Below are 57,671 nucleotides of genomic sequence, written 5' to 3' on the forward strand. Positions count from 1 at the left end.
GTGGTGATCGCCCTCAAATAGAGCCCTTTGTACAAAACGAATTTCGCCATGACTATCAAAGACCTCCAATTTACAATGGGCAGAATTCTTCTGTAAAGCTTTATACAATTGAATTTTATCTTGAACGGGAATACTATTTACTTTCGAAATCATTTCTCCAATTCTAAGTCCCATTTTATCAGCAGGCGAATCTGGTACAATTCCTAAAATTACTACCCCATTATTTTTTCTAGAAAAATAAAAGGATCTGTTTTTTTCTTTATTTCTCTGTTTTGAGGTAATCCATTCACGACCGATAATTGCTACAAACACTAGACCAAGTGATGCAAGCGGGTATAAATAAGTTGCCGCTCCACCTACTATGACAAAAGAACCAAGGATAATTAGATTTCGCCCCACATTTCTAATAGCAACAATAGGATGCTCTCCTTGCACTTCTAGCTTTGCGCCAATCAAGAATGGAACGAAAATTAAAGAATAGGTTTGATTGGCAATAGTAAACATAGGCCACCATTCAAATGGAATTGTCAGTACGCCTGAAGGGATAAATAAAAACACCGGCATGAGCCATGCTCTTTCAAGTAAATGAACACCTATAACTTGGCCTCGTTTACTTTTCTTTAATCGCGGGGAAGTCCCTTTTACTCCGTTTCCACGAACAAATATTCCCTCGGAAATAATCAATAATCCTAATAAGATAATTGCCGTTGGAAAAATATACTCAGAAGGCTGAAGATTGCTTTTAGAAAACAAGAAATAATCCAAGCCAAGAAAAACAGACACACTACTTGCTATAATGCCTAGACCAGCCGTGTAAACAGGTGATAATATTCTTGTTTTTCCAATTAAAGCAAATATTATGGTGAAAATTCCTGTGAAAATAATAAATTCCATTGGAATTACTAAAACAAGACCAATTGAAAGAATAGAAACACATAGCCCTACAAGTATCCCTCGTGGAAGTAATTGTCTCAGTTCAAAATAAGCATCCTGTGCTCTTACTGTGAAATTTCTTCTTTCTTTTTTCACTCTAGAAACCCCTAAAAAAGCGGCAAATAGAAATGATAAATAAAAAACAGGATGCAAAAATAATTTACCAAATCCTTTTAATAGTTCAAGCAGCCAATCTTGCCACATAAAAACTTCCTCCATCCTTACAATAAGCTTTCAATCTATTCATTCCTCAAAATAAAGGAATTTAATCTTTTTGATAGTATAAATCTATTATATTCTACTCATATGGTAATAGAAAGACTATGTGGAAGAAATATCTATCTTTTTATCTGCTTTTCTAATTATATACTAGTTTTTTATACTAAAAAAGCTAACAACCCATTACAGTCGTTAGCTTTTATTCATTAGTGTTTAGTTTCTTGCCATGGAAGCTTTCACTTTAGCTACAACATTTTCCACCGAAAATCCATACTCTTGGAAAAGTTTATCCGCCGGAGCTGAAGCACCAAAATGATCAATGGTGATACATTCTCCTTTTGCTCCGACATATTCTCTCCAGCCAAGTGATGCACCAGCCTCGATAGCAACACGTGCTTGAACGCTTTCCGGCAGTATACTTTCTTTATATTCAGGAGATTGCTTTTCAAAAAGATCCCAGCTTGGCATACTTACCACATTTACAGAAATTCCTTCTTCTGCTAAAGCTGCTTGTGCATTGATTGCAAGGGATACTTCTGATCCTGTTGCCAGAATTAATGCCTGCGCTTTTCCTTGAGCTGGGGAAACAATGTATGCACCTTTTTTCACCCCTTCGTAGGCTTCTCCCTTCGTTAAGTCGAGAGTCGGCAGGTTCTGACGTGTCAATACTAGTGCTGTTGGTGTATCTGTACTTTCTAATGCCAGTTGCCATGCTGCTGCTGTTTCTTTGGCATCTGCTGGACGAATAATCGATAATCCTGGCATAGCGCGGAGGGAAGCCAATTGTTCAATTGGCTCATGTGTTGGACCATCTTCTCCGACAGCAATACTATCATGTGTGAATACATATGTTACTGGTAGTTTCATTAATGCTGCTAAGCGGATTGCTGGGCGTAAATAATCAGAGAATACGAAGAATGTTGCGCCAAATACTTTTACACCACCATGTAGTGCTAATCCGTTTAATGCAGCACCCATTGCAAATTCACGTACACCAAACCAGATATTTCTACCAGCATATCCATCGATAGCAAAGTTCTTTTCAGCAGTCATTAACGTCTTATTGGATCCTGCTAAATCAGCTGAGCCACCAAATAAAAATGGAAGTTCTTTCGCTGCTGCTTGAATCGTTTTCCCAGAAGATTCTCTTGTTGCCATCGATTCCCCTGCAGTAAATTCAGGTAGCTTTGCTTGCAAATCAGCTGGTAATTTCCCCTTGATTGCTGATTCTAATTGAGCAGCTAATTCCGGATAGGCTGCTTTATAATTTTCATAAAGTTCATTCCATGCTTTCTCTTTATCTGCGCCTGCTTGTGCTAATGCCGCATAATGCTCCGATACTTCTGCTGGAATATAGAATGCTTCTTCATATGCCCACCCATACGTTTGTTTTGCTAATTGTGTTTCAGAAGCTCCAAGCGGTGCACCATGTGATGCAGATTTTCCGCCTTTATTTGGAGAACCATATCCAATTACGGTTTTCACTTCAATGAGAGAAGGAATATCTGATTGTTTCGCCTTTATAATAGCCTTATGAATTTCTTCTATATTATTCCCATCTTCCACACGAATAACTTCCCATCCATATGCTTCAAAACGTTTTTGAACACTTTCAGAGAACGAAAGATGCAAATCACCATCTAACGAGATATCATTGGAATCATATAATACTACTAATCTACCTAATTTTAAATGGCCTGCAAGAGATGCTGCTTCTGCCGATACTCCTTCCATTAAATCGCCATCACCGCAGATGCTGTACGTATAGTGATCTACTACTGGATAATTTTCTTTATTATAAGTTTCTGCCAAGTGTCTTTCTGCCATTGCCATTCCTACTGCCATCGCGATTCCTTGTCCCAATGGGCCAGTAGTTGCTTCCACACCTGGAGTATGGCCGAACTCTGGATGACCTGGCGTTTTACTTCCCCATTGACGAAAATTTTCCAAATCATCAACCGTTACATCATATTGAAATAAATGCAACAAGCTATAAAGAAGCATGGAACCATGTCCTGCTGATAAGACAAACCGATCACGGTTAAACCAATTAGGATTAGCCGGATTATGATTCATTTCCTTTGCCCATAATGTGTATGCCATTGGTGCTGCCCCCATTGGCATTCCTGGGTGACCAGAATTTGACTTTTCAATAGCATCAATGGATAATGTTCGAATTGTATTAACTGCTAGTTTTTCTACATTTGCAACAACTGTATTAGTCATACTATCATTCCTTCGTAATTTTTATTTAAATAAAGAACTCCCTCTTTTTTAACTGCTATTTCTCCTGTTGGACTATCATTTTTTATCCATAATGAAATGATTTCCGCTATTTCGTTTGCTAAAATTCGGTCAATTGTTGTTGGATTGGTTCCCATGCACAGAGCTTCATCAATTTCCGTGTATTTCCAATCCACATTTAAAGAGCGAATCAGGTTCTTCTCTACACTTGCTTTGTTTAAATGACTATAAACTAGTACAGAAGAAGTTTGAAGAGAATTAAAACTATTATCGATTTTATTGCATAAAAGCTCTACTTCTTCTAATTCATCCGTATTTGCTAAAAAATGACCATCTACCGCCATGGAAATATCTTGGAGCATATGATTCGATGGGAACCCGTTTATAGCAAAACCAAACAATCTTGGTTTATCATATTTTAGCGAATGAATGGTATCTTTTACCTTCAGAACCATTTGCGTGATACTATTAATTGCGGTGTCATAGCCTAAAGACCAATCTGAACCTTTGATATTATTATAAATAGAGACAGGAACATATAAGGAATGGATCGTTTCGCTCGCTGCAAATGTCTGCGTCCATCGTTCTTTTGCCTGTTCATCGCCAATAAAAATTATACTGTCCATCGGAGAACAGATTTCTTCCCATCTGATATTGTCTACTAATGGTGATGGCTTCAATACAGAATCACTTAAATAGGGAGAATCATTATTCACAATAAATTCAAGATAGTCCGCTTTCCCTGTTTCTTTATTCACTTCAATCCCAAATAATTGATGAGTTGGAGTCCATTCATTAAACATTTTATGAATAATCTGCTTTACCCCTGCAGGCAGTAGCCCTGCAATAATGATGCCTATCTTCAAAATGGATGCCCCCTGTTTACCGTTATTTATTTAGTCTTATAGATTTCTATTGATTAGCTGTTTTCCATCCTTTTATCTTTATAAGCTTTATCGATCTATCAACATAGGTATTTCTCTAATTCCCCAATAGCTCCGACTCTTCTTTCATGTCTTCCACCTAAAAATTCCGCCTGAAGCCATGTTTCTACTATTAGCAAGGCCAAACCTTCTCCTGTCACTCTCTCTCCTAAACATAGGACATTACTATTATTATGTTCCCTAGTAGCTTTCGCGGAAAAAACATCTCCAACTACAGCTGCTCGTATACCATTTATTTTATTTGCCGCAATACTCATTCCGATACCAGTTCCACAACAAAGAATTCCTAAATCATTTTGCCCTCTAACAATCGATTCTCCCACTTTTTTGGCATAGTCTGGGAAATCTACACTTCCTCGACTGTGACAACCAAAATCTTCTACTTCTACTTCTTGTTCTAATAAATACTTCTTCACTGCTTCCTTGAGCAAAAATCCACCATGATCACATGCAATAGCTAACTTCATGCTCCTCATCCTTTCTATTAGTCAACTCTATTAATCGGATTCAGAATGGGAAAAGACGTATTATTTCCATCCAGGAAGAACCAAATAATAGAATCATGAAACAATCAACTCTCATGCCCATTACATTCTGTTAGTTCCTTTTGGCATGTTCATTTTATCACATAAATCCTAGTTGACTGTATACGTTTTCATCCTCAATATTGTTTTACCTTTTGTGCCATCTAGTGATGGAAGATAATTTATAATAAAGTAAACAGATAAAAATACCCCACTTTTATGATGGAAGAGGAGTATTTTTTATCTGACAGCTGCTTAAGATTCAATTAAAACTTTTATCTCATCACCAGCCATTACTTTTTCAAAACCATTGCGCCATTCAGCAAGTGATACGATCTTTGTAATCATTTTATCTGTATCGATTTTTCCATCTTCAAGTAATTTCAGGGCAATATCCCAAGAACTAGGTTTTTGAGAACGACAGCCGATATAGTTAATTTCGCGTTGAATAATGGACTCTTGATCGATTTCATTTGCTTTCTTTGCAAATAATCCTACTTGAACGAATGTTCCTTTTTTCTTTGTTAGTGCAAGACCTTGGTTTACAGCTGGAACTGCTCCCGAACAATCAAATACTTTATCTGCACCATAGCCATCCGTATATTGGTAAACCATTTTGCTCAAATCTTCTTGTAAAAGATCAACGACAACATCTATTCCTAATTCCTTTGCAAGATCTAATCGCTTTCTATCTTTTGTAATGCCAGCCAATATAACGAAGGCGCCTTGTGCTTTTACTACTTGACTTAATAACAATCCAATGGGACCAGGACCAAATACTAAAACAGTATCGGTTTCTGCAATCGTTGTTTTTTCTAACGCGGCATGAACACAACAAGCTAATGGTTCTGTTAAAGCAGCTGCTTCTAAACTAACCTTTTCGTTTAAAACATGAACGCTCTCTTCCCTAGCAATCACATATTCTGCCATACTACCATTTACTTGTGTACCAAGACCTGTTCGATTTGGACAAAGATTATAGTCCTTTTCTTGACAATAGATACATTCTCCGCACGTTGTAAAGGTCGTTTCACTTGTTACTCGATCTCCGACTTTTACTCTTGTAACATCTTTGCCAACCTCCACTACTACACCAGAAAACTCATGTCCTAAGACAACAGGAGTATTTTTGCTATTGTATTCCCCTTTAAAGGTGTGAATATCAGATCCACAAATCCCTGTGTATGCAACTTTTATTTTTACTTTATCGTCATATGCAGAAGGCTCATCGATTTCGATTAGCTCCATTTCATCATAGCCGGATTTTAATTTTGTTACAGCTTTCATTTAATTCTCACTCCCATTTGGTAAAATTAACACTTTTCCATAGTTCTCTTCACGATTAATAATTAGATTAAAAGCCGCTTGAGTATCTTCTAAAGGAAATCGATGAGAAATTAAATCTTTCAACTTAATTTGTCCCTTTTGTAAAAAGGTAATGCTTTTTGTCCATTCTTCACCAGGGAAAGGAGCTGAATAGGAATTCCAAAATCCCTTTAAGGTTAACTCTCTTCTAAAAATATTTTCAAATGCTTTTTGTGATAAAGTTACATCAGAATATGCAATGCCTAAATATCCGATCTTTCCCTTCTTACGTGTAATCAATAAACATTGTTCTTGTGTAATTTTTGAACCTGCACATTCTAAAGCTATATCTACACCCAGGCCATTGGTATATTCATCTATTTTTTGATATAAGTCTTCTTTTTTTGCATTAATAGTTTTTTCACAGCCAAATGCTCTTGCTTCTGCTAACTTTTCATCGGAAATATCAATAGCTATTATTTCTTTAACCCCGGCTATTTTTAACCACTGAATAACGAGCATACCAATTGTTCCTGCACCAAAGACTGCGACTACATCACCTAAATGCGGCTTAATATTTAATACTCCATGTAAAGCAACTGCCAGTGGTTCAATCATTGCTGCCTCTTCAAAATCCATTTCGCCAATTGATAAAATATTCGTAGCAGGAACATTACAATACTCTGCAAATCCTCCATAAGATTGGGATCCTATCATTCCATGATTTTCACACAATGAAAATTGTCCCTTTAGACAATATTCACATTCGTTACAAGGTATAAAAGGAATGACAACAACTCTTTCACCAACTTTTACATTTGTAACCTTAGATCCAATTTCAGTAACAATTCCGGAAAATTCATGCCCCATTATTGCTGGTAATGGATATTTCCAAACACTTGTCATTTTATGTGTATCAGATCCGCAGATACCAGCCGCCATTACTTTGACCTTAACTTCTGTGGCTTTACATGATTCTAGCTCTATATCTTCATAAATAATTTTGTTTTCAGCGTGGAGAACTGCTGCTTTCATCGTTTAAACCTCCATTTCTTATTTTCATTTCATAATAAAAGCAGACGCACCAGCATAATTGCTTAAATCATCTGCTTTTATTCATTAAGTTCTAGTTATTTTCCAAATAAAAAGGCAACCGCTTCAGAGAATTTTAAGATTAACCAGTTAAATAAGTTACCTCCTAGATCTAAGCTAGAAATTTGGGTAGCACCCTCAGGTAAAGTAAATTGCGCACCAGAAATCATCTGAGTATGAACCTCCGCAAAATTAGTAGCCATATATAGTGATAACGCTACCATTACGATTCCAGCTAAAACAGAGTGAATGATATTTCCTTTACGAGATCCTACAACAAACGCAATATAAAATGGAATTGTCGCTAAATCACCAAATGGCAACACTTTATTACCTGGTAAGATTACAGCTAAAAATAATGTAATTGGAACTAAAATAAGTGCAGTTGCCATAACTGATGGATGTCCTACAGATACTGCTGCATCCAATCCTATATAAATCTCTCTATCGCCATATCTCTTTTGTAAAAATGACCGTGCTGACTCTGAAATAGGGATTAAGCCTTCCATTAAGATCTTAACCATACGCGGCATTAATAACATTACTGCTCCCATTGAAATACCTGTTTGTAATATTTTTCCGATATCATAACCAGCAAGTAATCCAATAAGTGCACCGAGGATTATGCCCATCATCATTGGTTCACCAAAAATTCCAAAACGCTTTTGAATAGTTTCAGGGTCTGCATTTAATTTATTTATTCCTGGAATTTTTGCGATAGCCCAGCCTACTAATATACCAATTGGTCCGAATGCCGCTGTAGAACCAGTTGGTAATGAAATTCCATCAAGCCCATAAAATTTTTGAACCATAGGAGCCGTTTTATCAGCAACAAACAGAACAGCATATTGATAAATAATTGCACATAAAATTGCAAACCACCAACTATCTGTTACAATATAGCCAGTTGCACCAGCTGCAATAAAGTGCCAGTAATTCCAAATATCAATATCCAAAGTTTTTGTCATCTTTGTTAATAAGAAAAAGATATTTGCAAATAAACAAATCGGAATTAAAATTGCTGCAACAGGTGATGCCCAAGATAAAGCTGCTGCTGAGGGCCATCCTGTATCAATTACTGTTAGATTCAATCCAAAACGCTCAACCATCTGCTGTGCAGCTGGGCCTAGAGTACTAACAAGCAAATCAATAACTAAGTTAATCCCAACAAATCCAATCCCAATAGTTATTCCCGCTTTTAATGCCTTTTTAAAGCCTGTCTTAAATGCAAGACCCAATAGAATAATAGCAATAGGTAAAATTACAGTTGGTCCAAGATTTAATACATACTGAACGCCATCTAATAGCTTTTGCATATTTTTCCCTCTTCTCTTTTGTTATATATTAGATTTAATTTCTGTTAATTGTTATATAACAATTAACAGAAATTTCATCCAAATTCACTTAACTTCTTATTTCAAATGATCGAGAATTTTTTTATCTAAACTTTCCATTCCAATTCCAGTGATATAAGCCGTAGCTATAATTGCTGGTATCTGATAAGTTGTAGGAAGAATAGTAGTTGAAACGATAATATCTGCCTCACTTTGTTTTGAAGCTACTTCTGCTATTTTACATTGAATAACTTCCGCATTAATATTGTTATCCTTCACCAAATTCTCCACTCGATTACAAACTACAGTTGAAGTTGCGATACCTGCTCCACATGCTACTAAAATTTTATATTTTTTCATTTTTAAAATCCCCTTCCATTCTTTTAACGTATTTAGATTGTTTTGCTTGTTCTTTCAAAATAACTTAGAATCTCTTTATCTAGTTTTTCTATACCTAACCCACTAATATAAGCAGTAGCACTGATTGCTGGGACTTTATATTTTGTAGGCAATATAGTAGTTGATATGATTAAAAATGCATCATCTTGTAAACTTGCCACTTCTGCTATTTTACATTGAACAAGCTCTACCTTTAGATTTTCTCGTCTAAATAATTCTTCTAAATGATCTAAAACAACTGTTGATGTAGCAATCCCTGCACCACATGCCACAAGTACTATTAGCTTGTTCAATCTAATCACCACCTTTCATGAAATTTTAATGCTTTCAAATAATAATGTTATATCTGATTTATCCTTTGCATGAATAAGCTTTTCAAGATGCTCTTCTACTTGGATAACCTGCATTAACTCCTGTAGAACCTCAATTTGGCTATGTGGTTGATTTAAGCCAAGCATTAATACAGCTTGCACCTCCGTTGTTTTTGTATTATCTTCCATTAAATGAAAGGATACTGGTTTTTCTAAAACAGAAACGGCGATAAATTGCTCCACTACATGTTCCGGATCTGTATGAGGGATAGCGATACTATAATTATTGACACTGAGCCCTGTTGGGAAGATCGATTCTCTCTCTTTAATTTTCGGTAGAAAGGTTTCTTTTACAAAGCCTTGCTCATATGCCTTTTCGAACATTGCATGGAAAAGCTCATCTTGATTTTCTACCTTTAATCCGATGTTTATTAAACTTTCTTTAATAAATGAAGCAACTGCCATTTTAAACTCCTCCACTTTCACTTAACTTTAAGAATATTTTTTAATGATTTCATATAGTTGATTGGAATCATTACTGTTTTTTAAATTGCTGATATCTTCTTCATTTTTTGATAACTTCATCAGCTGTCTTAATGCATAAAGATGTTTATGCTTATCTGTAGATGCCAATACCACAATAAAATGGACGCAAACGTTATCATTAAATGGAATACCTTCTTCTATTTTTAATAAGCTCATGCCGACATTATTTACACCATCTTCTGGTCCTGCATGAGGTATGGCTATTACGTTTCTTAGTAAGATATGCTGTACCATTGTAGGATACTGTTTCACCATTTCTGCAATATAATTTTCTGTGATGCTGCCATTTTTCAGCAGCTTTTCTGCTGCAAGTTGGATTCCTTGCTGCCAACCTTCTATTCTTTTCACCACGGTAATCATTTTTGGTGCTAAGAGAGAGGAAAGGGATAAATCTGTCTTCGCCATTGGTTCTTGTGAATCATTAGCTGGTGTAATGGAGAAATGTTCTTGTAACGTACTGCGCAAAGACTCTTTATCTTTTATAGAAGCATATTTCTCAATTTTCCCCATTAATTGTTCAATGTTGATCACACTAGTATTTAAGTCAAATATTTCTCTTAATACTCTTTGTCTAAGCTGAACTTTTTCAAAATCTGTTAATATGCGATTAATGACAAATTGCTTTGTATCCGTTTGCAAAGGCACTGGTGAAAAAATAATATCCACTTGGTAATTAAGTTGTTGAAATTCCCGAATAGATAAAGCATGATAAAAGTAAAATTCAGGGAATAACTCACGTAATGTGCTTTCCATTAGGCGTGATATCGATACACCATTTGGACAAACAACGACCGCTTTCTTCTTCTTCTGAATTGTTTCTCCTGAGCTGATTAAATGTCCGCCAATGAAGATGGTGATGAACATTAGTTCACTTTCTGGTATGGGACAGCCGATATATTCTTCTACTGGAGAAATCGAATCCTTTACAATAAAATGAATTGTTTCAAATTCTTCGCTTACTTTTTCCATCATCGTGTAATTCGTCGTTAGATTATATTTCATTCGATAATAAGCAGGCTTCATATGAAGAACTAATCTTTCAAGTAATGCCGCTTTATCCTTGAAGGCTATACACGCTTTATATTCAAAAGTATGAAGAAATTGTTCCAAGGCCCTCGTCAGCTCTGGGATTTGGTGATCAGCTAAAAACTGTGCAGATAATATTTTGGATGTAAGCAGCTGCAAGGTCAAAAACAGATGCTCTTCTTTCGGAATAGCTTTCATATCTTTAATCAAGATTTCTGCAGCAATAAATTCTTTCGTATCGGACAAGGAGCGATAATCAATATGGTAAAAATCTTGAATTACTTTCCCTTGTTGAATACGCTTTAGTATGACTGCTAAAATATATGGCAAAAGATTAATTCGTTCATCAATAAACTGAAGGTGTAAACTGCTTTCGACTTCTGCAAGCCTTTCTTTAATCGTTGTCAGATTGTCTTTTGATATATCAATAAACTTTTGAATATAAACTTCTCCATTATAAATCGATAAGATATTTTCCAATACTTCCACTAATAATTTTCGGACATCCCATTCCTTTCCTTTTAATTCATATCCTTTCATTCTTGAATAACTAACTTCAAGCTCGTATGGTTCAATCATTTGCTGAACATTTTTCATATCACGAAGGACCGTGTTTTTACTTACACCTAAGGCGGTAGTAAAATGCAGTAAGGAAAGCTCTTCATTGCTACTGATAATATACAATAGAATAAATTGAGCTCTTTCCGTTTCAGATGGAATATAATGTTTATCCATCTGTTCATCTGTCTTTTCAGCGAATAATTCCATAATGACTGGGCTAATAATGAATTTTCCGCCATTTGTTCTTTTGATAGCTGGATAATTATTCGATTCAAGCCAATCATTAATCTTCTGAAAACTGTAACTAACTTGCCTTCTAGATAACTGAAATTTTTTCTCTAGCTTTATGTTAGAAGTATCGGGATTACTCAATACTTCCTTTAATAAGATATTACTTCTTTCGTCAAGATACATTATCTATCACCTCTTAACTTGATTTCATTGTAGCATGTAAAAACAAGATATTGTATCCGTTTTCATTTCCATTACTAGTTTGTGAATTGTGTCACTAAGTGATTAACTTGCACAAATCCCCTTCTTTTCTCCTTCTATCATAAATACAAACTTGTTGCCAAGATTAATCTGATTATGTATATACAGCATGAAGCATATTTCTCTATTGTGACTGTATTTAACTACTTTTGCTACTTAAACTAATGATAAAGTTGACATCGATTCCTAAGACAAGATTTAACAATTTTATTTTTTCATTGGCGCCTACTTCTTTTTCTTTGTACAAAAAAGAAGCTAATAACCATCTCACATGGTTATTAGCTTCTGTCCTTTTCACCTAGAAACTTGCGGATATTATTTTGCTTTTGCGATAGATGATTTTACTTTTGCCACAACATTCTCAACAGTAAATCCATACTCTTGGAATAATTTATCTGCTGGAGCAGATGCACCGAAATGATCAATTGTAATGTGCTCCCCTTTAGAACCGATGTATTCTCTCCAGCCTAGAGATGCACCAGCCTCGATTGCAACACGTGCTTGAACACTTTCTGGCAATACACTTTCTTTATATTCAAGAGATTGTTTTTCAAAACGATCCCAGCTTGGCATACTTACTACATTTACAGAAATTCCTTCTTCTGCTAAAGCCGCTTGTGCCTTGATTGCAAGAGATACTTCTGAACCAGATGCTAAGATTAATGCCTGAGCAGCTTCTTTACCAGCTACAACTGTATAAGCACCTTTTTTCACGCCTTCGTATGCTTCTGCTTTTGTTAAATCTAATGTTGGTAAGTTTTGACGAGTCAACACTAGTGCTGTTGGAGTATCTGTGCTTTCAATTGCCAGTTGCCATGCAGCTGCTGTTTCTTTTGCATCTGCTGGACGAATGATAGAAAGCCCTGGCATTGCACGTAAGGAAGCAAGTTGTTCAACAGGCTCATGTGTTGGACCATCTTCTCCGACAGCAATACTATCATGTGTAAATACATATGTTACTGGTAATTTCATTAATGCTGCTAAGCGGATTGCTGGGCGCAAATAATCAGAGAACACGAAGAATGTTGCGCCAAATACTTTTACTCCACCATGCAGTGCTAATCCGTTTAATGCCGCACCCATTGCAAATTCACGTACACCAAACCAGATATTTCTGCCGGCATATCCATCAATGGCAAAGTTTTTCTCACTAGTCATTAATGTTTTGTTCGAACCAGCAAGGTCTGCAGAACCACCGAAGAAAGCAGGAACCGCACTAGCAATTGCTTGAATTGTTTTCCCAGAAGAATCTCTTGTCGCCATAGAATCTCCAGCATTAAATTCTGGTAATTTTTCTTGTAAATCAGCAGGTAGTTCTCCTTTAATAGCTGTTTCTAATTGAGTAGCTAATTCTGGATATGCTGCTTTATAATTTTCATAAAGCTCATTCCAAGCTTTCTCTTTTTCTGCACCTTCTTGTGCTAGTGCCGCATAATGCTCCGATACTTCTGCTGGAACGTGGAATGCTTCTTCATATGCCCAACCATATGTTTGTTTTGCTAATTGTGTTTCAGAAGCTCCAAGTGGTGCACCATGTGATGCAGATTTTCCGCCTTTATTCGGAGAACCATAGCCAATAACTGTTTTCACTTCAATTAATGTCGGTATATCTGATTTTTTCGCTTGAGCAATTGCCGCTTGAATTTCAGCTAAGTCATTGCCATCTTCTACACGAATAACTTCCCATCCATATGCTTCAAAGCGCTTTTGAACACTTTCAGAGAAAGAGAGATTTAAATCACCATCTAAAGAAATATCATTGGAATCATATAATACTACTAGTCTTCCTAATTTTAAATGACCTGCAAGAGACGCTGCTTCTGCAGATACGCCTTCCATTAAATCACCATCACCGCAGATGCTGTACGTATAATGGTCAACAACTGGATAATTTTCTTTATTATAGGTTTCTGCAAGATGTCTTTCTGCCATTGCCATCCCAACAGCCATCGCAATACCTTGTCCTAATGGACCAGTAGTAGCTTCCACACCTGGTGTGTGTCCAAATTCTGGATGTCCTGGAGTTTTGCTTCCCCATTGACGGAAGTTCTTTAAGTCATCTACAGTAACACCGTAATTGAAAAGGTGCAGCAAGCTATATAGAAGCATAGAACCATGTCCAGCTGATAAAACGAAACGGTCACGGTTGAACCAGTTAGGATTAGCCGGATTATGATTCATTTCCTTAGCCCATAATGTATAAGCCATTGGCGCTGCCCCCATTGGCATTCCTGGGTGACCAGAATTAGACTTTTCAATTGCATCAATGGATAAAGTACGGATTGTGTTAATAGCTAATTGTTCGATATCTGTTTTTACTTGATTACTCATTTTCCTCATCCTTTTTTGATTTATTTAATGCTAGCCAAAATTAAAAAGAGTTTATTTCTTTTGGCTTAGCGTTTATTTAAATTGAATTCCATCCTTTTGAACGGTGAGTTCACCTGTTAAGCAATTATTCTTTATCCATCGCAAGACTTCATCCGCAAGTTCATTTGCTAGGATTCGATCGATGGCTGTTGGGTTTACTCCCATACATAATGCTTCGTCAATTTCTGTATATTTCCAATCTACCTCTAGCTTACTAATAACTGAATTTTCGATTACCTCTTGTAAAGCTTGGCTATATATTAGAACATTAGATGTTTTTGTATATGTATAGCTTTTCTTTATCGCATCACATAAAGTGGTAATTTCCTCTTCCTCGTAATCTACTGCTAAATAGTTACCATCCACCGCAAGAGAGATATCCTGCAGCATATTAGTCGATGGGTTACCCTCTATCGAAAAACCAAATAATCTTGGCTTATCATATTTAAGAGAATGAATGGTATCTTGAACCTTTAACACATTCTGAGTAATACTGTTCAGTGCGGTATCATATCCTAGAGTCCAATCATTTCCTTTAATATTATTATAGACGGAAACTGGGACAAATAATGTACGTAGCGCTTCTTTATCAGCTATAGAAGTTTGCCATATTTCTTTTGCCTGCGCATCCCCCAATACAACAGTCATATCCATTGGAGCAAATGTTTGTTCCCATAGATTATTTACTGGTGCAGCGCTTACCTTTAAGATAGTATGGCTTAAGTATGGTGAATCACTCACTTCTTTTATCTCTGTATAATTGACTTCACCGGACTTTCTATCTATTTCCATTCCAAATAGTTGATGCTTAGAAGATAACTCTTCATATAAGCGATGAAGAATTTGCTTTACTCCCGAAGGCAAACAACCTAAGACAATTACACCAACCTTCAACACCTTACCCCCTAACCTTTACAAGCTATTAAGTAACTAATAATATACAGAAAAATGTACATACTTATTGAAGAAAAAGGACCAATTTCCCTTTTCTTCTCCGTGATATATTTTTCCAAACTCATTATAGCATACAACTTACCAAGAATAAACCATACATATTTAGTATAACCTATTAATAGTACGTACAAGTTATAATATGTTTCATTTAACAAATCCGAGGTTAATTTGTCCTACTATTAACAATAATATGATTCTAATTCTTTAATTCCACTGATACGCTTTTCATGTCTGCCGCCTAAAAATTCTGCATTTAACCAAGTATCTACTATTAAACACGCTAGTCCTTCCCCAGTCACTCTTTCTCCTAAACAAAGAATATTGCTATCATTATGCTCTCTTGTTGCCTTTGCTGAGAAGACATCACCAACAACCGCTGCACGAATTCCAGTGATTTTATTGGCAGCAATACTCATGCCTATTCCTGTTCCACAGCATAAAATACCTAGTTGGTTTTCACCATTCACAATCGATGCACCAACACTTTTTGCATAATCTGGAAAATCCACACTTTCTCTACTATGACAGCCAAAATCTTTTACTTCCATCCCCGCATTATGAAGATGGGCTTTTACTGCTTCCTTTAACTGATATCCACCATGATCACTGGCTATTGCAATTTTCATAAACTCATCCTTTCTAGATAAGATGGTTCTATTTCAGATGTATTCTAACATAAAAACTATTATTTGTATTCGGTTGCATGTGAAAACTTTATTAATTTTCAACCACAAACAAATGGGAATAAGATCTATACCTAAACAATTCCCAGACCATATAGAAATTTGTGTGATAACATACTTTAGTCCAACCCAATGTATTTAGTAATATTTAAAAACAAACAAAGAACGATGAATTTTAAAATTCTCTCGTTCTTTGTTTGGATGTTTTCTTGTGAACTAAATATATTAGTTTACAAGAAAGCATTACAATTATTTATTCATAGGATAGCTGAACTAAGAATGTCTTGTTCTTTTGTGAATAAAATAAAACCAAATTAATTGGACTATAAGGATAAATACAAATGGAACGGCCAAAATTATAAATGTAATAATTCTGATTTCAGGAGTTTGCACAGCCCCTGATCCATCTATTTGCCTTGTTGCGATGATAATCGATAGTATTGAAAAAACGACTACCCAAAAAACATTTGCAATCCACCAGAGTTTCACCTTTTTTCTCCTTCCTTCATTACTAATTTCTGCACAAATTGTATTACGGTAATTCAAGAGAAAAGGTTACATTTTTTTGATTTCCACCCTAATTTTAGAATATAAGTAATTGATATAATGACTTATTAACTGTTATTATTACTAATTTGGCTGCGAACTTATTTGTATGCTTATTCAGATGTTTTCAAAAGTGGCTGGACAAAACAAAATATATAATGAATAAGACAAACAATCTCTAATTTAATGGTGAAACCAATTCGTTCCATTTCACTCCGTTTTTAAAGATTATTTAGTTTTTCAGCAAACTAAAATTACTAGAAAAAAACAGAGCAGCCTGAATACACATAGACTCCTACGGGAGCTGCGAGAAAGTCCAAGGACCCGCAGGAACGTAGTGACGAGGAGGCTTGGCGCTCGCCTCAAGGAAAGCGAAGTGTATTCAGGCTGCGGGTGATTACCACAAACCTTCTTTCTTAAATTTAATTAACCCCGAACAATTATACGAATTTTTTTAGTGTGTACGTATAATTGTTCGGGGCTATATTTGATTGAAATACTTATGTCCCACCCTTTCGTACTACTTTTATTTGTTTCTTTTCCGAAACGGGATTAATGCTCCATTAAAAATCGAAATTATCTGGATCAGGACCAACTCGTTGATCCAAATTTAAGGCATCAATTTGTGCCATTTCTTCTTTTGATAACGTGAAATCAAAAACATTTCCATTTTCGATGATACGGTGCTCTTTAACGGATTTAGGAATCGTAATAATTCCATTTTGCAAGTCCCAACGAATAATTACTTGTGCAACAGATTTCTGATGTTTTGCAGCTATTTCCACTAATTCCGGCTGATCGAATAATTGTCCTTGCATTAATGGAGACCATGCTTCCACCTGTATGCCTTGCTCTTGGCAATACGCTATTAATTCTTTTTGTGTAAGTCTTGGATGCAATTCAATTTGATTAATCATTGGTTTCATTTCCGCATCTTTCATCAGGTCTTCTAAATGATGGATTTGAAAATTACTTACTCCAATTGCTTTTACCCTGCCTTGTTTATATAGTGTTTCTAACGCTTTCCATGCGTCTTTATATTTTCCTTCTTTTGGCCAGTGAATAAGATATAAATCTAAATAATCGAGTCCGAGCTTTTCTAAGCTTACTTCATATGCCTTTATTGTTTCTTCATATCCTAAATCATCTGTCCATACTTTTGAGGTAATAAACAAATCATCTCTTGTAATGCCTGCTTCTTTCATACCCCTCTTTATGCCTTCGCCAACCCCTGCTTCATTAGCATAAATAGCCGCTGTATCAATACTACGGTAGCCATTCTTAATTGCAGAGCTTACAGCATCCACAAGCACTTGCCCTTCCTCCACTTTAAATACTCCTAATCCTAGCCAAGGCATTTTGATTCCGTTTGTTAGTTGAATTGTATCTTGTAAGTTTTTCATCGTGTTATTACTCCTTTTTGCAATGAATTTTTTTCTAAAATTAAACTGAAACCAGTCAGGATAATAGCGGCAATAACCATAATTCCGCCTACCCATGAAGTATGGATAAGCCCCAATGAATTGGTCACTATTCCTCCCAAGTAAGAACCGATTGCTATTCCTGCGTTAAAAGCTGCAATATTAACAGCAGAGGCTACATCTACTGCACTTGGTACATAGCGTTCTGCTAGCATTACTACATAAACCTGCAGCCCTGGAACATTCATGAATGCTAATAAGCCCATGAAAAGAATACTTATTAAGCCAATTACCTTAAATGGAAGGGTAAAGGACAAAACAAATAGGATAATAGCTTGGATAATAAACATAAAAAATAATGCCCGAAGCGGGTTTTTGTTGGATAGCTTGCCGCCAATCATATTACCTATGGCAATTGCTACACCATACAATAGTAAAATCCCAGCAACTGTATTTTGCTGAAAGCCAGTTACTTCATGCAGTAATGGAGAAAGATACGTGAAAACAACAAATGTTCCTCCATAGCCTAATGCTGTAATTAAAAAAAGCATTAATAGTCGTGGATTTGTAACTAACTGCAACTGATCTTTAAAGGTTGCTCGGCCTCCTTTAGATAAGTTACTTGGCACAAGCAAACTATTGGCGATAAACGCTATGATTCCAATAATAACAATGGTGATAAATGCTAATCTCCAGCCAAAGTGCTGACCGATAAATGTCCCAAAGGGAACTCCTGTTACAGTGGCAACCGTTAATCCGGAGAACATGATAGAGATAGCACTTGCTCTTTTTTCTTTCGCTACTAAATCTGCTGCTATCGTGGAACCAATCGACATAAATATACCGTGAGCAAAAGCTGATACAATACGTGCAATCAGTAAAATAGTGATATTTGGAGCAATTGCAGCCATACTATTACCAATAATAAAAACAATCATGATCCACAATAATAAAGATTTTCGTGAAATATTAGAGGTAATGGCTGTCAAAACTGGAGCTCCGAATGTGACGCCCAGTGCATAAATAGAAACAGTTAATCCTGCTGTTGTAATCCCTACCCGAAAGTCATCGGCAATCAAAGGTAATAATCCAACGCTTATGAATTCAGTAGTACCAATAGCAAAAGCACTAACAGCCAAGGCTATTAACGCAAAAGTATTCATATTTTGCTTCAACTTCCTTTTCCTCCTCTTACATATATCGCTAACCACTAGTGGTATTTTTTGTAGTTTTGCATTTTAACCGGCAAGTGTTATTATGAATCATATAAGACAAATAGAAAAGTACGTACTTTTTTGTAATGTAGGAACTTAAAGGTAATATAGGTACAAAAAAGTTCCTATAAAATGGAGGTTATTATGGAAAATAAAAAATATAATATATCAGTTGAAGCCACTTTAGAAGTAATCGGCGGTAAATGGAAGTGTGTGATTTTGTGCCACTTAACACATGGCAAAAAAAGAACAAGTGAATTAAAACGATTAATGCCAAATATTACGCAAAAAATGCTTACACAACAATTAAGAGAATTAGAAGAAGATGGTGTTATTAATCGCATAATCTATCAACAAATACCACCGAAAGTAGAATATGAATTAAGTGACTATGGAAAAAGTTTAGAGCCTATTTTAAATGCACTTTGTGAATGGGGAGATACTCATATCACAAAAATATACGGAGATAAGAACTTAATGCTGGAAGATAGTGTGTTAAATAAATAAAACATTATAGAGAGTGGACAAAGATGAACATCTTCTAATTTAGCTAGAAACCCCTTTTTTCCATTGCGCTGCAGCACCGGAGAGCAAGTTTTAGAACACAGTATCTTTAGGTGTAGAAGACAGGCTATATTATGAACCTACATTATCATCATGGACAATGCAGTGATAATGAAGCTTAGGTGCAGCCCCTGGAAGGCGAAGCGTATTCAGTCTGCGGGTGATGTCCACAAACCTTCTTTCTTTAAATAAAATAAGCCGAACAATTATCCGATATACCTAATAGTATCTTCGTATAATTGTTCGGCTTTATATTTGGCTGAAATCCTTGTGTACCACGTTTTATTAATGAACTAAATAGCGGATAGCTGTTTGTAATTGAATATCGTTTTCGTCTTTTTGTTTTTCTGTTCTAACAGCTTCCTCCAGCTTTGCAGCTGTTTTTCCATCTATTACACCAGTAACCTCCAGTGCATTTTTGCTTTGGAATGCTCTTACAGCTACTTCTGTTTGCGGACTATAATAGCCATCTTGCCTATCTGTTGTAAATCCTAAGCTTGTTAAAATTTCTTGTGCGTATTGAACCTGCTCATCATTATCCTCCAGCTTAAGTGAATCTACAATCTGCAAAGGATGGGTATGATATAAGTCCGTTTGCTCGACATCGATAGTGGGTTTTATTCCTTGTTTATGAATCCAATTTCCATCAGGAGTAAGCCATTTAGAAACTGTTAATTTGATTTCACTGCCATCATCCATTAATATAGGCTGTTGGACGGTTCCCTTTCCAAATGAATTTTCGCCAATTAGCGGATAACCAGCTCCCTCTTTTAAGGCAGCAGCTAAAATTTCGGACGCCGATGCACTTCCATTATCAATCAATACTACAACTGGATATTCCTTTTGTTTCTTCAAATCAGAATAAAACTGTTCACGATCTCCATTTCGATTCTCTACTTGCACATAAGGTTTTTTATTTGTTAAAAATTGTTCTACGATCGCATTTACACTTGTTAGCAAGCCACCAGGATTACCACGTACGTCTAAAATTAGACTTGAAATGCCATTCTTCTCTAATTTGTTTAATTCCTTTTCAAACTCACTTGCAGTATCTTTAGAAAATGATGTAATTTCTATATAACCAATCTTTTCTCCGCCATCTTTTTTGATATCAGAATAAACTGTTATTTGGGGTACTTCATCGCGGACAATTTCCATTTTTAATGGTTTATCGACTGTTGCTCGCTTTATTTCTAATTCTACCTTTGATCCTTTTTCCCCTCTGATTTGGCCGATAACATCATTAAGATCTTTTCCTTCTACATTTTCTCCATTTACCGAAATGATTTGATCTTGAGCTTTAATACCTGCTTTTTCTGCTGGAGATCCTTTTATTGGTGATACTATGATCATTTTATCCTCCTCTATACTAATTTCTGCACCAATTCCTTCAAAAGAAGAATCAAGAGCTTGTTCAAATTGCTTGGCAGCTTCTTGATCCATGTAAACAGAGTATGGATCCTCCAATGTAGCCAGCATCCCTCTTATTGCACCATCTTCTAACTTTTGCTTGTCTACATTTTCCACATAGTTTTGCAAGATTATTTGATAGGCTTTATCCAATTTATCAAGCGAACCAGCCTCCATTGTTTGATTATTTAATTGTTCCTCCTGTCTTTTTTCTAACATATTTATTCCTATATAAGTCATTCCTGATCCTGCTAATAAGGAGCCTGCCATATAAATAGCCAACCACTTCCGATTCATTGCAATCGTCCCTTCTTCTACCACGATATATTTATCCTTTTTTATGTATATGAAGGGCTCGGACAACTTATGATTGAAACTATTTTTTAAACAGGACACGTACCTATAAAGAAAGCTTGCATAGTATATAGAGTATTTTATGAGGAGGGGAACCAATGTTTTTTCACATTAAAGAGCTAGCCTATGAAGCAAAACCGGAGAGACCCGATCCAGTTTTCGCGAAAAAAATACAAGAACTAATTGGTGGACAATTTGGAGAAATGTCCGTTATGAATCAATATTTATTTCAAGCTTGGGGAACAAGAAAAAATGATAAATATCGTGATTTATTATTAGATACGGGAACAGAAGAAATTGGTCATATTGAATTATTATCAACCATGGTGGCAAGATTATTAGATGATGCGCCCGTTACCGAGCTTGAAACAGCAGCTGCAACAAATCCAGCAATGGCTGCTATTATTGGGGGAATGAACCCGCAGCATGCGATTGTTTCAGGACTTGCCGCAATGCCCAAAGATAGCGTAGGGGTACCTTGGAATGGAGGTTATGTAGCTGCAAGTGGAAATCTACTAGCAGATATGCGCGCAAATTTAAATGCAGAATCGCAAGGTAGACTTCAAGCAGTCCGGTTGTTTGAGCAAACCGATGATCGAGGCATAAAAGATATGTTATCATTTCTAATCGCCCGTGACACGATGCATCAAAACCAATGGCTTGCCGCAATTTACGAATTAGAGCAAAAAGAAGGCGTAGTTGTACCAAGCACTTTCCCTAGACATTTAGAAAAGACAGAAGTATCTTATCTCTTTCTTAATCATTCGATGGGAGACGAAAGCAGTAAGGGGAGATGGGCATCTGGACCAAGCATGGATGGCATGGGGACATTCCAATATGTCCGAGATGTACCACCATTTGGTTCTGCACCTAAATTAAAGCCTGCTCCTCCAGCTGAACATAATACTCCTCCTAATCTTAAATAGGAGACAATTTCATTCATAAAAAAAACGGAGCCAGTCGTAAACACTAGCTCCGTTTTTCCTTGAAGTAGAATAAATGCAATTCTTCTCTCCGAAATCCTCTCTTTATATCCCTTTCACTTGCAATACTCTCATTGCATTAAGAACGGCAAGTACAGTAACACCTACATCTGAGAAAACTGCTTCCCACATCGTTGCAATCCCAAATGCACCTAGAAGGAGAAAGATTGCTTTAACTCCTAGTGCAAATATTATGTTCTGCCAGACGATTCGACGTGTACGTTTTGCAACAGAGAGTGCAGTGGCTATCTTAGAAGGCTCATCTGTCATAAGGACGATATCTGCTGCCTCTATTGCTGCATCAGCACCTAAACCTCCCATTGCCATTCCCACATCTGCTCTTGCTAAAACAGGGGTATCATTAATACCGTCTCCAATAAAGAGAATTTTTTCCTTTGCTTGCTTATGCTGATCAAGCTTTTCGATTTCTTCTACTTTATGCTGTGGCAATAATTCTGCATGAACTTCATCTATTTTTAAAAGAGACCCAATCTTCGCGCCAACCTTTTGAGCATCACCAGTTAACATCACTGTTTTCTTAATTCCTTGCTCTTTTAGTAGTTGAATAGCTTTCTCTGCATCTTCTTTTATCTGATCAGAAATAACAATAGAACCGATGAACTCTTGATCTGCTGCCACATAAATAACTGTTCCGACTTCTTCGTTTGGTAAATAATTGATATTTTCTTTGATCATTAATTTTTGATTACCAGCTAACACTTTTTTTCCATCTAGCTCAACCAAAATTCCATGACCCGATAATTCTTGATATTCTCCTATGCGTTCCTCTATGATCTGTCTTTGATATGCTTTGCGAATGGATTCAGCAATTGGATGATTAGAATGCACTTCTGCATATGCTGCATATTCCAGCACTTCTTCTTCTGCAATTCTAGGTGCTGGGTGAATGGAGTCTACTTCAAATACTCCTTTTGTTAAAGTACCAGTTTTATCAAAAACCACATACTTCACATCATTTAAAGCTTCTAAATAATTGCTTCCTTTTACTAAAATTCCTTTTTTAGAAGCTGCGCCAATTCCGCCAAAGAATCCTAATGGAATCGAAACAACAAGCGCACAAGGACAAGAGATAACAAGAAAGACAAGGGCTCGATACAGCCAGTCTGAGAAAGTAGCACCACTTATTAAGAGAGGTGGTACGATAGCTAATAATGCAGCTGTTATTACAACTACCGGCGTATAATATCTTGCAAATTTAGTAATAAAATTTTCGGTAGGCGCTTTGCGGTTACTGGCATTTTGAACAAGCTCCAGTATTTTCGTAACAGTTGATTCTCCAAAGTCCTTTGTCACTTCGATTGTTAATAAACCATGATTATTAATATAACCACTAAGTACCTCATTGCCAATTTCTATATCTCGCGGAATGGACTCTCCTGTTAAAGCGGATGTATCAACAGAAGAGCTTCCTTCTATCACTCGCCCATCAAGCGGGATTTTCTCTCCAGGCTTCACAATAATAATATCGCCAATGTTCACTTGCTCTGGAGATAGCTTCTTCAGTTCAGATCCATCTTTTACATTGGCATAGTCTGGTCGTATATCCATTAAGCTAGTAATCGATTTTCTAGAACGATTGACAGCTATCCCTTGAAATAACTCGCCTATTTGATAAAAAAGCATAACAGCTACTCCTTCAGGATATTCCTGAATGGCAAAGGCTCCTAATGTAGCGATAGACATCAGAAAATGCTCATCAAATATTTGCCCACGTAAAATATTTTTTATCGCTCTAAATAAAATGTCTCCTCCAACAATTAAATAGGCCAAAAAGAAAAGAGCGAATTCCATTATTCCGGTTAAAGGAGCAAAAAATCCAATTGCTGCAACAAATGTTCCCGCTACTAATCTTCCAACTAATCTCTTTATATTCTCTGTACCATGGTCATGGGAATGCTCATGACCATGACCATGTTCGTGATGATGCGAATGATCAGGAGATGGAGAAGTAGCCTTTTTCCTCTTTTCTACCATCTTCACATGTGGTTCTAGTCTTGAAATTGTTTTTTCCGCTTTTGCTAAAATACTCTTTTCTTCTATTTCATCCACCTGTAATTGTAATGTTTGTGTAGCAAAGTTAACCGTGCATTCTCTAACTCCATTAATGGATGCTATTCCATTTTCTATTTTCATTGCACAATTTGCACAATCTAAGCCTTCTAATATAAATTCTTTTTTCCGTAGCTGCTTCTCTTCCTCCATTTCTTTCCCTACTTTCTTTAAATTTAATTTATTATACACAATTGCTTCCACTCTTAATATATGAACAATTATTCATATACTCATATTTATATTATATGAATAGTCTAATAAAAGTGTCAATCTATTTTCTGATTTTTTATAAAAAAACCATTCAAATCTAGAGCAAAAAACCTCTAATCTGCAACGGCTATAAAAACACCCCTAAATCGTTAGATTTGATGTCTAACAATTTAGGGGCAGTACAGCATCTATCTATTATATAGAAGCATCTACAGTCTAGATAATTGGTATTTTTTAATGATGTCTTGCGTGATCAATCATTTGTTTTAACACGCCCATTACATGCTCATCATCACAAGAATAAATCATCGTAGTTCCTTCGCGCTTATATTTAACTAAGCGCAAATTCTTAAGGAAGCGAAGCTGATGAGAAACCGTGGATTGGAGCATACTTAGGCTTTCCGCTATTTCATTAACAGAATGTTGTTTTTTTGATAATAGATGGAGAATTTTTATTCTGGTAGGATCTGATAATGCTTTAAACGTTTGAGAAACAATAAATAATGTTTCTTCATCCAATTCAGACTTATTTATGGGATTCATTGATTCCTTTTTCTCATTAAATTCGCTCATCTCTATTCTTACCCCTTCATTATTACAAACCTTTCCATCTATTATAGCATAGAAATGATTGCTTTCTGTAGTAACATGATTCTTGTTCAGCTCGGTTCTTACTACAAAAAACAATGGCGTTCATTTAATATGAACGCCATAAAGTCAGGTTATAGGAGAATAAAGAGATTATGTTTAACTCTCCTTATTTCGGATAAACTAATACTATACTAATCTATTACAATGGAACAATTCCAACTGGGTTAATAGCATTTGATTTCGCTTGATTCCATGGTCCTTTATGCAATTCGAAATGTAAATGCTGACCAGTAGAATCACCTGTATTACCCATTGTACCGATTTGTTGTCCTTTGGAAACGACATCGCCAGCATTTACTAAACGACTGCCTTCTCTCATATGTGCATACACGGTTGTGTATTGTTGACCATTAATATAATGACTAATAAAAATAACTTGTCCATAACTGGTTGAAGGATATGATCTAATAACTACGCCATCAGCAGCTGCGTATATTGGAACTGTTCCAGTCGCTGCAATATCAACACCTGCATGGAAAGTACCCCAACGATGCCCTAGCCCTGAAGATAAATATCCTGCGCCTGCTGGTCGGGTAAAGCTGCCAGATGATACAGAAGTTTTTGGCTTGGATGCAGGAGAATTGCTTCCGCCATTAGATGAAGCAGTTGTCTTTGAAACTGCTTTGGAAGTAGCCTTTGTATTATTAGCCGCTTGTTTTTGTGCAGCCGCTCTTTCAGCCGCAGCCTTAGCTTCCTCTGCTTTTCGTTGTTTTTCTGCTTCTGCTGCTTGTCTTGCTAATTCAGCTTGTCTTTCCTTTTCTAACTTGATTGCTTTTTCCATCGCCACTTGTTGATCCTTCAATAACTGTTCTTCCTCTTCTAAAGAGAGCATTTCTGCATGAACGTGATTTTCTTCTTTTTCCAATTGAGCCATTAATTTATCTTTTTCTTTTTTCTCTGCGTTCAATTGAGAACTTAGTGATTCAAGATCAGCAAGCATTGTTTCAAGAGAGCTTAATTTTGACTTCAGCTCAGCTTTTGATTGTTCCAATAACTTTTTATCTGCTTCTTGTTCTTTAATGATTGTTTGATCCGCTTCTACGATTGTTGCTACTGCACCAACTCTATCAATGAAATCACTGATGCTTTGCGAACCCATTAACACATCTAGGTAATTAACCATACCACCCGTTTGTTGATAAGATCTTGCACGTTCCTTCAATAATTCATTTCTTTTTTCAATTCTTGCTTTTACTTCTTCAATTTGCTTCTCTAATTTTTTTACTTCTTTTTTCGTAGTGGAAATTTGTTCTTTTTTCTCTGTGATTTTCACTTGTGTACTAGAGATAGAAGTATTTATTCTTTTAATCTCTGTTTCTACTGAATCTTGTTGGGAATGGATATCACCTAATTTATTGGATGAATCATCTAGTTTTTTCTTTACGTTGCTATGCTTATTCTCAAGATTACTTTTTTCCTTATTCAATTCACTGAGTGAACCTTGGGCAGATACTGGTGATGCCGTAATAGATGTATATGCGATCATACTACTTACACTTAGTGTAGATACAAGTGTTAATTTTGCTAGTTTCTTTTTCATTTAGTACAAGCTCCTCCCCCGTATACCAATCGTTAAAATTGGTAAACCTGATGTTTTCTCTCTTTTTATAAGTTTTATTTCTTTAATCCCACGTCTAAACAATTGCCAATACATCTCTTTAAAGTAGCATTTTTTCCAATATAATAGCTTGAAGCACTGTAGTTCTCGCTCTTCAAGCTATTGACCATAAGACTAATTTATTTATCGACGACTACTTTACACTCTTAAAAACTTGCGGATACTCATTACGGAACCCCATATTCCAATCACCGCTCCCATTACTAGGAGTAACGTAGATACTTGGAATACAAATGGAGTATAATCCAAAATTTTAATATAGCTTCCTGCTAATTTTGCTTTTAAGAACTGATATGCATAGTAATATATTGCGCTAACCGCAGCTATCGGAATAATCGACCCTAAGAGGCCCAGCCACATACCTTCTAAGAAAAATGGCCAGCGAATAAACCAGTTAGTCGCTCCGACTAAACGCATAATTTCAATTTCTTTTCTTCTTGCTACAATCGTAATCTTAATTGTATTAGAGATTAGGAACATCGCTGTAAATAGCAAACCAATAATCAGGACAATTCCTACGTTTCTACTCATATTGATTGCGCTAAACAGCTTTTCAACCGTTCCTTGTCCATACCTTACTTTTGCAACATGTTCAAATTTCTCAATCTTCTTTACTACAGCTAATGTATCCTCTGGATCTTTCGTTTTCACCACAAATACGTCGTTCAACGGATTATCCTGTTCAAAGAGTTTAAAGGCATCCCCATCTTCTCCAAGACTGGTGATTAAGTTGTTCAATTCTTCTCCTTTAGGCGAGAAAATAACACTACCAACTTCAGGAATCGCCTTAATTTCTTCTTCTAGAGCGTTTTTTTCTTCTTTCGTTGCTGCCACATCAATATGCACTCTGATCTCTACATTTTCTTCAAGGGAAGTCGCTACATGATTTAAATTCATCATAATAACGAAAAATACACCAACAAGGATTAATGTGATCGTTACTGCGCTGACAGAGGCAAATGTCATCCAACCATTACGAAGAAGGCTTTTAAAACTTTCTCTTGTATGTCTCGCTACTGTTCTAGCCTTCATAGCCGTATTCACCTCTCGTTTCGTCCCTTACAATTCTGCCGCCCTCAATAGCAATAACACGATGCTTAATCGTATTAACAATTTCACGATTATGTGTTGCCATTACAATGGTTGTTCCTCTATTATTTATCGTTTCAAAAATATTCATAATATCCCATGATGTCTCGGGATCCAGATTACCTGTAGGCTCATCTGCAATTACTAGTTTCGGAGAATTAACGATCGAGCGCGCAAGCGAAACACGCTGCTGCTCTCCTCCAGATAATTCTGTTGGCAGCATTCTTGCCTTATGCTTTAATCCAACTAGCTCTAAAGTATCCATGACTTTTTTCTTTATATTTTTTGGGTTTTCTTCAATAACTTCTAATGCAAAAGCCACATTTTCAAATACAGTTAACGTAGGAAGGAGTTTGAAATCCTGAAAGACAACTCCCATGTTTCTTCTTAATAACGGAACTTTCTTATCTTTTAATTTTTCTAAATTAATACCATTTATTCGGATACTTCCTTGAGTGGGCTTTTCCTCACGATACATCATTTTTATGAATGTAGACTTCCCCGCACCACTTGGTCCTACTACATAAACAAATTCACCTTGATTAATCCTAACATTTATTCCATTAGCGGCTATTACACCGTTCGCATACTTCTTCATTACATTTTTCATTTCTATCATCTATTATCACACCTGAATTATTTTTTGTATGGATTATTGAAAAGCGAAGAAGGTACATATGAGTTTGAAAACATAAACGAATCACTGAAGAGTTATGGTAGAAGTGATTTGGTTTATGAATTTATCCTCTAGCAATAAGCTTTATTTCTTTCACTTATTCCTTCCACTCTTCCATATGATTCAAAAACCAAAATTCGACAAGTTTCAACCGACTAAAAATGACAATCTGCAAATAGTTGCAGGTTGTTACTTTTCTTACTTAAATTATTATAGCATCATAATACGACAAATTAATGTAAAAAATTATTACATTTTCTTTTCAAACATAACATAAAGTACTATCAATTTCATCATATGCCAACAATTCCTATTATTATAGTACTACAAATCGACCTATTTCCCCTTTATTTCTGTAATTTTTCTTGATAAATAGTAATATATACCTAAAAAATATACTGGGTATATCCAGTATTTACATAATGAAAGGGGGCGTTTTAGGTGTCCAAAAAAGTTCATAGAATTAATTTCATCTGCATTATAGGAGTTAAAAAGAAAATTCGACAAAAACAGGCTAGCTTTTTTTCCTATTTCTGTTAAAACCCACAAAAAAATATCTTTTTTAGTCCAATTCCCATTTCACGAATCAACTCTAAAAAAGATACTCTCATTAATTTATTTAAATCCTCTACCAAGAACCTCTGAAGCATCTGTTACAACAACAAAAGCTGCATCATCGATTGATTGCACTAATTGCTTAAGCTTGATAAATTGGGATTGGTCTACGACACACATTAAAACAGGTCTTTCTGAATCTGTATAACCACCATGCGCTGTTAATCTTGTTACACCACGGTCAATCTTATTTAAAATCCCTTCTCTTACTTCCTCTTGCTTATCTGTAATGATTAAAGTCATTTTGGAACTGCCAAAGCCCACTTGAACAAAATCGATGGTTTTGCTCGTTACAAATAGGGCAATTAAAGCATATAAACCTTGTTCAATACTGAAGACGATAGAAGCGGTGATGACGATTACGCCATCGATCATAGCTACACATTTCCCTAACGAAATGCCTGTATATTTGTTGATAATTTGTGCGGCTAAATCTGTGCCGCCAGTAGATGCCTTGCCTCGAAAAACAATGCCAATTCCTAGGCCAATACCAATGCCCCCATATATCGCAGCTAATAATGGTTCATTGGTCCATGGCTCCAATCCTCTAGAGAGATACACAACAAATGGCAAGAATACGGTACCTATTAATGTTTTCACTCCAAAGTTTCTTCCTAATAATACAACCCCTAAAACAAATAAAGGAATATTAAGGGCCCACTGAACATAGGCTGGCTCCCAATGAAATACCGCCTTCGTAATAGTACTTATTCCACTTACTCCGCCAGATGCAATATTATTAGGTAATAAAAATAAATTAAAGGATAAAGCGACAAAAGCCGACCCTATTAGCACATAAATATATTCGCGCCATTTCATTTTTTTACACCTCTATTTTTTTGTCAGTTTATGTCATATTTTCACGGTGTTCTTATTCGACATCTTTATTAATGATAAAGAGTATAATCCAGAATATGACATGGTTTTAATATCAGCTTATTCTATAGAAAAAATCCACATGAAAAAGAGGAAGCGATGTACCTTTCCCCAGTTTTATGCTTCTAAAAAACAAAATGATTCTTCCAAGCAGAGAGTATATCATCTATTATTTGAAGTGTAAATGGTGGCAAATTAGCGTGGTAAAGCAGTGAAATAACGGGAATCATCTTCAGACGGGTTCGTTATTTTCCGTATTTATGGAAAGTTGGGATAGAATATAGGACCTCACATCAAATGTATGCGAGGTCTTTCTTTCAAGCTTATAAAATAAAAATCCAAAAGAGGAAGGCAAGTACAAAACGATAGTAGGCAAAAGGAGCAAGTTTAATTTTATTGATTAGTTTTAAGAAGAATTTGATCGCTAATAATGCAACAACAAAGGCGGTGATAAATCCAGTCAAGAAAAGAGGAAGATCCTGTGGGGATAAATAATTCCAGCTTTCGAATAAGTCTTTTCCTGTCGCTGCTGCCATAATAGGAATGGCCATAATAAATGTAAATTCAGATGCTGCTTTATGGCTCATTCCAGCAAGAACCCCGCCAGATAAAGTCGCTCCAGAACGAGAAAACCCTGGTACTAATGCAAAACACTGAAACATTCCTACTGTAAAGGCTTGCCGATAAGTAACCTCATCAAGTGTTTCTGCTGTAGGCTTACGTGGCTTCCATTTCTCAGCTGCAAGCATCAGTAAGCCGCCAATTATAAGGGTTATCACGACCGTTCCTGACCGAAAAAGCACTTCCTTAATAAAATCATAGAACAGGATGCCACCTACCCCAAACGGGATAATGCCAATTGCGAGATGAAAAATACTTAATGTCCCAACATCCTCTTCTGTCTGCCATTTTTTCATTCCAAGAATACTTAAAATCCGTCTCCAAAATACAAATACAACGGCAAGAATGCTTCCTAGCTGAATAATAATCTCAAATGTTTTTGCTTTTTCTCCTGTGAATTCCAGTAAATGTGCTACCAATATAAGATGTCCTGTTGATGAAACAGGTGCAAACTCGGTTAATCCTTCCACTATTCCTAATATAATAGCAATGATAATCTCCATGAAGCTCCTCCTATAAGAACAGTATGTGTAAAAGTGGCTATTAACGCCTGTCCATTTTAATATATTTTTTTACCTTCCTATCTAGAATCAAAAATAAAAAAATACCTGACTTCTTCTTGATTAGGAGAAGTCAGGTACTCTTTCACATCACTTTATATAAATAAATATGCCAATTGCTATTTTTTGATTCAAAGTCCTTCATAAAGGTGAGATTAGTTTCTGCTGCATTATTTATCGGAACGGCTGAGAGAACATATTGGCCACCCATCTCTTTCAACGCCTCAACATTTAGTTGTAAATGATTGATTTCTTTATTAGATCGCTTTGAGTATTGATAATTCTTGCCCAGTTCATCGACGAAAATATAGCATCTCCCGCCCCAGTCATCATAATAAGTTCTCAGTGCTTTATTTTTATCAAGCTCTGGCTCTATTATTTTCCTAAATTGAAGCTTGTAATCTAGTGGATAAATATTGCTGTAGGAATCAAGGGTATACAAGCCATTGTATTGTGCTATATTCGGATGAATACCGATGCTCACTACTCTATATTGGTCAAGCGGTTTTCCAATGTATTTCTTTATGTCAGTAAACTGATCTGTAGCAAAGTACGCTTTATAGCTTGGTTGATTTTTGTACATGATTTGTTCATTTGTTGGTACTAAAACAAGTAATTGACCAATAATCAGTACATAGACTAACTTTCGTCCCATGTTACGGTTCTTCCATAACATTTTTAAGGTAAGAGCAAATAAAACATATATAATCATTGGGCGCAGATAATGGAAGCGCGCAAAATTGAAGCTTGTTAAAATACCAAACTTCTCTTTTAATGGCTGCCAGCCTTCAAAAAACCAAAAAGCATACCATGTGGATAAGACAATATTCAATAGGTGAAGACCTATGTAAAGTTTATTTTCTCGCCACTGTTTTTTCAAAAGAACAAAAAGTAATCCAATTATAGTCACCGGTAAAATAATATATTGATGAATGGTACGATCTTGATTATGACTGATGACATAATTTTTTCCTACAAGCTTTAAGGTTTGGACAAAATCCAACTTTGATTGGTAAAATACATCTCTGTTCGTTAATTCATCGGATATCGGGGCAATCATCGAAGCAACAAGGCGATAATCGATTGCCAAATAAACCATTGTCATATACAAAATAGCAAAAAATAAAGCCCAGTTGCTTTTTTTATTCCGCACGAAGTCATATAGCCAGAACAACCCCAGAGCAGCTAGGAAATAGAAAAAGCCGATCACAAAGGTGGAAAAGAAAGGAAGCAGCGTTAAAACGGCTAAATCTTTCCAGCTTCTTTCACCCTTATAAATATTCAGCATACTCCATAAAGCAAGAGGCATTCCAAGAATACTAAGCATTCCTGACGGCCAATAGGGTGTTAAGCTAAAGGCAAGCGCCACACCAATAGTTAAGATATAAGCTTTATTATGCTCTTCTTTCATCACATATTTTTTTAATAATAAATCCATGCCAATAAAAGCAACAAAATGTGTTATTGCTTGACAAAGGCCATAGGCAATGACTGGTGGCAAGAATTGAAATAGAAACACCATTGCATAATACTCTGAATAATAGGTGTCTCGTGAAAATTCCCCATTCATAATTTGTTCCACTGGTGTATGTAATGGCGAGAAGGCAATTCCGTTATCCTTCATCACCTCATACCAGCCTAAATTAGAATCTAGATTATCATGTACACGCATATGTGCATCTTCATTTAACACAAAATAAGGAAGTACCCATACGAAAATAATGGCAATTGCTATATAAAAAAACTTTCTTTCTCTTTTTAGATAATTCATTTGACGCTCCTAGAATTTTGTTGATATCTTTTTGGAAAAACAAAATATTTTTGTCCAGCATAATTTAACAAAGTATAGAAGCCACTTCCAAACAAAACGGCGATTTCATCGGTATAGGAAGCGAAAATGTTCCATTCACCAAGCAGCATTTCAACCAGCACTAATCCTGCTTTATATGCCAGCAGATAAGAGGCTAAAATTACGGCAATAAAGCGAAGTCCACTGCTTCCTAGAGCGGCATTGCTTTTGAATGTAAATCGCTTATTTAAAAAGTAGCTCACACATGCTCCTACTGCATTTCCTATAAAAGTTGCGGCCCAATAATCGAAATGAAAGGCGGTCAAGCATAAATAAATCATCGTTAAACCAATAAAAGTATTCATAAGACCAACTACTAAAAATATAAGAAATGATTTATCCTTCATCAAGATTGTACCTTTGATCTTTTTTCTATTTTTTTGCATAGATTGCTTTCAATAATATAACGTGGACGCTGCTTCACTTCTTCATAAATTTTTCCTATGTACTCACCAATTAAACCGATGCTCATTAGCATTAATCCACCAAGCAGCCAAACAGAAATCATTATAGAAGTCCATCCCGATTCTGTATGTCCCATAAATTTTTGAACAATGGCATATACACCAGCAAATACGCTAATAACAGAAAATAAGAAACCTAGTATGGTAATAAGTCGGATTGGCTTGACACTAAAAGAAGTGATTCCATCTAAAGCAAAAGCAATCATCTTACGGAACGGATATTTGGATTCTCCTGCCGCTCGTTCCTTTCGCTCATAATAAACCTTTGTTGATTTAAAGCCTAGTAAAGGGACAATCCCTCTTAAAAATAAGTTAGACTCTTTAAAGCGCAGCATTTCCTCAATCGCTCTTTTACTTAATAATCGGTAGTCAGCATGGTTATAAACAAGGGATAATCCCATTTTCTCCATTAAACGATAAAAGCCTTGGGCAGTATTTCTTTTGAAAAAAGTATCTGTTTCTCTCTTACTTCTTACCCCATAAACTATCTCATTGCCTTTTAAATACTCTATGATGAAATCTCTGATTACACCCGTGTCATCTTGAAGGTCAGCGTCAATGCTTATTACACAATCTGAAAACTTCACAGCCTCTTCCAAACCAGCTAATAGTGCCCGCTGATGGCCAAAATTTCTTGATAGCTTAATTCCACTAACTAAAGGATCAAACAAAGTTGCATTTTCTATTTTCTCCCATGTCGCATCTTTACTGCCATCATCAATAAACAATAATTGGCTTTGTTCACTGATTAAATTTTCTTCCATTAAATCGCGCAAAACAGTACGTAGATTCCCCATTGTCTGCTCAAATACCTCTTCCTCATTGAAACATGGTACCGCAATGGTTAATATTGTTTTTTGCATTTGTACTACCTCTTTTCTTTCCGTTTATTGCTCAAAATAAAATATCCCTTTTAAATTATCCCACTTAAGTAAGACGAACAAACTGTAGAATAGTTTCATAAATTGGAAAAAATTATATGAAAAATATGTAAAAAATAGTGAATAGCTAGTGATAACGGATACATTTTCCTGAACTCCCAATAAAAAAGGCCAAATTCTAGGATAGATTAGCACATACTAATCCATCCAGAATTTGGCTTCATTTATTAAGCATTAATTTTTGAACGAAGATAAGCATTAATAAAGATATCAAGGTCACCATCCATAACAGATTGTGTATTCCCGACCTCTGTATTTGTGCGGTGATCTTTCACCATGGAATATGGATGGAAAACATAAGATCGGATTTGGCTGCCCCAACCGATTTCTTTTTGTTCCCCACGGATTTCCGCAAGCTTCTCTTCTTGCTCTTCAATTTTACGTTGATACAATTTCGCTTTTAACATCTTCATGGCTGTTTCTCTGTTTTTTATTTGGGAACGTTCTGTTTGACAGGAAACAACAACCCCTGTAGGAATATGTGTAATACGTACAGCAGAGTCCGTGGTGTTAATATGCTGACCACCCGCTCCACTTGCACGGTACGTATCAATTTTTAAATCTTCTGTGCGCACTTCGATTTCGATTTCATCATTAAACTCAGGCATTACATCACAAGAAACAAAGCTTGTATGTCTGCGTCCAGATGAATCAAATGGGGAAATACGAACTAAACGGTGCACCCCTTTTTCTGCTTTTAAGTACCCATAAGCATTATGGCCTTTAATTGCCAATGTTACACTTTTAATCCCAGCTTCATCCCCTGGCAAATAGTCCAAAGTTTCCACCTTGAAGCCTTTTTTCTCTGCATATCTTGTATACATACGTAATAGCATGCTGCCCCAGTCTTGAGACTCTGTTCCACCAGCTCCTGGATGAAGTTCCAAGATGGCATTGTTTTTATCATATGGTCCACTTAATAATAAATTTAATTCGAACTGGCTTAAACGACCAACTAATTCTGTAAGCTCCTCTTCTAACTCCGCACGAAGTTCAGCATCGTCTTCTTCTTTAACCAATTCATATGTTAACTCAAGATTTTCAAAAGTTTCCACTAATTTATAGAACTCATGAACTTGATCTTTTAATGCATTGCTTTCTGATATGACGGTCTGAGCAGCCTGCTGATCATTCCAGAAATCAGGATGAAGCATATCATCTTCTAACATAGCAATACGTGCCTCTTTGTTTTCTAAGTCAAAGAGACCCCCTAAAGTTTTCTAGTGTTACATTTATCTTTTCTAACTCATTACGAATATCTGCTAATTCCATTCATGTCACCCTTTATATAAATTATAGTACTAGGTAGTTTACTACTTCCTTTATGTATTATATGGCTTTTTGCAAAAAAATGCATGTTTTCCTGTTAATTTCATGGTGGATAATGTTTTTACTGGAGGAAAAAGAGAAATAGTTGTGCGTTTTTTTTATATGCTTGCGGCTTCTCCACCTTTACTTGCGACTCCTCCACTTTTGCTTGCGACTCTCCTTTTCCCCCTACAAACTTGCTCCGCAAACCAAAACCAAGAAAAAAAACCTATCCTTCCTTAAAAGGAAAGATAGGCTGCTCACGAAATTCTTTTATAAATTTGCTCCATGGCAATTTTTATATTTCTTGCCGCTTCCACAGAAGCATGGTGCGTTACGTCCAATATCTAGTTGTTTTACTGCTGGCTTTTTCTTTGGTTTCTTGTCGCCGCCTTCTTCTTTCGGGTTTACTGCTTGGCCTTTTGCCACTTCTTCCCTTTCCAGATTATTGCGGATTTCTGCTTTCATGATATATTTAGCGACATCTTCTTCAATGGCAATAACCATTGCTTCAAACATAGCAAAACCTTCTGATTGATATTCACGAAGCGGGTCGATTTGTCCATATGCACGAAGGTGAATACCTTGGCGTAACTGATCCATTTGGTCAATATGGTCAATCCACTTGCTGTCTACTGCACGAAGCACGATAACTTTTTCAAATTCGCGCATTTGCTCAGGAGAAAGCTTCTCTTCTTTTTCATTATAGCTTTGTAGTACTTTCGCAAAAATGAATTCAACGATTTCATCGCCTTCTTTTCCGCGAAGATCACTTACTTCTACTTCGCCTTCGTTAAGAAGATTTCCACTTACATAATCCACGATCGCTTGTAAATCCCAGCTTTCTCTATCAGCATTATCTGGAGTATGCGCTTGGATATTTCTCTCTAATGATGATTTAATCATATTTTCTACAATAGAGCGCAGATTTTCCGAAGTTAATACCTCGTTACGTTGTGAGTAGATAATCTCACGTTGTTGACGAAGAACATCATCATATTGTAGCAATTGCTTACGTGAGTCAAAGTTATTTCCTTCAACACGTTTTTGGGCAGATTCTACAGCACGAGAGACCATTTTACTTTGAATTGGCTGAGAATCATCCATGCCTAGTCTTGTCATCATATTTTTCATATTATCGGAACCAAAACGGCGCATCAATTCATCTTCCATCGAAAGATAGAATTGTGTAACCCCTGGATCTCCTTGACGACCAGAACGACCACGAAGCTGATTATCAATACGTCTACTTTCATGACGCTCTGTACCGATAACGGCTAATCCGCCTAATTCTTTTACACCTTCACCAAGTTTAATATCCGTACCACGACCTGCCATGTTCGTTGCGATTGTGACGGAACCTTGTTCTCCGGCAGTTGCAATGATTTCCGCTTCTCTTTCATGGTTTTTCGCGTTCAAGACATTATGTGGAATGCCCTTTTTCGTCAAATATTTAGAAATAATTTCAGATGTTTCAATCGCAACTGTACCAACAAGTACTGGTTGGCCTTTTTTGTGGCGCTCCGCAATGTCCTCCACTACCGCTCTAAATTTCCCATCCATAGAAGCATAGATTAAATCTGCGCGGTCATCACGAACGATCTCACGATTTGTTGGAATAACAACAACGTTCATATTATAAATGTTGCGGAATTCTTCTTCTTCTGTTTTCGCTGTACCAGTCATCCCTGCAAGCTTTTCGTACATACGGAAATAGTTTTGGAATGTGATGGTTGCAAGGGTCATACTTTCATTTTGAATCTCTAAGTTTTCCTTTGCTTCAATTGCTTGATGCAAGCCATCGCTGTAGCGGCGACCTTTCATCAGACGACCTGTAAATTGGTCAACAATGACAATTTCGCCATCTTGAACCACATAGTCTACATCCTTATGCATACTTGCATGGGCTTTTAGCGCTTGGGTAATATGATGGTTAATCGCAACATTGGAAACATCAAAGAGGTTTTCAATTTGGAATACACGCTCTGCTTTGGACATTCCTTCTTCTGTTAATTGAACACCCTTTGTTTTTTCATCATACGTATAATCTTTTTCTGGTTTTAAGCTGCTGACAAAAATGTTGGCACGAACATAAAGCTGTGTTGATTTTTGCGCGGAACCGGAAATGATCAGCGGTGTACGTGCTTCATCAATTAAAATAGAATCGACTTCATCGATTACAGCATAATACAATGGTTTTTGTACCTTCTGCTCATTATAAAGAACCATGTTATCACGCAAATAGTCAAAACCAAACTCATTATTTGTTCCGTAAGTAATATCTGCATTATAAGCAGCTTGCTTATCTTCTCTTGAAAGGCCATTTAAGTTAAGCCCCACTGTTAAGCCAAGAAAATTATACAATTGTCCCATTTCTGCCGCATCACGAGTAGCAAGATATTCGTTGACTGTAACAACATGGACCCCTTTACCAGAGAGAGCATTTAAATATACAGGCATTGTCGCTGTTAACGTTTTACCTTCCCCCGTTTTCATCTCTGAAATATTACCTTCATGAAGGGATGCTCCCCCCATTAACTGGACTGGGTATGGATAAAGTCCAAGCACACGCTTTGCTGCTTCTCGAACAACTGCAAATGCTTCTACCAATAAGTCGTCTAATGTTTCACCTTTTTGGAATCGCGCCTTGAATTCTTCTGTTTTTCCCTTTAATTGCTCATCCGATAATGCTGCTGTTTCATCTGCAAGCAATTCAATCTTATCCGCAATTTTAGTTAATTTTTTAATATCGCGTTTGTTTTGATCAAATACTTTATTTAAAATTCCAAGCATTAAAAAACGCTCCTTTTTCTATTATAATGAGAAATCGCAAGTTATTGGGAAGATTATCTTTTTATCATTAAAAACAGATGAAAAATATTTGTCTTCTTTGTTAACTTATCCTGTGATTTCATCCTTTAAAATCCATTTTTTGATTATTTATCTATAAGACTGACGTAATACTATATATTATAGAAGAAAAATGATCGCTAAATACCCATTTTTCTTTAAAATGAAACTAGTATCATCTATACATCTTACCATTTCCACAATAGCGTGACAACTTATACCTAGTAAAACAAAGCACTCTATCAAGCAAACGGACACAAAACAAATAAAACGAGAGGCATGAATATTATTCTGCACTCTCGTTTTATTTGTTTTGGCTATCGCCAATTCACTAACACTCTTTTAATCGACCTATTCGATTTTTATCGCTTTTTCCTGTGCTTCAATACATAATGCCGCAGCAGTAAAGGCATGTTCCTGTGTCATCGCATTTTCTGTGCCATTTATGCAATCTAAAATAAATTGACCGAAAAATGGATAGCCTACTTTACCGCTTAATTGATAGTATTTTTCTCCTTCTCCATTTACCAAAAATAAATGGTTACCCTCCTTGCTGCGTGCTATATCAATATACTTTCGGACTTCAATATAGCCTTCTGTCCCAATAATTGTCACACGGCCATCTCCCCAAGTTCCCAGCCCATCCGGAGTAAACCAATCGACACGGAAATAAAAGGTAGCGCCATTATCTGCCACCAAGGTTGCATCCCCATAATCCTGAAATTCTGGGTATTGCTTATAGTGATAGTTAGCAACCGTACTATGGAGGACTTTCGCACTTTTCGCATTTGCATAATGTAAAAATTGCTCGATTTGATGACTGCCAATATCCGTTAAAATTCCGCCATATTGCTCTGGATCAAAGAACCAGTCAGGTCGGCTATTGACATTAGCACGATGTGGCCCTGTGCCCATTACAGAAATAACCCGGCCAATCGCTCCTTCTTCTATTAATTGACCAGCAAATATGGCACTTTCTACATGTAATCGTTCACTATAATAAATCCCCCATCTTAGACCTGTCTCTGCTACCTTTTGCTTTGCTTGCTCGACTTGTGCCATTGTAGTAAAAGCAGGTTTATCCACAAAATAGTGTTTCCCAGCATCTAATACTCTTAACCCTAGTGGGCCACGCTGGACTGGAATATTCGCACTTGCTACAAGCTGAATCGTTTTATCTTGGAGGATTTCCTCTTCTGAAGCTGCTGCCCTTGCTTGTGGATAGGTTTGGATAAATTTTTGCACTTTTTCAGCATATAGTGATAGGTAAACCTTTGAGGCTATCTCCAGCTTTTCCCCCACTTCACACCGTGCATGAGACTTTCACCTCACACGGCGTTCCATTGAAAATTCCAAAAGAATCGTGTGTTATTTATTATGTATCTAGCATTCTTGGAAATTTCCAACTAGAGCCTATCCCTCCCCCATTTATTATCATGGTTTCATAGGTACTGTGACTCCACTCTCACGAAAGGTTAATCTGTTTTAATAGGTTATGTTATTCCCTTTATATACAGAACTGCTTCATAAGCAGGTTAATGCCTCCACATCCTTCCGCTTTCCACGTTCCAATTTCTCTATCCTTCCCATATATCCTTAGGTCTCTCCTATGGTCCTGTATGTATAACTTGCCTGTAACAAGCTATGGGCTTTCATAATCCAGATTCTTACTTACCCACCCATACGATCGCAATTTTGCCACCTGCTGCATTTCTACAGCATTTATGTCTAGAACCGTACATTCGGAGATTTGTCAGTATATCCCTATTCATTCTAACCATAGATACTTTATGGACTCCCGGCATATAGGATACACCATCTACCGCTAGACAGCTTTCGTGATTGACAAGGAAAGCCCCTTATCAACTTACGGTATCTCTCTGCCGACTTCACCGAGCTTCATACCAATCTATTTAACCATAGAAATGGCATGTCGGAGTATTAGAGTAGGCGTTTCAGAGCGTTACCTCTTCATTCCACCTATCGAGAAATCAGTTCTCCTAAGGTGATTAAAGAACCTTAGTGTCTAACCTTTTCCGTTAGAAACGTGTCGCACCTGGATCATAAACAGCTACTAACGTGCCGCCTGCTTCTATTAATCCATTACACATCCCATAGATATGCCCATGGTCTAAGCCAATCGCAGCAAACAGAAATTCCCCTTCTTCGACTACCTTATTTACTTGACCTTTCGGCGCATAATTCATTCCATCATTTTTATTCACATTTTTCTCCTCCTTCATATTACTCATATTTACCGCCTACCGTAATATCATTATCTTCAAAATTTTCAACGGCTGTTTTCTTTTCGTAAAAATGAATTGCATTTGTCTGTGTACCTTCTCTTGTGTAGAATAAATTATCTTTTGTTAATGGCAGCTTAATGGTTTTCCCTGTACTCGCAGATTCATAGATTGCTGAAATAAGCTCAAGTGTTTGTCTGCCTTGTTCTCCATCTACTAGCACTGCTGTTCCTTGTTCCAACGCTGTTAACACATCATCGATTTGACCAGGGTGCCCTTCATATGGAATATCATCTAGCTGCTCATAATAGCGCTGAATTTTTTCTTCCAGTTCTGTATCCGCTACTGGAAAGCCATTTCCCTTTGATTTAGACGCTTTTACTTTCCATGGTACGGAGACTCTAGCATTTTTACCCTGAAAGATTAACTGCTGTTCTTCTCCATGATGGATAACAGAGCTTGTTATTTGTGCAAGGCTGCCATCATCATAACGGCAAATAGCAACAGAAATATCCTCTACTTCCGCATTATCATGAGAGGCATTACTCATCACAGCAGTTACCTCTGAAGGCATTCCATTCATCCATTTAAAAATATCAATATGATGGACTGCATGATTTAAGGTACAACCACCACCCTCTTTTTCCCAAGTACCTCGCCACCATAAATCATAATAGCTATGCCCGCGCCACCAAAAGGAATCAACCTGTGTATGGACAATTGGTCCCATCATTTTCGTATCAAGTACGCTCTTTAACTTCATCATTGGACTTTGAAAACGATTTTGCGAAATAACGGACAATAACTTGTCATTTCTTTCTGCCGCTGCATTCATGGCATCACACTCTTCTAAAGAAGAAGCCATTGGTTTTTCCACCAATACATTTTTTCCAGCATCAAGAAAATCAATGGCAATTTTTGCATGAGTATAAGGCGGCGTACACACCGAAACTAAATCAATGTCTGTTCGCTCCAGCATCATTTGATAGTCTTCGTACACGGTTGCATTCAAATGGAATTCTTCGGCCTGTTTTTTTGCCTTTTCAGGATACAAATCACATAAGGCAACAATCCTACAGCGCTCAGGAAATTGTTGATATGCTTCAATATGAGCAGATGAAATAGCTCCTGAACCGATAATAGCTACATTTAGCACAAAACCCTCTCCTTTTCCTTAATCTATTTATTCTTGTTAAAAGAGATTTAGAATTGTTAATCTCCTCGAAATACCTTCTTAACGTTTCATATAAGTCTAGCAGTCTTCTTTGTTTGAAATGCTTCTAAGTAATTCTATGCGACTATTTCACATAAATATTTTTTTCGGAATCAGCGAATTACCATTTTATTTTTTACCAAGCCGTCTTTGGGTAAAGCTGGAAATCCATAAACTTATAAAAGCAAATAACAATAAGGGAAACATTAATGTTAATGCTAGTGAATTAAGCATTGGCTGCGGCTGGGAACCTGCTCCTTGAAGGACACTAAATACCATGACACTTAATGTCTGTGTCTTCGGTCCGGAGATTAATAGGATAATGGTAAATGTGCTAAACATACGAATGAAAATATTAATGGCAGAAGCCGTTAACCCAGGGACTAATTGCGGGATAACAATTCTACTAAATAATTTAAATTTAGTTGCACCTAAGGATTCAGCAGCCCATTCCAATCTTGGATCCAGCGACTCCATAAATGGAAGCAAAATGAAAACAGAAAACGGAATACCGACAATTAAGTTAACTAATATTAAGCCAGGAATTGTTTCCGCTAGACCTGTTGAATAAAAAATGGAAGCAACAGGTATAGCATAAACAAGTTCTGGTAAGGTAAAAGGCATCTGAAAGAAACTAATCAAGCCTTCTTTAAAAGGAAATGACTTACGCCCCAATACATATGCAGTTGGAATACTTAGCAACAATGATATAATGGTCGCAGTTACAACAATTTGTAAGGTTATTTTATAAAAATGCCCTATTTCATAAACCTGCCAAGCCTGAACAAACCAGTCCACTGTGTACCCCGCTGGAAGGAAAGTACCATACCATTCTGTTCCAAAGGCAGTTAATAATACCGCGATCGTCATCCCAATAATGGAGGTAATACATACTATTATTAAAAGCCATGTTAGAAATTTATAGAGTAGTTTGAGTAATCCTGCCACTTTACTGTTCTTAGGTACACTTGCTTCCGTAGGATTGTTTATACCACCCTTTATGGTATTCTCCACAATTCTCACTACATCTCACCTCTTTGTTATTTAAATGTACTTGCTGAACCGACGAATCCTCGTTTACGTAATGCAAACACAATTGCCAGGATTACTAATTGCGTAATTGCCATTACTACAGCAACTGTATTAGCCATACTGTAGTTAAAGTTTCGCATCGCCTCTTCGAAAGCAACTACAGCAAATGTCCGGGTTGCCGATGCAGGGTTACCTACAATCACGGCAGAGGTATACACACCAATCTGCATAATAATATTTAAAGCAAATACTCTTAAAACCCCACCACGAATAAGTGGATAAAATACTCGTCTAAATGTAACCCATTCGCTGGCACCAAGCGATCTGGAAGCCTTTTCTAAATTTGGGTCAATGGAATCCATCATCCCGATGAAATTAGTAGCAAGGAATGCCACACCCAAAATAACACAAGCAATAAATGCACCAGTATAGTTATAGACAAGTCTGACTGGCTCATCAATAAGGCCAATTTGTAAAAGAATCGTGTTGAACCAGCCTGTTGGCTTGAAAAATGAAATAATCGCCATATCAATAATTAAGGAACCTAATGTAAGGGGGAAAATAATTAATCCGGCAATTATTCCTTTGCCCTTCATCTTTCCTCTTATATAATAGGTAATCGCGAAAGCAATAAATAGCTCTAGAAATGCTGCTGGAATCACTAAAGCAAGCGTTCGAAAAATAGTTTGATAATAATCTGGATTTGTAAAAAACTCAATATAGTTACCCATCGTGAAATGAGAGGTTCCATTTTCTTGGAACGTCATCATAATCCCTCTTATTAAGGGATAAACAAATATCAAAAGTACTGGAAGCAGACTCGGCAGAAGCATTAAATAATCACTTTTTTTCGGTTTTGCCTGATGATTCATATTTTCACCCCTCATCCAAAATAATAATCTTAGCGGGATTCAAATATAGCTTTACTTTTTGGTGGGCCTTATAAGGATCCAGCCCTAAAACACTGGTCTTCAAAATAGAACCATCTTTGGTTTTAATTTCATAGCCAGTAGTGCTTCCAACATAATCCCCAACCAATATCTCCCCTTCTATTACATTGGCTCCGATTCGATCATTTGAGACAATTTCAATCATTTCTGGCTTAATTGTTAGAAGTACACTATCCCCTACCTGATGGCGACCATCCCCTTTTATTTCCAAACGAAGCTTTGCATCTGATTCAAAAATAAAGTGATCATTATTTTTACTGACAATTTTTCCTTTAATAAAGTTAGCGTAGCCTAAGAAATTGGCAACAAAGTGATTTTTAGGCTTTCCGAAAATTTCCTTTGGAGTGCCTAGCTGTTGAATTTCCCCTTTAGACATTACTGCTATTTTGGTGGAAAGCGACAATGCTTCTTCTTGATCATGTGTTACATAAATGGTGGTGATCGCTAGTTCATCATGAATTTTTTTAATTTGAATTCGCATATCTTTACGAAGCTTTGCATCCAAATTACTTAATGGTTCATCTAATAATAGAACCTTTGGGCGAATAACTAGTGCTCTTGCAAGGGCAACACGCTGCTGCTGTCCTCCACTTAACTCTTTAATAAATCTATTTTCCAGTCCATTTAGCTGAACCATCTCCACTGCTTCTTGTACTCTGCGCTTTTTTTCCTTTTTTTCTACTTTGCGCATATCTAAACCAAATGCGATGTTTTGAGAAACAGTCATATGAGGAAATAAAGCGTAGTTCTGAAAAACCATGCCAATATCTCGCCTATTCATAGCAATATGATTAATCGGAGAGCCATTAAATAGAATATCTCCTGAAGTCGGCTCAAGGGTTCCTAATACCATCGATAAAATAGTTGTTTTCCCACAGCCGCTCGGTCCAAGGAATGTCATAAATTCGCCGCTTTCAATGGTCAAATTCGCATTATTCACAGCTGTTGATTCACCAAATTGTTTTGTTAAATTCTTGATTTCAACCTTTGTACTTGTCGTATTCTTGATTGCTTTAGATGCTGCCGACTCCGTATTTGCCAATACTGATTGTTCCATACTAATTCTCCTCCTTCTCTCCCTAGTCTCTAGCAAACAAGAGACTAGGGAAAATACTTCCTATTTGAGTGCTTGAATTTTTTCTTCCCAAAGACCGTATAATTCATTGGTCTCTTCTAAGTCTGGGAATAGTATCCATTCTCCGTCTGGAACTTTCATTTTGTCACCTTCTTTAAACTCTGGCATTACGGACTCCACTAGAGTTTCATATGATTTTTGATATTTAGGTTCTAGCATATCAGGTGTTGCTAGACTATTTGCTGGAAGGAAGCCTCGAACATATCCTTGTGCTTGTATTTCCTTCGAAGTAGCAAACTTTAGAAACTCGAGCGCAGCATTTTTACGATCTTCTGGTAAATCTTTTACCATTACATAAAATTGAGAATCGATAACTTGTTTGGCATCCTCCAATTTCACAGCTTCAATATGCGGCGGGATTGTTTTAATCGCTTTATTATCCGCATACCAGAATGGGATGTGCGGTACAATATCTACTGCTCCCTCATAAAGAAGATCAAAGGAGTCAGATGTTTTTGCTGGGTAGTATTCAATCGTTTCTCCAATTTCTTCTAAATAATCCCACGTTTTATCTAATGAGCTTGGATTATTTAAATCTTCTCCCATTGCTTGAATAAGACCAAAGAAGAATCCTCGTGCTGGACCACTAGATGGAACTGCAGGGTATGTAAATTTTCCTGGATTTTCTTTAATCCACTTTCTTAATTCTTCATATGTTTTCGGTGGGTTTTTAACTGTTTTTGTGTTATACATCAAGATAGGACCACCAGAACCAGTTGTAACTGGTGCACCATAGCCTTCGAATTTATCAATATACTCCTGACCAATTTCATTCCATTCTGCAGAATGAGTCTCTTCTGAGTATTCGGGTAATATCTTTTCCCATAAGCCTTCTTTAATGCCAAGTGGAAGACCATCTAAACCAGTCACCACTAGATCAATGGTTCCATTTTTACCTTGGGTTTTTATTTTGTTGATTACTTCTTGGGGTGTACCTCGACCATATTCCACGTTGTATTTTCCATCTGTTGCTTCTTCAAACATCGGTATAACAATATCCTTATAGTATTCATCTCCACCAGCGGCCGAATAAATCGTAAGCGTTATTTTACCATTTTTTCCTCCAGAACTTTTTTCAGCTCCTCCGCATGCAGATAGTAATAAACTAATTGTCATGATTATTGTTAAAAAAAGCCATCTATGCTTTTTCAAAATAATCCCCCCAATTCTCCTGTATTATTAATGCTCGCAAATAAAAATGCAGAATTGTTACTGGACTAAGATGTATTTTGTTTCCCCTTCTAAGAATCACCCCCTTTAAGTAACCTCGGCATCGTATAACGCTAAAATAATTGCAAACGATTACAATTATACAATTCAAGATATTCGTTCTATATCCTTCTTTTACTCAAGAAGAATATACTAGTATGGCAGTTTGAAGTTTAATTATTATTTATCGTAAGATTTATGCTTAAAGTTTACGATTCTATTTTGAAAGATCTTTGCGCTGTGTAAACAATGGGAGAAATGATTTGTTTTAAAACTACTGTTAAATGAATCTGTTTTATTCAAAAAGGGTGGTTTTTTGGATGCTTTAGCTTTCACGATTTAACTTCCTCTATTAAACATGATCAATCAGTGGAGTTGTTGCCCCCCACTAATTGAAAGGTGACCAAATTGGTCTTTAAGCGCAGCTGTTCCTCCACCTTTGTTTTCTTTAGGTGTAAAAGTCGATTTTGCGGGGAAGAGTGGTACTAATTAATAGATCATTCTATTTTTTTCGTCGGCAATTCCTGATTTTCTATAAAAATACGTATTAATGCGATCACACCATTCTTTTGCATTTTCTAACTGCAGCTGTAAACGTTCTTGCACATTTTTAAAAATCCAATCCTCTACTTTTCCTTCTAATTCATGCCATTTCTTAATAAACATCACCACTTCTTCTACCCCTTGAAAATGGGTATTATAAATATGCTGAATGACCGTCTCTCCAGAATTAAGTTTATGTAAGTATGGGACATGGTGGAAAAATAGCAGAAGCTCATCTGGACAATCTTCTAAAGAATTGTATCGTTGTGCATTTGGTCCAAAATATTGCCCTGCGTAGCCAGTTCCCGTTTCCATTGTACGATCTACCCCAATTCCATCACGATCTGCAAAGTGATAGGTACCCCATTTGGAATATTCGTATCCGTCTACATTCGGACCATAATGATGATCTGGATTAACCATCCAGCCAACACCAAGGGGGGCAGTATAATTTTCATATGTGTTCCATGATGAAAGTAAAATCTCTTTAACAACACTTGCAACTTTTGGATTTTCCCCAAATGTTAATTGAATCCATTCATTAGTGATTGTTTCTGTCGTTAAGTCAGGATTCCATGTTAATCTGCCAAAGCCATAGAGATTTGCCTGTGCTAAAGTATTTCCAGTCCAATTTATATCATTGCCAATATTGGAGACAGCAGCAATGCCACTATGGCTATAGTTATAAAGTGTGCCAGCTACGATTGATTTAACGGTCGATCCTTCTCCATCCGAATAGGTATCAAAATCTAACACCTCTTTCCATTGTGGTACTAAATAGCAAACATCCTTCTGTTGACCGGTATATTCCTGTGCAATTTGAAATTCCACAACTTGATTTGTTTCCTTCATAGCACCTATTAGTGGAGAGATTGGTTCCCGCACTTGAAAATCCATGGGTCCGTTTTTAATTTGTAAAATGACATTATCAAGAAACTGCCCATCAAGCGGCTTAAAATGATCATACGCAGCTCTGGCACGATCTGTTTTTCTATCACGCCAATCCTGTAAGCAATTATAGACAAAACAACGCCATACTACTTTTCCATTAAAAGGCTGTAATGCTCGTGCTAAAACATTCGCCCCCTCAACATGGCCTCTTCCATAACTGAATGGTCCCGGTCTGCCCTCTGAATCTGCCTTCACCACAAAACCGCCGAAATCAGGGATATAGCGATAAATTTCTTCTGCCTTTCTCGCCCACCACTTTTCTACCTCTTTATCAAGTGGATCAGCAGTCGCCAGGTTTCCTAACTCTATTGGACTGGCAAAGTTTATACTTAAATAGGTAGTTATTCCATAAGACCTTAAAATATTTGCTACCTCTTTTACTTTAGGTAAAAACTCCTTTGTAAGCAATTTCGTTTCTACCTTCCATACATTAACATTATTAATAGAAATAGCATTGACACCTACAGATGATAAAAGACGAGCATAATCCTTTACCCTTGTTAAATCCTCATTGAAATCGTTATCATTAAAAAAGATTGATTTTCCAGAATAACCACGTTCAATGGATCCGTTCATGTTATCCCATTGCTTCATCATCCTCAACTGATTCTGCGGTGCTTCCTTTATTTCTAAGCCAATTAACGGCTCTTCTTGCTGTAAAATTCTTAAGAAATGAAAAGCTGCATATAATGCGCCTCTATCTGTTTTTCCAATTAATAACATCTGTTTATTATCTTCAGTGGTTTTTAATAAATAGCCTTCCTCATTTAAGTCATCAAATAACGTGGATGAAATTCCGCAATCATTTAAGTTAACGCTTTCATATGTACCTAAAATAATAGAGCTTTTCTTTGAAGTATATGGTTGAAGAGTTGGATTAACGTCTAACATGGATTTAATTGCATTCTGGAGTTCCCTTGCAGCAGAATTAATAATGGGTGTATCTTCTGCTATTCCAATCGTAGAGGCGATATTACTGTATTGATGAGCGTTTTCTATTTTACGATACTGTAGCCAACAATGATAACTATTGGTTACGAATTGTTGATTTTCTTTATCCACCATTTTTTCCATTTACTTAATCCTCCTATAATTAACCAATAAAGATTGATTAAAATTCTGTGAAAAGGTTAGGTTAGATTCTGTTCATTTTAACGAAAATAATCAGGATACGTCTTCTTTAGTTCCTCTTTCTCAAAGTTAACTAAGTTTAAATGTATTCCTATTAGTTTTTCTGCTTCGCTTGCTTTCTTTTCCTTTATAAACTGAAAAATATCTTTATGCTGAGAAACAAGCATATCCCATTCCAGATTGGATTCCACTCGAAGCACACGCAAGCGGTCAAAGTGACTATTCATTTTTCTAATCATCTTCCAAGTTCTCAGCTTGTTACATCCCTCAAATAATAAACGATGGAACTGATCATCCAATTCCAATAATTGATGGTAGGATTGATTTTTTAAGCATAATTCCTGCATGGCAATATTAGATTCCAATTTAAATAACTGCTCTTGTTTAAAAACCTGACAAGCTTCTTTCACAACTGCTTTCTCCATATTTTCCCGGACAAACCTTGCTTCTTCCACAAGCTCTAAATCAATCAAGGAAACAATCGTACCAATTTGCGGATATATCCCCAGCAAATCTTCTTGTGACAGCTTTAAGAAGGCCTCTCTTACAGGCGTACGACTTACATTTAACTCACTTGCGATTTCTTGTTCAGAAATCTTTAGCCCTGGTTTTAACTCTAATTCTGTAATTCTATTTTTTAATGATTCATACACAAAATCTCTGGTAGAGATATTTTCCTTTTTCCAAATCGAAACGATTATACTCACCTTTTCCTCGGTATTCTAATCATACTAGTATGGTAGTTCGTATTTTCATTATAAAAGGACTCCCTTGGAATTTCAATCCTTTTTATTAGACTAATTTTGCATTTCTGACTATTTAAATTTTTATGATATAGGGAAAATAGGCGGTTGCAGTTTGGAATGAAGAATTAAAATTTTTAAAATTATCTCAATTGCATTAAACTATGAACGTTAACAATATCAAAAAACTCCCATATTAATAGGGAGTTTTTCTGCATTTTCATTTAAGCCAAGAATATTGCTCCATACACTAGAGAACCCGCTATCACATAAGCTGGATGAACCTTAACCTTTTCCAATAAAATCAGGCTGACAGCTCCAAGAAATACAGTTTGCAAGATTCCTATTCCATGATAAGAATTCTGGAAAAAACTAATCGTCATCATGGCGAGTAAGACAGCAATCACAGGTCTCACTAAGTTTGTCAGCAAACTTACTTTAGGTGAATCTTTAAAATTCATTAATAGCCGTAATAAGGCAATCATTAATAATAAGGACGGTGCAACCGTTGCAAAAACCCCAATACTCGCACCAATTATTCCACCTTCTTGATATCCAATATAACCTGCCATTTTAGTCGCGATCGGGCCTGGCAGTGCATTTCCCATTGCCAGTATTTCACTAAATTCATTTTCGGTTACCCAGCCATACCGATCGACCACTTCTTTTTCCACTAAAGGGATCGATGCTGGTCCCCCTCCATAGCCAAGAATACCCGGAAGAAAAAATGCCAAAAAAATATGCCAAAAAATCATGATGCCTTCACCTCTTTCACTTCCTCTTTTTGCTTCTTGCTAAGTAGAGAGACGACAATGACAACTCCAATGACAATCGCGGGATGGATTTGGAGAAGGACTAAAAGAATAAGACTTGCGGCCATCAACCCAATCGTCAGCTTCAGACGAAAATGACTATTTACTTTCTTTAGAAAGTCTACTGTCAATACCCCTAGCATTACACCAACCACAGGAACAACAGCCTTTGTCATTCCTAATACCCAAGGCTTATCTTTAAAGGAATTTAAAAAAGTTAATAAAACAATCATTAATAATATCGTCGGAACAACAGATGCAATAATAGCGTTTATCATCCCGAATACGCCCTTTACTTGCCAGCCAATATAACCAGCCATTTTCGTGGCAATTGGTCCTGGCAACGCATTTCCTAATGCCAAAACATCAGAAAACTCATCATCTGTCATCCATTTATATTTATCCACTACTTCGTTTTTTACAAGAGGAATTGAAGAAGGACCACCGCCATATCCTAAAATCCCTACCCGAAAAAAAGCAAGAAATAGATGCCAATGTGTCATAAACTCAACAACCTTTCTGCAGCTTTACCAGGAGGCAATCGTTCCATCTGTTCTTGATTCTGTTCCTCCAATTAATACACCTGTTTCTTCATCTCTCCAGATAATCTGTCCTCTGCCGAAATGTCCAAACTCTGTAGCCGTTTGAATCTCATGTCCCCGCCTTGCAAGTGCTTGAGCTAAATAGTTAGGAAAATGCGGCTCTACTAGTATCTTCTTCCCTTCCGTCCACTGCCAGCGCGGTGCATCTAAAGCCGCTTGTGGATTCAAATGAAAGTCGATTGTATTGGTGACAATTTGGAAATGACCTTGTGGCTGCATATAACCGCCCATCACCCCAAAAGGTCCGATTGGCTTATTATCTTTCGTAAGGAATCCAGGGATAATTGTATGATAGGTTCTTTTCCCCGGTTTTAATGCATTGGGATGGGCTGGATCGAGGGAAAAATCATGCCCCCTGTTTTGCATGCTAATCCCTGTTCCGGGAATGACAATTCCTGAGCCGAAGCCCATGTAATTACTTTGAATATAGGAAATCATATTTCCTTCTTCATCTGCTGCGGCTAAGTAAACCGTTCCTCCCTTTGGAGGTGATAGCGGTTCAGGTGTAATGGCTTGGTCGCCAATTTTTTTTCTTCTTAAAGCAGCATATTCTTCGCTTAATAATTCCTTTACTGTATGAGGCATTTCCTTTTCATCGGTAATAAATGCTTTTCCATCCGTAAATGCAAGCTTCATTGCTTCTATATGTTTATGGTATGTATCAACAGAATCCTTCTCTGTTAACTTGAAGCCTTTAGCAATATTAAGTGCCATTAATGCGACCAATCCTTGCCCGTTCGGCGGGATTTCCCAAACATCATAACCTTTATAAGAAACAGAAATTGGCTCCACCCATTCAGGATAATAACGCTCTAAATCTTCTTTTTGAAGATAGCCATTATGCTCTTTCATAAACTGTGCTATTTTATCAGCTAATTCCCCACGATAAAAGCTCTCTGCATTTGTTTCTGCAATAGAGCGCAATGTAGAAGCATGACCTGGTGATGACCAAATCTCCCCAATTTGCGGTGCTTTTCTATTAGGAGTAAACGTATCAAACCAAGGCGTATATTCATCTCCTTGAAAACTTTCTTTAAAGCGATTATAGGCCAGATTCCAATACTTTCCGAGAGTTGGGCTAACTGGATAGCCTTCTTCAGCAAGACGAATAGCTGGTGCCAATGCTTCTTTCAAAGGTAATTTCCCAAACTTTTCTGAAAGTGACGCCCAGGCAGATGGAACACCTGGTACTGTTACTGGAATAACGCCATAAGTTGGTATCTTTTCTAGCCCTTTTGCTTTTAACGAATCAATGGAAATAGAGCTTGGTGCAGGTCCGCTCGCATTTAATCCATGCAGCTTATCCTTGAACCATACAAGTGCAAAGGAATCTCCGCCGATTCCATTAGAAGTTGGTTCCACTACTGTTAATGCCGCGGCTGTTGCAATTGCTGCATCAATCGCATTTCCGTCCTTTTGTAAAATCTCTAAACCAGCTTGAGCAGCAAGAGGCTGCGACGTAGCAACCATTCCCCTTTTTGCAAAAACAGTATTTCGCTGAGAAGGATAAGGGTGATACAAGTAATCTAGTTTCATCTTAATTCAATTCCTTTCCGACATAATGACAGGCAACAAAGTGATTTACTTCTGCTTCTTGCCACTCTGGCTTTGCTTGTTTGCATAGATCTGTTGCTATCGGACAGCGTGTATGGAATGGACATATCTCTATAAGGGAGAGTACAAGCTGAAATAACCTTCTAATAATCATGGAGATCAATCATCTCACCTTCCCCTCTTTGTAAAAATATCCAATTTTAACTTTCAGAAGGAAATCAAATCACTTTATTTGATTAACAAACGAAAGAAAATAATTAATATTCATGATTATAAGACAGTTATAAACAGAATTCTAGTCATTTTTCTAAAAAATTTAATAATTATATATATTATGTATTTACAGAAAACAAAAGAATCCTTTCGCACCTCTAATATTTATTTTTCCGAAATAATAATATATTTTTCGCAAAGTATAGAGGGGAAATTACTAGAGAGCATGTGAGGTGAATTCTTTTAATAATCATTATTTTTTCCGTATTTTTATACTACTGTTATTTTCTTATAGTAATTTAGTTGCTTGAATCCCTTCAGATTTAGTAGGGATGTAAAAAGATCAATATTATTTCAAGAAAGTACATACACTTATATTTTTTGTTGAAGATTTTTTTAATTTGAATTTCTTGGAGAGAATCGATGAGGTTTCCAATATTTCACAATATAGCTATTTAAGAAGGTCGATTTGCTAGGAAGGTTTGGTAATGGCAAGACATGTAATTCATTTATATGAATTGGTGTGTAGGAAGGTTTGTAGTAATTATCTATTATCCTCCGCTTTTCGTCAGGAAGCGGAGGACAATAGACAAGTAGAAGAAAGCAATATTTCTTTTCTTCTTAAGGCGCAAAATCAATTTGACCAGTAAACAAGAGGATAAAAATGATGATCCAAAATATAAACAAAGAACAGGAAAATATGAAAGATATTATAGGGATTACCTTTTTCTCTGTTTTCTTCATCATTGCAATGATTGATAATAGGATCCCTGTACCCGTAAGAATAAATGTAATATAATCACCAACCGCATTTCCGTTATTAGCTATTCTTGTCGGTGTGACAAAAACAATAAAGACACAAATAATACCAATGGCAAGAGCAATATAACTAATTATACTGTACTTTTTTGGTGTGTTGATTTTATTTTCCAAATATAAACAACCTTTCTAATTTTTATAATATACATGTATTTTATCATGCTTTTTCTTAATTATGGAAATTAATTCGGATAGACTTTGGAAAAAAGAAGACAAAAATACCAAACAAAAGATTAACATAATAAATTTGATCTTTGTTTGGTATTTGCTTCAAATTTTTAAACCATTTCTACTTTTAAACCTTCTTAGAAGAATATGGCTTTCCACTCTTGTGATGCCTTCTAAGGAATATAATTCGTTGTTTGTAAAGCTTTCTAGTGCTTCGAAGTCTTCGACGAGAACGTGCATATGTAAGGTGCTTGGCCCCGTCATTTGATAGCAACTAGCCACCACAGGATTTTCCGCTAGTGTTTGAGCTACTTGAATGAGGGAAGCTGGCTCGCAGTCTACTTCAAAAAAAGCAGAAACTGTTTTGCCTACTTTTTCCGAATTGATTACAGCACTGAATTTTTCAATCACTCCATTTTCGATTAGTTGGCTGACTCGCTCTCTTATAGCCACGCGAGATAATTGCAGCTCTTTGCCAATTTCCACATAGGAAAGTCTGCCATTTGCTGTTAGTAATTCTAATATTTTTTTATCTATTGCATCTAATTTCATTTAATCACCACGCATCTTCTCTTTATAAAATATGTTTCATTATAGCTTGTAGATAGGAAATAAGAAAGTATTCTTTAGAATTTTCAAACTTTCTAAAGTAAATGACAAGCACGAATGGAATATTTAGTTGAATTGTCTATTGACTTGGGGGGATAACGAATTTTCTTGTGTTATATCAACATATAGAATAAAGCCTGCAATGTAATCACTGCAGGCTTTATCATTATTATTGAGCTTCAATCAGGCCGTATTTCCCATCTTTCCGTTTATAGACGATATTGGTGTTGTTAGTTTCTGCGTCTGTATAAACGAAAAAGTTATGGCCTAGTAAATCCATTTGCAGGATTGCTTCTTCACTATCCATTGGTTTTAGATTGAAGCGTTTTTGGCGGACAATTTCTAGCTCCTGTTCTTCTTCCTCCACATTTGGTGTGCTTTCGTAAGAACCAAATAGTTCATTCAGATTTCCTTTTTCTCTATGCTTACGATTTACTTTTGTTTTATGTTTTCTTATTTGTCTTTCTAATTTATCAGAGATTAAATCAATAGCTGCATACATATCCATATGATCTTCTTCTGCACGTAACAGCAACTGGGACATTGGAATTGTAACCTCTACCTTGGATGTTTTATCATTGTACGTTTTTAAATTCACATTTACTTGTGCATCTGGTGATTCAGAAAAATATCTTTCTAATTTAGAGATTTTCTTTTCGACATACTCTCTAATTGCTGGAGTTACCTCAATGTTTTCTCCTCTAATGTTGAAATTCATAAGTTACTCCTCCTTTATAGTTTCCAGTGCAAGTCTTATTTTTTCCTTATAGGAAATGAAAATATACCATATAAGGAATTATTTTGACTATACTATCTATTTCTATCATACCCTGGCAAAATCCTGCTAAAACGATAAGAAATTTCGACAAAATTGTGAACTTTTTAAATACAAACGCTTACTATTATTCTATCAAAAATTATTTTCAACAAATTTTTATGTTAGAAAATGTTTCAAATCGATTAACAGCGGTTATATATACACCATAATCAAAACGTTTAGCTCGTACGAAAATAAAGTGACTGATTACCACCTAGTAAAAAGAACTAGTTCTTTGAAAAAAGAAGATAGGCAAGTGTTAGTATAACCAGTATTTTCTATTTCAAAAGTAGAGGCTATTGAAGTTAAATATCTATACAAAGATTCTCCCTTTTGAAAAACATTTCGACATAATCTATGAGAAGAAGCCTATATTCCTAACAATAGATGGAATTATGAGTATTACTTATTCGGTCGGTGTCGAGTTTTAGCGAAATTAATCAAAATATTTTTACAATTCAATGTTTTATATTTGCTACAATGAACACATTAAGAATTTAACCTGGAGGTAAAAGAATGAGTGAAGCAATTTTACAGAATCAGCCTGAATTAGAACTAAAGGAAATGGAAGAGGAAGAGTACTATTACAAGTTGTGGGAAGACGATCGTTTATAGGCCGAAATAGATCTACTTGATAAGAAAGGAAAGAACATTTGCTTTTTTAAGAAGTGTTCTTAAAATTTGAAATCTTCCTGGTAAAATAAGTAATAAATTACTTTCTTTTGAATTTCTAACAAATGAACTTTGATAACGCATACTGGAGGGATCTATTTTGAATAAAAAATGTATTGCAATGCTATTGGCTGGCGGAAGAGGGACAAGACTAAAAAAACTAACAGAAGAATTAGCAAAACCGGCAGTACCCTTTGGGGGAAAATACCGTATTGTTGATTTTACATTAAGTAATTGCCGTAATTCAGGAATAGATACTGTTGGTGTATTAACACAATATCAGCCGCATGTACTGCAAAATTACATTAAAGACGGAAAAGATTGGGATTTGGACAGCAGAGATGGCGGACTAAGCATCCTCCCTCCATACCACTGTGGTACAGAAGAACGCTGGTATGATGGTACAGCCCATGCTATCTATCAAAATATATCCTATATTGACCAGTATAACCCGGATTATGTTCTCGTTATTTCTGGTGACCATATTTACAAAATGGATTATAATTTAATGCTGCAGCAGCATATCAAAACAGGGGCAGATGCAACAATTTCTGTTACAGAGGTTCCTTGGGAGGAAGCAAATCGTTTCGGTATTATGAACACAGATGGCACCAATAATCGAATCGTCGACTTTGAAGAAAAACCATCTAATCCTAAATCAAATCTAGCTTCCATGGGTGTATATATTTTCAAATGGAAAACGCTTAAATCTTATCTACAAAAAGAAGAAAAGAACGAATTATCTTCTAAGGATTTTGGAAAAGATATTATTCCTGCCATGCTGACAGATAACCGCAAACTACATGCTTACACATTTAAAGGTTATTGGAAGGACGTTGGGACAATCGACAGCTTCTGGGAAGCAAATATGGACTTATTATCAAAGGAAAGCAATATCTTTCTAAATGACAAAGACTGGACCGTATTTACCCACGAACAGTGCTACGCCCCGTCCTATATCGAATCTTCCGCTACCGTAAATCGCTCCATTATCAGTGAAGGCTGCGAAATTTATGGAACTGTTGAAAACTCTGTTATCTTCAATGATGTCATTATCGGAAAAGGAGCAATCGTCAAAGATTCCGTACTCCTACCTGGAACCGTTATCGGCGAAAATGCTGTCATTGAAAAAAGCGTAACAGCATGCAATGTAACAGTGGGAGATCACAGCATTATTGCACCAAAGGACGCTGATTCAGAAATTATTTTGATCGGTGAAAGTATTGAGAATAAACAGACCCGTGTTGGGTTGTCTAGAGTGATTTGAATATAATATTAAATAAAAAGATTGTTGCCTTAATTGGCAACAACCTTTTTATTTTTTCTTATCATAAAACATACCATCTATAGAGATATTTCCACCATACGGATCATTATATTGATTAATCCTTTTCTTTCTCACTTGCTGCTGCTTTAAATCTGTTT

At 36.3% G+C, this 57,671-nt stretch carries 49 protein-coding genes and 1 pseudogene (2 of these 50 only partly in view); 3 read left to right on the forward strand and 47 right to left on the reverse strand.

Going from position 1 to position 57,671, the window contains the following annotated elements; translation table 11 throughout:
- The 17 genes from NST77_RS15665 to NST77_RS15745 form a co-directional block, all read right to left on the reverse strand.
- On the reverse strand, positions 1-1,137 hold the 5' portion of the coding sequence (locus tag NST77_RS15665) for a PDZ domain-containing protein (protein WP_341123175.1). 57 nt of this gene lie to the left of the window's left edge; only the first 1,137 of its 1,194 coding nucleotides appear in the window; the start codon lies at positions 1,135-1,137; its stop codon lies beyond the left edge, outside the window.
- 228 nt (positions 1,138-1,365) lie between these two features.
- Complete coding sequence (tkt, locus tag NST77_RS15670) at positions 1,366-3,378, reverse strand: transketolase (RefSeq protein ID WP_171509927.1); 2,013 nt, start codon at positions 3,376-3,378, stop codon at positions 1,366-1,368.
- Positions 3,375-4,262: a 6-phosphofructokinase gene (locus NST77_RS15675; protein WP_123258219.1), complete on the reverse strand. Its 888-nt coding sequence runs from the start codon at positions 4,260-4,262 to the stop codon at positions 3,375-3,377. The genes tkt (NST77_RS15670) and NST77_RS15675 overlap by 4 nt, the downstream gene beginning before the upstream one ends.
- A 98-nt stretch (positions 4,263-4,360) precedes the next feature.
- A complete protein-coding gene (gene rpiB / locus NST77_RS15680) occupies positions 4,361-4,807 on the reverse strand; it encodes a ribose 5-phosphate isomerase B (protein WP_123258220.1) in 447 nt (148 codons plus the stop codon).
- Between the two features lie 312 nt (positions 4,808-5,119).
- Positions 5,120-6,151 (reverse strand): zinc-binding dehydrogenase, encoded by a 1,032-nt coding sequence (locus NST77_RS15685; protein ID WP_095330322.1) that lies wholly within the window; start codon positions 6,149-6,151, stop codon positions 5,120-5,122.
- Positions 6,152-7,204: a galactitol-1-phosphate 5-dehydrogenase gene (locus tag NST77_RS15690; RefSeq protein WP_123258221.1), complete on the reverse strand. Its 1,053-nt coding sequence runs from the start codon at positions 7,202-7,204 to the stop codon at positions 6,152-6,154. It lies immediately after the preceding gene.
- 95 nt (positions 7,205-7,299) lie between these two features.
- The gene (locus NST77_RS15695; RefSeq protein ID WP_047943924.1) at positions 7,300-8,577 is read right to left on the reverse strand and encodes a PTS galactitol transporter subunit IIC; all 1,278 of its coding nucleotides are present in this window, start codon (positions 8,575-8,577) and stop codon (positions 7,300-7,302) included.
- Between the two features lie 96 nt (positions 8,578-8,673).
- On the reverse strand, positions 8,674-8,955 hold the full coding sequence (locus NST77_RS15700; RefSeq protein WP_095330319.1) for a PTS sugar transporter subunit IIB: 282 nt from the start codon (positions 8,953-8,955) through the stop codon (positions 8,674-8,676).
- Positions 8,956-8,987: 32 nt separating this feature from the next.
- Entirely contained in the window at positions 8,988-9,287 is a 300-nt protein-coding gene (locus NST77_RS15705; RefSeq protein WP_341123177.1) for a PTS sugar transporter subunit IIB, read from the reverse strand.
- Positions 9,288-9,302: 15 nt separating this feature from the next.
- On the reverse strand, positions 9,303-9,770 hold the full coding sequence (locus tag NST77_RS15710) for a PTS sugar transporter subunit IIA (protein WP_095330317.1): 468 nt from the start codon (positions 9,768-9,770) through the stop codon (positions 9,303-9,305).
- Positions 9,771-9,797: 27 nt separating this feature from the next.
- Positions 9,798-11,852, reverse strand: coding sequence for a BglG family transcription antiterminator (locus NST77_RS15715; RefSeq protein ID WP_341123178.1), 2,055 nt, complete (start codon positions 11,850-11,852; stop codon positions 9,798-9,800).
- A gap of 393 nt (positions 11,853-12,245) precedes the next feature.
- Positions 12,246-14,261 (reverse strand): transketolase, encoded by a 2,016-nt coding sequence (tkt, locus tag NST77_RS15720; RefSeq protein ID WP_341123179.1) that lies wholly within the window; start codon positions 14,259-14,261, stop codon positions 12,246-12,248.
- Between the two features lie 72 nt (positions 14,262-14,333).
- A complete protein-coding gene (locus NST77_RS15725) occupies positions 14,334-15,197 on the reverse strand; it encodes a 6-phosphofructokinase (RefSeq protein WP_235850276.1) in 864 nt (287 codons plus the stop codon).
- 236 nt (positions 15,198-15,433) lie between these two features.
- Positions 15,434-15,880, reverse strand: a complete 447-nt coding sequence (rpiB, locus tag NST77_RS15730; RefSeq protein ID WP_341123180.1) for a ribose 5-phosphate isomerase B — start codon at positions 15,878-15,880, stop codon at positions 15,434-15,436.
- A gap of 330 nt (positions 15,881-16,210) precedes the next feature.
- Positions 16,211-16,483, reverse strand: a complete 273-nt coding sequence (locus NST77_RS15735) for a DUF3923 family protein (protein WP_164464099.1) — start codon at positions 16,481-16,483, stop codon at positions 16,211-16,213.
- A gap of 563 nt (positions 16,484-17,046) precedes the next feature.
- Positions 17,047-17,886 carry an aldo/keto reductase gene (locus tag NST77_RS15740; RefSeq protein ID WP_123258223.1) on the reverse strand — a complete coding sequence of 280 codons (840 nt, stop codon included), beginning with the start codon at positions 17,884-17,886 and terminating at the stop codon, positions 17,047-17,049.
- A complete protein-coding gene (locus NST77_RS15745) occupies positions 17,883-19,067 on the reverse strand; it encodes an MFS transporter (RefSeq protein ID WP_095330381.1) in 1,185 nt (394 codons plus the stop codon). Before NST77_RS15745 ends, NST77_RS15740 begins: the two co-directional genes overlap by 4 nt.
- Positions 19,068-19,262: 195 nt before the next feature.
- Here NST77_RS15745 and NST77_RS15750 point away from each other — a divergent pair, with 195 nt between their 5' ends.
- The gene (locus NST77_RS15750; protein WP_047943915.1) at positions 19,263-19,625 is read left to right on the forward strand and encodes a winged helix-turn-helix transcriptional regulator; all 363 of its coding nucleotides are present in this window, start codon (positions 19,263-19,265) and stop codon (positions 19,623-19,625) included.
- 342 nt (positions 19,626-19,967) lie between these two features.
- On the opposite strand, the gene NST77_RS15755 is transcribed toward NST77_RS15750, so the two are convergent.
- Positions 19,968-21,389, reverse strand: coding sequence for a S41 family peptidase (locus NST77_RS15755; protein ID WP_095330380.1), 1,422 nt, complete (start codon positions 21,387-21,389; stop codon positions 19,968-19,970).
- A gap of 155 nt (positions 21,390-21,544) precedes the next feature.
- On the opposite strand from NST77_RS15755, the gene NST77_RS15760 reads away from it, so the two are divergent.
- Positions 21,545-22,372, forward strand: a complete 828-nt coding sequence (locus NST77_RS15760) for a manganese catalase family protein (protein ID WP_095330310.1) — start codon at positions 21,545-21,547, stop codon at positions 22,370-22,372.
- Positions 22,373-22,474: 102 nt separating this feature from the next.
- On the opposite strand, the gene NST77_RS15765 is transcribed toward NST77_RS15760, so the two are convergent.
- The 28 genes and pseudogenes from NST77_RS15765 to hpf all read right to left on the reverse strand — a co-directional run bounded on the left by NST77_RS15765 (position 22,475) and on the right by hpf (position 55,475).
- Complete coding sequence (locus NST77_RS15765) at positions 22,475-24,652, reverse strand: heavy metal translocating P-type ATPase (RefSeq protein WP_095330379.1); 2,178 nt, start codon at positions 24,650-24,652, stop codon at positions 22,475-22,477.
- A gap of 294 nt (positions 24,653-24,946) precedes the next feature.
- Positions 24,947-25,285 carry an ArsR/SmtB family transcription factor gene (locus tag NST77_RS15770; RefSeq protein WP_095330309.1) on the reverse strand — a complete coding sequence of 113 codons (339 nt, stop codon included), beginning with the start codon at positions 25,283-25,285 and terminating at the stop codon, positions 24,947-24,949.
- A 217-nt stretch (positions 25,286-25,502) separates the two neighbouring features.
- Entirely contained in the window at positions 25,503-26,903 is a 1,401-nt protein-coding gene (locus tag NST77_RS15775; RefSeq protein ID WP_341123182.1) for a murein hydrolase activator EnvC family protein, read from the reverse strand.
- 216 nt (positions 26,904-27,119) lie between these two features.
- The gene (gene ftsX, locus NST77_RS15780) at positions 27,120-28,013 is read right to left on the reverse strand and encodes a permease-like cell division protein FtsX (protein ID WP_095330307.1); all 894 of its coding nucleotides are present in this window, start codon (positions 28,011-28,013) and stop codon (positions 27,120-27,122) included.
- Positions 28,003-28,689, reverse strand: a complete 687-nt coding sequence (gene ftsE, locus NST77_RS15785; RefSeq protein ID WP_047943910.1) for a cell division ATP-binding protein FtsE — start codon at positions 28,687-28,689, stop codon at positions 28,003-28,005. The genes ftsX and ftsE overlap by 11 nt, the downstream gene beginning before the upstream one ends.
- Positions 28,690-29,361: 672 nt before the next feature.
- Positions 29,362-30,180: a YitT family protein gene (locus NST77_RS15790; protein WP_303985401.1), complete on the reverse strand. Its 819-nt coding sequence runs from the start codon at positions 30,178-30,180 to the stop codon at positions 29,362-29,364.
- Positions 30,181-30,560: 380 nt separating this feature from the next.
- Positions 30,561-31,361: an undecaprenyl-diphosphate phosphatase gene (bacA, locus tag NST77_RS15795; RefSeq protein WP_123258224.1), complete on the reverse strand. Its 801-nt coding sequence runs from the start codon at positions 31,359-31,361 to the stop codon at positions 30,561-30,563.
- Positions 31,362-31,503: 142 nt separating this feature from the next.
- Entirely contained in the window at positions 31,504-33,189 is a 1,686-nt protein-coding gene (locus NST77_RS15800; protein WP_341123184.1) for a DUF6044 family protein, read from the reverse strand.
- Complete coding sequence (locus tag NST77_RS15805) at positions 33,186-33,614, reverse strand: GtrA family protein (RefSeq protein WP_095330378.1); 429 nt, start codon at positions 33,612-33,614, stop codon at positions 33,186-33,188. Before NST77_RS15805 ends, NST77_RS15800 begins: the two co-directional genes overlap by 4 nt.
- A complete protein-coding gene (locus NST77_RS15810) occupies positions 33,614-34,594 on the reverse strand; it encodes a glycosyltransferase family 2 protein (RefSeq protein WP_095330303.1) in 981 nt (326 codons plus the stop codon). Before NST77_RS15810 ends, NST77_RS15805 begins: the two co-directional genes overlap by 1 nt.
- A 245-nt stretch (positions 34,595-34,839) precedes the next feature.
- Positions 34,840-35,944, reverse strand: a protein-coding gene (prfB, locus tag NST77_RS15815) for a peptide chain release factor 2 (protein WP_123258225.1) whose coding sequence is annotated in 2 segments (ribosomal slippage) — positions 34,840-35,871 and positions 35,873-35,944 — 1,104 coding nt in all. Because the reading frame shifts where the segments join, the coding sequence is not laid out codon by codon here.
- Between the two features lie 309 nt (positions 35,945-36,253).
- Positions 36,254-38,773 carry a preprotein translocase subunit SecA gene (gene secA, locus NST77_RS15820; RefSeq protein WP_095330302.1) on the reverse strand — a complete coding sequence of 840 codons (2,520 nt, stop codon included), beginning with the start codon at positions 38,771-38,773 and terminating at the stop codon, positions 36,254-36,256.
- Positions 38,774-39,181: 408 nt separating this feature from the next.
- Complete coding sequence (locus NST77_RS15825; protein ID WP_341123187.1) at positions 39,182-40,132, reverse strand: Gfo/Idh/MocA family protein; 951 nt, start codon at positions 40,130-40,132, stop codon at positions 39,182-39,184.
- 755 nt (positions 40,133-40,887) lie between these two features.
- Positions 40,888-41,055 (reverse strand): annotated as a pseudogene (locus tag NST77_RS15830) (Gfo/Idh/MocA family protein); the annotation flags it as partial.
- 19 nt (positions 41,056-41,074) lie between these two features.
- Positions 41,075-42,229, reverse strand: coding sequence for a Gfo/Idh/MocA family protein (locus tag NST77_RS15835; protein WP_095330300.1), 1,155 nt, complete (start codon positions 42,227-42,229; stop codon positions 41,075-41,077).
- Between the two features lie 186 nt (positions 42,230-42,415).
- Positions 42,416-43,309 carry an ABC transporter permease gene (locus tag NST77_RS15840; RefSeq protein WP_047943901.1) on the reverse strand — a complete coding sequence of 298 codons (894 nt, stop codon included), beginning with the start codon at positions 43,307-43,309 and terminating at the stop codon, positions 42,416-42,418.
- A 17-nt stretch (positions 43,310-43,326) separates the two neighbouring features.
- Complete coding sequence (locus tag NST77_RS15845) at positions 43,327-44,190, reverse strand: ABC transporter permease (protein ID WP_164463699.1); 864 nt, start codon at positions 44,188-44,190, stop codon at positions 43,327-43,329.
- A 4-nt stretch (positions 44,191-44,194) separates the two neighbouring features.
- Complete coding sequence (locus tag NST77_RS15850; protein WP_095330297.1) at positions 44,195-45,325, reverse strand: ABC transporter ATP-binding protein; 1,131 nt, start codon at positions 45,323-45,325, stop codon at positions 44,195-44,197.
- A 60-nt stretch (positions 45,326-45,385) separates the two neighbouring features.
- Complete coding sequence (locus NST77_RS15855; protein WP_249877895.1) at positions 45,386-46,555, reverse strand: extracellular solute-binding protein; 1,170 nt, start codon at positions 46,553-46,555, stop codon at positions 45,386-45,388.
- A gap of 546 nt (positions 46,556-47,101) precedes the next feature.
- A complete protein-coding gene (locus NST77_RS15860; protein ID WP_341123190.1) occupies positions 47,102-49,180 on the reverse strand; it encodes an alpha-glucuronidase family glycosyl hydrolase in 2,079 nt (692 codons plus the stop codon).
- Positions 49,181-49,257: 77 nt separating this feature from the next.
- Positions 49,258-49,890, reverse strand: a complete 633-nt coding sequence (locus NST77_RS15865) for a GntR family transcriptional regulator (protein ID WP_341123191.1) — start codon at positions 49,888-49,890, stop codon at positions 49,258-49,260.
- Between the two features lie 314 nt (positions 49,891-50,204).
- A complete protein-coding gene (locus tag NST77_RS15870; protein WP_095330294.1) occupies positions 50,205-50,735 on the reverse strand; it encodes a chromate transporter in 531 nt (176 codons plus the stop codon).
- Positions 50,732-51,295: a chromate transporter gene (locus NST77_RS15875; protein ID WP_163187396.1), complete on the reverse strand. Its 564-nt coding sequence runs from the start codon at positions 51,293-51,295 to the stop codon at positions 50,732-50,734. The genes NST77_RS15870 and NST77_RS15875 overlap by 4 nt, the downstream gene beginning before the upstream one ends.
- Before the next feature lie 24 nt (positions 51,296-51,319).
- The gene (locus NST77_RS15880; RefSeq protein ID WP_341123192.1) at positions 51,320-52,930 is read right to left on the reverse strand and encodes a gamma-glutamyltransferase family protein; all 1,611 of its coding nucleotides are present in this window, start codon (positions 52,928-52,930) and stop codon (positions 51,320-51,322) included.
- A 1-nt stretch (position 52,931) separates the two neighbouring features.
- Entirely contained in the window at positions 52,932-53,102 is a 171-nt protein-coding gene (locus NST77_RS15885) for a hypothetical protein (RefSeq protein ID WP_445668909.1), read from the reverse strand.
- A gap of 680 nt (positions 53,103-53,782) precedes the next feature.
- Complete coding sequence (locus NST77_RS15890) at positions 53,783-54,094, reverse strand: hypothetical protein (protein ID WP_095330291.1); 312 nt, start codon at positions 54,092-54,094, stop codon at positions 53,783-53,785.
- 156 nt (positions 54,095-54,250) lie between these two features.
- Entirely contained in the window at positions 54,251-54,700 is a 450-nt protein-coding gene (locus NST77_RS15895) for an Lrp/AsnC family transcriptional regulator (protein WP_095330290.1), read from the reverse strand.
- Between the two features lie 226 nt (positions 54,701-54,926).
- On the reverse strand, positions 54,927-55,475 hold the full coding sequence (gene hpf / locus NST77_RS15900; protein WP_047943892.1) for a ribosome hibernation-promoting factor, HPF/YfiA family: 549 nt from the start codon (positions 55,473-55,475) through the stop codon (positions 54,927-54,929).
- Between the two features lie 868 nt (positions 55,476-56,343).
- Between hpf and NST77_RS15905 the strand changes: the two genes are divergently transcribed.
- Positions 56,344-57,513 carry a glucose-1-phosphate adenylyltransferase gene (locus NST77_RS15905; protein ID WP_341123753.1) on the forward strand — a complete coding sequence of 390 codons (1,170 nt, stop codon included), beginning with the start codon at positions 56,344-56,346 and terminating at the stop codon, positions 57,511-57,513.
- A gap of 48 nt (positions 57,514-57,561) precedes the next feature.
- Here the strand turns inward: NST77_RS15905 and NST77_RS15910 are convergent, their stop codons facing one another.
- On the reverse strand, positions 57,562-57,671 hold the end of the coding sequence (locus NST77_RS15910; RefSeq protein WP_095322053.1) for a hypothetical protein. It continues 244 nt past the right edge of the window; 110 of the gene's 354 nt are visible here — the last part of the coding sequence; the start codon falls outside the window, past its right edge — the gene reads right to left on this strand; the stop codon is at positions 57,562-57,564.

Source organism: Niallia sp. FSL W8-0177 (genome assembly GCF_038006285.1).
GTDB classification, from domain to species: Bacteria; Bacillota; Bacilli; order Bacillales; family Cytobacillaceae; genus Niallia; species Niallia circulans_A.

Excerpts from the sequence above, each read along its gene's own strand:
- tkt (WP_171509927.1), bottom strand. The coding sequence starts at position 3,378 with ATGACTAATACAGTTGTTGCAAATGTAGAAAAACTAGCAGTTAATACA.
- rpiB (WP_123258220.1), bottom strand. The coding sequence starts at position 4,807 with ATGAAGTTAGCTATTGCATGTGATCATGGTGGATTTTTGCTCAAGGAA.
- NST77_RS15685 (WP_095330322.1), bottom strand. The coding sequence starts at position 6,151 with ATGAAAGCTGTAACAAAATTAAAATCCGGCTATGATGAAATGGAGCTA.
- NST77_RS15690 (WP_123258221.1), bottom strand. The coding sequence starts at position 7,204 with ATGAAAGCAGCAGTTCTCCACGCTGAAAACAAAATTATTTATGAAGAT.
- NST77_RS15695 (WP_047943924.1), bottom strand. The coding sequence starts at position 8,577 with ATGCAAAAGCTATTAGATGGCGTTCAGTATGTATTAAATCTTGGACCA.
- NST77_RS15700 (WP_095330319.1), bottom strand. The coding sequence starts at position 8,955 with ATGAAAAAATATAAAATTTTAGTAGCATGTGGAGCAGGTATCGCAACT.
- NST77_RS15710 (WP_095330317.1), bottom strand. The coding sequence starts at position 9,770 with ATGGCAGTTGCTTCATTTATTAAAGAAAGTTTAATAAACATCGGATTA.
- NST77_RS15715 (WP_341123178.1), bottom strand. The coding sequence starts at position 11,852 with ATGTATCTTGACGAAAGAAGTAATATCTTATTAAAGGAAGTATTGAGT.
- tkt (WP_341123179.1), bottom strand. The coding sequence starts at position 14,261 with ATGAGTAATCAAGTAAAAACAGATATCGAACAATTAGCTATTAACACA.
- rpiB (WP_341123180.1), bottom strand. The coding sequence starts at position 15,880 with ATGAAAATTGCAATAGCCAGTGATCATGGTGGATATCAGTTAAAGGAA.
- NST77_RS15740 (WP_123258223.1), bottom strand. The coding sequence starts at position 17,886 with ATGAAAAACTTACAAGATACAATTCAACTAACAAACGGAATCAAAATG.
- NST77_RS15745 (WP_095330381.1), bottom strand. The coding sequence starts at position 19,067 with ATGAATACTTTTGCGTTAATAGCCTTGGCTGTTAGTGCTTTTGCTATT.
- NST77_RS15750 (WP_047943915.1), top strand. The coding sequence starts at position 19,263 with ATGGAAAATAAAAAATATAATATATCAGTTGAAGCCACTTTAGAAGTA.
- NST77_RS15755 (WP_095330380.1), bottom strand. The coding sequence starts at position 21,389 with ATGAATCGGAAGTGGTTGGCTATTTATATGGCAGGCTCCTTATTAGCA.
- NST77_RS15760 (WP_095330310.1), top strand. The coding sequence starts at position 21,545 with ATGTTTTTTCACATTAAAGAGCTAGCCTATGAAGCAAAACCGGAGAGA.
- NST77_RS15765 (WP_095330379.1), bottom strand. The coding sequence starts at position 24,652 with ATGGAGGAAGAGAAGCAGCTACGGAAAAAAGAATTTATATTAGAAGGC.
- NST77_RS15770 (WP_095330309.1), bottom strand. The coding sequence starts at position 25,285 with ATGAGCGAATTTAATGAGAAAAAGGAATCAATGAATCCCATAAATAAG.
- NST77_RS15775 (WP_341123182.1), bottom strand. The coding sequence starts at position 26,903 with ATGAAAAAGAAACTAGCAAAATTAACACTTGTATCTACACTAAGTGTA.
- ftsX (WP_095330307.1), bottom strand. The coding sequence starts at position 28,013 with ATGAAGGCTAGAACAGTAGCGAGACATACAAGAGAAAGTTTTAAAAGC.
- ftsE (WP_047943910.1), bottom strand. The coding sequence starts at position 28,689 with ATGATAGAAATGAAAAATGTAATGAAGAAGTATGCGAACGGTGTAATA.
- NST77_RS15790 (WP_303985401.1), bottom strand. The coding sequence starts at position 30,180 with ATGAAATGGCGCGAATATATTTATGTGCTAATAGGGTCGGCTTTTGTC.
- bacA (WP_123258224.1), bottom strand. The coding sequence starts at position 31,361 with ATGGAGATTATCATTGCTATTATATTAGGAATAGTGGAAGGATTAACC.
- NST77_RS15800 (WP_341123184.1), bottom strand. The coding sequence starts at position 33,189 with ATGAATTATCTAAAAAGAGAAAGAAAGTTTTTTTATATAGCAATTGCC.
- NST77_RS15805 (WP_095330378.1), bottom strand. The coding sequence starts at position 33,614 with ATGAAGGATAAATCATTTCTTATATTTTTAGTAGTTGGTCTTATGAAT.
- NST77_RS15810 (WP_095330303.1), bottom strand. The coding sequence starts at position 34,594 with ATGCAAAAAACAATATTAACCATTGCGGTACCATGTTTCAATGAGGAA.
- secA (WP_095330302.1), bottom strand. The coding sequence starts at position 38,773 with ATGCTTGGAATTTTAAATAAAGTATTTGATCAAAACAAACGCGATATT.
- NST77_RS15845 (WP_164463699.1), bottom strand. The coding sequence starts at position 44,190 with ATGAATCATCAGGCAAAACCGAAAAAAAGTGATTATTTAATGCTTCTG.
- NST77_RS15850 (WP_095330297.1), bottom strand. The coding sequence starts at position 45,325 with ATGGAACAATCAGTATTGGCAAATACGGAGTCGGCAGCATCTAAAGCA.
- NST77_RS15860 (WP_341123190.1), bottom strand. The coding sequence starts at position 49,180 with ATGGAAAAAATGGTGGATAAAGAAAATCAACAATTCGTAACCAATAGT.
- NST77_RS15870 (WP_095330294.1), bottom strand. The coding sequence starts at position 50,735 with ATGATTTTTTGGCATATTTTTTTGGCATTTTTTCTTCCGGGTATTCTT.
- NST77_RS15875 (WP_163187396.1), bottom strand. The coding sequence starts at position 51,295 with ATGACACATTGGCATCTATTTCTTGCTTTTTTTCGGGTAGGGATTTTA.
- NST77_RS15880 (WP_341123192.1), bottom strand. The coding sequence starts at position 52,930 with ATGAAACTAGATTACTTGTATCACCCTTATCCTTCTCAGCGAAATACT.
- NST77_RS15885 (WP_445668909.1), bottom strand. The coding sequence starts at position 53,102 with ATGATTATTAGAAGGTTATTTCAGCTTGTACTCTCCCTTATAGAGATA.
- NST77_RS15895 (WP_095330290.1), bottom strand. The coding sequence starts at position 54,700 with ATGAAATTAGATGCAATAGATAAAAAAATATTAGAATTACTAACAGCA.
- hpf (WP_047943892.1), bottom strand. The coding sequence starts at position 55,475 with ATGAATTTCAACATTAGAGGAGAAAACATTGAGGTAACTCCAGCAATT.